The sequence below is a fragment of the Allosphingosinicella sp. genome, from assembly GCF_059502505.1.
The window spans coordinates 606,979-653,307 of sequence record NZ_JCACEU010000019.1; the positions used below are offsets into that span (position 1 = coordinate 606,979).

Sequence of the window (46,329 nt, forward strand, 5' to 3'; positions counted from 1 at the left end):
ACGCAAGCCGCTGTTTGCTAGGGACGCGCCATTCCCACGCTCCTTCTCCCGGAGACCAGAATGCGCAACCTCCTGATCCTTCTTGCCGCCTCCACCTCCCTTGCCGCCTGCGCCACCTCTGGCGGCGGCGCCACTAGCGCCGAAGTGGCCGAGCAGACTGCCACCGTTGCCACGGCCGCGGTCGGTCCGGTTGCCTCGGCGCCGGCCGAGCGCCCGCAGCTCGGCAGCTTCGGCTTCGACCTGGCGGGTATCGATCGCAGCGTCGAGCCGGGTGACAATTTCTACAATTTTGCGAACGGAACCTGGGCGCGCACCACGCCCATCCCGGCCGACCGCTCCAATTACGGCATGTTCACGATGCTCGAGGATCTGTCGCAGAAGCGCACCCGCGAGATCGTGGAGGAAGCGGCGCGCCAGCGGGGCTCAAAAGTTGGCGACCTCTATGCCAGCTTCATGGACCGCCAGGCGGTGAACGCCGCCGGCTTCCAGCCGGTCGTGCCGATCCTGACCCGCATCGGCACCACGCGCAGCAAGGCGGATCTGGCCGCCCTGATGGGCGACCTCTCGCGGATGGGCGTCAACGCGCCGTTCGGCAACTATGTCGATTCGGACGACAAGGACCCGGACAGCGCGATCTTCCAGCTCACCCAAGGCGGGCTCGGCCTGCCCAACCGGGATTATTATCTCAGCACCGACCCTGCTCTGATGGCCAAGCGCAACGCCTATCGCGCCTATCTCGTCCAGCTCTTCAAGCTTGCCGGCGGGCCCAATGCCGACCGCCGCGCCGCCGCCGTGCTGGCGCTGGAGACGCAGATCGCCAAGGCGCACTGGACCCCGGTCGAGAGCCGCGACGCGGAGAAGACCTACAACAAGCTGACGCCGGCCCAGCTCACCGCGAGTGCGCCCGCTTTCGCCTGGACGCGCTATCTCGACGAGATCGGCGTCGCCGGCCGCCCCAACTTCCTCGTTCGCCAGCCGAGCGCGATCGCCGGCACCGCCAAGGTGATCGCCGCGGCCCCGCTCGCGACAGTGCAGGATTATCTGAAGCTCCAGACGCTCGACGCCTTCGCTTCCTATCTCGCCCAGCCGTTCGTCGACGCCCACTTTGCCTTCCACGGCACGGCGCTCGGCGGCACCCCGCAGAACCAGGAGGAGTGGAAGCGCGGCGTCAATCTCGTCACCGGCGCGATGGGCGAGGAGATCGGCAAGACCTACGTCCAGCGCTATTTCCCGCCCGAGGCCAAGGCGGAGATGGACGTCCTCGTCAAGAACGTCCTCGCCGCCATGGACCGCCGCATCCAGGGCCTGACCTGGATGGCGCCGGAGACCAAGACCCGCGCGCGCGCCAAGCTCGCCGCCTTCACGCCGAAGATCGGCTACCCCGAAGAATGGCGCGACTATTCGGCGCTGGAGGTGAAGCGCGGCGATCTGTTCGGCAATGTCATCCGTGCCAACGAGTTCGAGCATCAGCGCCAGTTGAACAAGCTCGGCAAGCCCGTCGATCGCCGCGAATGGGGCATGTACCCGATGACGATCAACGCCTACGCCAATTTCAACTGGAACGAGATCGTCTTCCCCGCAGCGATCCTGCAGCCCCCGTTCTTCGATCCGAACGCCGATCCGGCGGTCAATTACGGCGGCATCGGCGCGGTGATCGGGCATGAGATCAGCCACCATTTCGACGACCAGGGCTCGAAATATGACGAGACCGGCCGCCTCTCCGAATGGTGGACTGCGGGCGACGTGCAGCGCTTCAAGGCGCTCACCCAGCAGCTCGTCCAGCAGTATAACCGCTACGAGCCGCTGCCCGGCAAGCACGTCAATGGCGAGCTCACGCTCGGCGAGAATATCGGCGATCTCGCCGGCGTCACCATTGCTTACGACGCCTACAAGCACTCGCTGAACGGCCGCGAGGCGCCGGTGCTCGAGGGCATGACCGGCGACCAGCGTTTCTATCTCGGCTGGGCGCAGGTGTGGCGCCGCAATTATCGCGAGCCCAACCTGCTCAACCGTCTGATCACCGATCCGCACTCGCCGTCCGAGCAGCGCACCGCGGTCGTCCGCAACCTCGATGCCTGGTATCCGGCGTTCGGCGTCAAGCCGAACGACACGCTCTACCTCGCTCCGGAGCAGCGCGTCCGCATCTGGTAAGAACAACCTCCCCTCCCGGATTTCGGGAGGGGATTGAGGGGTGGGCGCGAGCGCCTCTCGGCGCGAGCTCCTGCCTTCGCGAAGAAGAGCCCACCCCCGGCCCCTCCCGGAAATCCGGGAGGGGAGCTTGATGGCGGACCCAGGGCGCGGCACAAGTCGTCATGGCTTCTTCCGCGCTCCCCGCCGCTTCCCCTGAATCAAGATCCGGCGCCGGCTGGGCGGTCATCGCCGCCCTTGCCGCAGCAGCCGCCTCGGCGGGGCTCCTGCTCTGGGCGGTCGACGATCGGCTCTTCGCGGGCGCCTTCCTTGCCGGCCTGATCGGCCTCGGCTCGATCCTGATCCTTGCTTCGCGCCTGCGTCGCCCGGCCGTAGTCGAGCAGGCGGTTCGCCCGGATGTGGCATTGCTCCGAGCGGCCCTCGACAGCGCCGGCTCGGCCGTCGCGATCACGGACGCCGACGGCAGGCTGATCTGCGCCAACCATGCCTATTCGGACTGGTTCGGCAGCGCCGCCCCGGCCGATCTCGTGCCGGAGGAGGAAGGCGAGCGCCTCCGCGCCGCCGCCGCCGCCGTCCGCCGCGACGGCCATGTCGACCTCGAGAAGCTGAGCCTCAGCGGCCTTGCGCTCAGGGCCGAACTGGTCCGCGCCGGCTTTGGCGATTCCCACATCCTGTGGAAATTCGCGCGTGCCGACGATGTCGACCTGGTCCGCGAGGCCAGACGGCTGATCGATGGCGATGCCGGTCACCGGATCGGCGAGGCCGGCCTGATGGCGGCGCTGGCCGACGCGGAAGGCAATCTCGTCGCCGCCAATCCCGCTTTCGTCGCCCGCGCCACCGGCAAGGCCGGCACTCCCGTCGCCGGCACGCCGCTCGTCGACCTTATCGCCGCGACCGAGGATGGCGGCTTCCACTTCGCCGCCGAAGGCCGCGGCGCCACCGGGCTGCGCATCGTCCAGGTGCCGGTCGCCGACCAGCCCGATCCGCTGACCCTCTTCCTGCTGCTCGACGATACCGGCTCCGGCCGCCTCGGCCGCGAGGACAGCGCCAGCCTCAATGCCTTGCTCGATTTCCTGCCGCTCGGCCTCGCCCTCGCCAATGTCGATGGCCGCTTCGTCTATCTGAACAAGGCCTTCCGCAAGGCCGCCAACCTCCCGAAGGAGGCGCGGCCCGTCTACCCCGGCGATCTCGTCGTCGACGAGGACAAGGCGGCGGTCTCCGACTCGGTCCGCCGCTTCGCCCGCGGCCCCGCCTCGGCCAGCGACATGGCCGTGCGTCTGAAGGCCAATCCGGACGAACCGGTCGCGCTCACCATCGCCGGCGCCCGCGGCGTCGGCGACGCGGCCGTCATTCTCGCGCTCAAGGACAATAGCGAGGCCGACCGCCTGAAGCGCCAGGTCGCTCAGGCGACCAAGATGCAGGCGGTTGGCCAGCTCGCCGGCGGTGTCGCCCACGACTTCAACAACATCCTCACCGCCATCCTGGGCTATTGCGACCTCATGCTGATGCGCCACACGCCGGGCGACAGCGATTATGACGACATCCAGCAGATCCGCTCGAACTCGAACCGCGCCGCCGGCCTGACGCGCCAGCTACTCGCCTTCTCCCGCCAGCAGACGCTGCGCCCACAGGTTCTGCAGCTCCCGGACGTCATTTCGGAAGTTTCGACGCTGCTGAAGCGCCTGCTCGGCGAGAAGGTGACGCTTCAGGTCAAGCACGGCCGCAATCTCGGCGCCGTTCGAGCCGATCCGGGTCAATTGGAGCAGGTGATCGTCAATCTCGCCGTGAATGCCCGCGACGCCATGGAGACGAAGGAAGGCGGCATCCTGACCATCCAGACCTTTGCGGTCGGCACCGAGGAGACCCGCCGCATGGGCAGCGACATCCTACCGGTCGGCGATTATACCGCGCTCCGCGTCTCCGACACCGGCACCGGCATGCCGCCCGCCATCCTGGCCAAGGTGTTCGAGCCCTTCTTCACGACCAAGGAAGTGGGCAAGGGCACCGGTCTCGGCCTCTCCACCGTCTATGGCATCGTCAAGCAATCGGGCGGCTTCATCTTCGCCGATTCCGAGGAAGGCGAGGGGACCCATTTCACCATCTATCTCCCCGTCCATCGTGCCGAGGCGAGCAAGCCCAGCGCGCAGGGCAAGGCGAGGGAAGAGAGCGTGGGCGAGCTCTGGGGCTCGGGCACGATCCTGCTCGTCGAGGACGAGGCGATGGTCCGCGCCGTCGCCGAGCGCGCGCTCACCCGCCACGGCTATACGGTGCTGTCGGCCGAGAATGGCGAGGCGGCGCTCGAAATTCTGGCGGGCGCGGAGAAGGTCGATCTGATGATCTCGGACGTCGTCATGCCGACCATGGATGGTCCCACGACCGTCCGCGAGGCGCGCAAGACTCACCCGGACCTGCCGATCCTCTTCATCTCCGGCTATGCCGAAGAACAGCTCCGCAAATCGATCGACATCGACCGTGTCGCATTCCTCGCCAAGCCCTTCTCTGTCCAGAAATTGGCCGAAGCCGCGCGTGACGCTCTGCAGGGCAAATAAGCCCTTTAGATTGTAATCGTTTCGGCTTAATCGCCTCGCCCGTGGCCGGGCATTCTATTCTCATCGTCGAAGACGAACCCTTGATCGCGATGATGCTCGAGGATTTCCTCGACTCGCTGGGTCACACGGTCGTCGGAACTGCGGAAACCGTGGACGAGGCGCTGGCTTGCGCCGACGAGGGCGGATTCGACGTCGCCATCGTCGATGTGCACCTCAAAGGCGGCCAGACCGTCTGGCCCGTCGCCGATCGCCTGAGCGAGAAGGGCGTGCCCTTCGTCCTCGCGACCGGCGGCCATATCGAGCCTCCGCCCGAGCGCCATGCGGCGGCCCCGGTCCTCTCCAAACCCTATACGATCGATGCGATCGAGCCGGTCCTCAAGCAGGCGCTCAACGGCAACAGCTGATTCTTCCCCATGCGGGCATGGGGGAAAGGGGACGGACGGAGAGGCGACGTTTGGGTCGCCGGAGCGCCATCCGACTCCGAAGCTCACCACGCTTCGCATGGTCCCGCTCCCCAGCTAAGCTGGGGAGGAAGATGACCATCCTCAAAACCCTGCTGCTCCTGATCGCCCTCGGCTATTTCGCGATCCTCGTTGGTCTCTTCTTCTTCCAGACTGCATTGCTGTTCCCGACGCGGATGGTGGTTGGCTCGGGCGGCCTCCCGCAAGGTGCCGAGGCTCTCGTCGCGCTCACGCCCGACGGCGAGACGCTGCACGGCGTCCACCTCCCGCCTCGCATACAAGGCGGGCAGGGGCCGCTCATCCTCGCCTTCGGGGGCAACGCGTGGAATGCCGAAGCCGCCGCCGCTTACCTGCACGATCTGTATCCGGAGCGGGACATCGTTGCCTTCCACTATCGCGGCTACCGGCCGAGCACCGGGGCCGCGAGCGCCGCCGCCTTGCTCGCCGACGCGCCGTTCGTCCACGATGTGGTCGCCAAACGCTTCCCCTCGCGCCCGATCGTGGCGGTGGGCTTCAGCATCGGCAGCGGCGTCGCTGCGCATCTCGCGCGACAGCGCGACCTCGCCGGCCTGATCCTGGTGACGCCTTTCGACTCGCTGTCGGCACTCGCCGCGGGTCATTATCGCTGGCTGCCGGTGCGCCTGCTGCTCCGCCACCGGATGGAGCCGGCGGAGGACCTCGCCGCGACCGATGTTCCCGTTGCGCTGATCGCTGGCCAGCGCGACACGCTGATCCCGGCCGAACGCACCGCGGCGCTCAGGAAATCGGCACGAAACATCATCCTCGACGTGACCGTGCCGGGCGCCGGCCATAATGACATTTACCAGCACCCGGCCCTCCAGGCCGCCATGCGCCAGGCACTTGATCGGATCGCGGCGCAAGGCCGCTAGACGGCCTAAGCGATTTCTTCCGCTGCTGTTCTGTTTCTGTCTTGTTCTACGGGAACAGAACAGATACACGCTTACTCACGCGTTGAAGGATCGGCGCGACCAATCTAACGAGGGGCTTGGCCATGGTGGCATCTCTGAAAGTCGTTTCCGACAGGAATTCCCAGGATATGGACAAGCAAAAAGCTCTCGACGCCGCGCTGGCGCAGATCGACCGCGCCTTCGGCAAGGGGAGCGCGATGAAATTGGGTTCGCGCGAGGCGATCGCGATCGAGGCGATCTCGACCGGCTCGCTGGGGCTCGACATCGCCCTCGGCATCGGCGGCCTGCCGCGCGGCCGCGTGATCGAGGTCTATGGGCCGGAAAGCTCCGGCAAGACGACGCTTGCGCTCCATGTCATCGCCGAGGCGCAGCGCAACGGCGGCACCGCCGCCTTCGTCGATGCCGAACATGCGCTCGACCCCGTCTATGCCAGGAAGCTGGGCGTCGACGTGGACGAGCTGATCGTCTCCCAGCCCGACACCGGCGAGCAGGCGCTGGAGATCACCGACACCCTCGTCCGGTCGAACGCGATCGACGTGCTCGTCGTCGATTCGGTCGCCGCCCTGGTGCCGCGCGCCGAGATCGAGGGCGAGATGGGCGACAGCCATGTCGGCCTCCAGGCCCGGCTCATGAGCCAGTCGCTGAGGAAGCTGACCGGCTCGATCGCCAAGTCCAAGTGCATCGTCATCTTCATCAACCAGCTCCGGATGAAGATCGGCGTGATGTACGGCAATCCGGAGACGACGACCGGCGGCAATGCGCTCAAATTCTACGCCTCGGTCCGCCTCGACATCCGCCGCACCGGCCAGATCAAGGACCGCGACGATATCGTCGGCAACACCACCCGGGTGAAGGTCGTCAAGAACAAGGTCGCGCCGCCGTTCAAGCAGGTCGAGTTCGACATCATGTATGGCGAGGGCATCTCCAAGATCGGCGAGGTGCTCGATCTCGGCGTTAAGGCCGGCATCGTCGAGAAGTCCGGCGCTTGGTTCAGCTACGATTCGATCCGCATCGGGCAGGGCCGCGAGAACGCCAAAACCTATCTGCGCGAGAATCCGGAGCTGGCGACGCGTCTCGAAAAGGCGATCCGCGGCAAGACCGAGGAAGTGGCCGAAGCGCTGATGACGGGGCCGTCTGCCGACGACGACATCTGACGGGGAGGGCGAAACTTTCCCTGTTTCGTTTCAACTTTGCCAACTTCGGCCGGTCCGCTTGCTCAGGCGGGCCGGCTGTAAGTCTCCTGGACCTCGGCTTCGACTTCGTCATGCGTGTCCTGGCAGGGCTGCCGGTTCGCCCAGATCGCCGTGCCGAGCGCCGCCGCGCCGCAGATGGTGAAGCCGACCAGGAAGGGCAGGGTGGTTCCGTTGAACTGCTGACCGATGACGAAGCCGATCGAGGCGCCGCCGACGGTCGTGATCACGCCTTGGAGCGAGGAAGCGGTGCCGGCGATATGCCCCAGCGGCTCCATCGCCAGCGCGCCCGCATTGGCGCCGATCAGGCCGAAGAAGATCATCGTCGCCGCCTGCAGGGCGACGAAGCTCCAGATCGTCTCGCCGAGCAATTCGGCGACCGCCATGTGCACCGCGGAAGCCGCGGTGAAGGCGGCCAGCGCCCACAGCAGGATCCGCTTGGATCCGAGCCGCATCACCAGCCGGGAATTGGCGTAGGAGCTGATCGCCATCGGCCCGGCGATGCAGGCGAAGACGATGCCAATCAGCTCGGGCCGCCGGAAGACGTCGAACACGATCTGCTGGATCGATCCGATGAACGCGAACAGCGCGCCCATCAGCAGGGTCTGGGCGATCGTGTTGCCGATCGACTGGCGGATGCGGAGAGTTGTCCATGCCGCTTCGCCGATTTTGCCGAGCGACAGCGGCCGCTTGTGCTCGGGCCGCAGCGTCTCCGGCAGCCGGAACCAGGTCCAGAGCGCGAGCACGGTGCCATAGACGCCGAGCGCGATGAAGATGTGCCGCCAGCTCGCTATGGCAAGCACGCCCTGGCCGAAGGAGGGGGCGAGGACGGGCACGATCATGAAGACGATCATCACCGTCGACATGATCTGCGCCATCGCAGAGCCGTGGTAGCGGTCGCGCACGATCGAGACGACCAGCACGCGCGTCGCCGCCGCCGCGGCACCCTGAATCGCCCGGGCGGCGAGGAGGAGGGTGAAGCTCGACGCGATCCCCGCCAGCAGTCCGAAGATGCCGTAGATGGCGAGGCCGCCGATCAGCAGCCCCTTGCGCCCGTAGCGGTCGGACAAGGGGCCATAGATGAGCTGCGCCACGCCGAACCCGAGCAGATAGGCGGTGATGACGAGCTGCCGCCGGTTCTCCTCCGCCACGCCCAGCGCCTCGCCGATCGCGGGCAGCGCCGGCAGCATCGCGTCGATGGCCAGTGCGTTCGACGCCATCAGCGCCGCCACCAGCGCGATGAACTCCCGCGTGCCGGGACCGCTCTGGCGGGACTGCAAGTCTGGGCTCTGGTCGGCCATCGCGGGTCTTCTCGAAAGGCAGGTGCTGAAGGTCAACGCCGGACGCAAGGGAAGCCGACAAGTTCCGCTTCCCAAGCCGCGAGCCGCTCCTTTAGGGGCGCGGGATGATCATCGTCCACCATCTCCAGAATAGCCGTTCCCAGCGCGTCCTTTGGCTGCTCGAGGAGCTCGAGCTCCCCTACGAGGTCCGCCGCTACGAGCGCGACACCAAGACGATGCTGGCGCCGCCCGAGCTCAGAAAGGTTCATCCGCTCGGCAAGGCCCCGGTGATCGAGGACGAAGGACGCGTGGTCGCAGAGACCGGCGCGATCGTCGAATATCTGGTCGAGAAAGCCGGCGGCCGTCTCGGCCCGCCAGCCAAGCGTGACGACGTGCTGCGCTATCGTTACTTCCTCCATTATGCCGAAGGCTCGATGATGCCGCCGCTGCTCGCCCTGCTGATCATCGGGCGCCTCGGCATGCTCGGCAAGCCCGCGCGGGCGCCGGTCCAGCGCATGCTCGACGTTCATCTCGACTGGCTCGACAGCGAACTTGGCGGCCGCGCCTGGTTCGCGGGCGACGACTTCACCGCCGCCGACATCATGATGAGCTTCCCGCTCGAGGCGTCGCGTGCCCGCGGCGGTCTCGACGAGCGCCGGCCGCACCTGATGGACTGGCTCGAGCGCATCCATGCCCGCCCCGCTTATGGCGAAGCGCTCGCCCGGGGCGGCGCCTATGCCTATGCCTGAGCCGGTCTAGAAGGGCTCGTTCCCCGGCGCGGGAGCCGGCCGGTTCGAAGGCGCGTGCGGCGGCTCGATGTCGGCGGGCTCCAGCGGATCGAGCTGGCCCTCCCATTTCGCCACCACCACGCTGGCGACGGCGTTGCCGACGACGTTGGTCGCGGACCGGCCCATGTCGAGGAAGTGGTCGACTGCCAGGATCAGCAGCAGGCCTGCTTCCGGGATGTTGAACTGGGCCAGCGTCGCGGTGATCACGACGAGGCTCGCCCGCGGTACGCCGGCAACGCCCTTCGATGTGATCATCAGCGTCAGCAGCATCAGGATCTGGGTGCCGAGGCTGAGCTCGATCCCGTAGGCCTGCGCGACGAAGATGCTCGCGAACGTCATATACATCATCGAGCCGTCGAGGTTGAACGAATAACCGAGCGGCAGCACGAAGCTGGCAATGCGAGGCGGCACGCCGAACCGGTCGAGCGCTTCCAGGGTGCGGGGATAGGCCGCTTCGGACGAGGCCGTCGAGAAGGCGAGCACGATCGGATCGCGTATGTAGCGCACGAGCAGACCCGTCCGCCTGCCGACGATCAGGAAGCAGATGCCGATCAGCAGCGCCCAGAGGATGACGAGGCCGATATAGAAGCTGCCCATGAAATAGCCGAAGGTGCCGAGGATGCCGAGGCCGCGCTGGGCGATGGTGGCGGTGACCGCTGCGAACACTGCGACGGGCGCGAAGCGCATCACATAGTCGGTGATCTGCAGCATCACCTTCACCAGTGCTTCCGTCGCCCGGACAAGCGGCCGCGCGGGCTCTCCCACAGCCATGATCGCGACGCCGACGAACAGCGAGAAGACGACGATCTGGAGGATGTCGTTGCTGGCCATCGCGCCGATCATCGATTCCGGGAAGATGTGGGCGACGAACTTGGCGAAATCGAAGGCCGAACGATCCACGCCCACCGACGCATCGGCCGGAGGGAGCGGCAGGCCAAGGCCGGTGCCCGGCTGGAATATCGTGACGAGAATGAGGCCGAGGCTGAGGGAGACAACGCTGGCGCAGACGAACCAGCCGACCGCCTTTGCGCCGACGCGCCCGAGCGCCGAGGTGTCGCCCATATGCGCGATGCCGACCACCAAGGTCGAGAAGACCAGCGGCGCAATGATCATCTTGATGAGGTGGAGGAAGATGGTGGTGAGGATCGAGATATAGCCGGCGATCGTCTTGAGCTGCGCCTCGCCCGCCGGCGTGCCGTCGCTGATCGAGACGTTGAGGATCCACCCGACGAGGATGCCGAGCACAAGCCCGGCGATGATGTAATAGGTCAGGCGTTTGGCCACCGGGCGCTCCTCGTTTCTGTTTGCGCCTTAGGAAGGCGATTGCGGGGCCTGGGTCAAGCGCCGCATCTCACCTTGGAGCGACCCGCTCCGCATGATCCCGCCACTCGGACTGCCGCCATATCGTTTCGCTGCCGGGTCAGCTAAGTTCACCTCTGTAGCGGAAACCCGGGAGTGTCGAACATGCTGGTCGCGGCTGTTGCGGGGCTCTTACTGTCCTTGCTGCAGCTGGGCGCGGACGAACCTCTCGCCTCGCCACAGGCTGACCGCCTGCTCATCGACAAGTCGGACCGCACGCTGACGGCCGTCTTCGCCGATGGGCGCGCATATACTCTTGCCGAGCTTCGCTTTGGTCCCAGCTGGCATCTCGGCCCCAAGCGTGAGCGCGGCGATCGGAAGACGCCGGAAGGGGAGTATCGGGTGATCGAGCACCGCACGAGTCGCATCGACTATCCTGACGTGACGTTCCTGCCGGCGCTGTATCTCGACTATCCCAATGAGGCCGACCTGGCGGCTTCGGAGGCGCTCGGCCTCGATCCCGGGGATGCGATCATGATCCATGGTCCGCACCCGGAGATGGCGGCGGAAAGGATGCGCGGCCACTGGACCGACGGCTGTGCCGCGCTCAGCGCTGAGCAGATGGCCTGGCTGATGGCGGTGACGAGCGAGGGCACGCCCGTCACCATCCAGCCTTAGGCCGGCTCCAGCTCGCGGTGGACGACCTCCTCGGCGAGCTTGCCGTTGAGCTCGGCGAGATGGTCGAACTCGGCGCGATAGGTCGCCAGGCCCTGACTTAGCGACCTCAACTCGGCGTCGAGGCCCTGCAGCTCCGCTTCCGGCATCAGCGCCTCGATCTTGTCCCAGCGCGACCAGCCTTCGCGCGGTCCCATGCCCAGCATCTGGCCCCGCCTGCTGGCAACCGCCGAGGTCACCCGCGACGTCGCCGAACCGGGCGCGAAGATCGTCACCTTATGCACCGGCTCGAGCAGGTGAGGGGAGGCGGCGGCCAAGGCCTCGCTCATCGCGATGCGCCCGGCCGTGCGGAAGGCAAGCTCCGAACTGTCAACGCTGTGATAGCTGCCATCCGTCAGCGTCACGGCTACGTCCACGACCGGGAAGCCGAGCGGTCCTTTCAGCGTCGCGTCGCGGACGCCCTGTTCGACAGCCGGGAAATACTGCCGCGGCACGGCGCCACCATGGATCTTCTCGTCGAAGCGGAAGCCTTCGCCGCGCTCCAGCGGCCTCAGCTCGATCACCACGTCGCCGAACTGGCCGTGGCCACCGGACTGCTTCTTGTGCCGTCCACGCTGGGTCACGGAACGGCGGATCGACTCCTGGTAGCCGACGGTCGGCTGGCGTGAATCGACGGCCACGCCGTAACGTCGCTTGAGGCGCGCGATGGTGACGTTGAGATGCTCGTCGCTGACCCCCTTGATCCGCGTCTCGTGCAGCGCCTCGTCCTGCTCCCAGCTGAGCGTCGGATCCTCCTCGATCAGCTTGTGGAGCGCGGTCGAGAGCCGCACGTCGTCCTTGCGATCGCGGGTCGTGATCGCCAGCGCATAGTTGGTAGCCGGCAGCTCCACGTCGGCCTTGCCGCCGCCGCCCAGCCAGTCGCCGGCGCGGACATTCTCCACCTTGGCGATGGCGATGACGTCGCCGGTCCCCGCCTGGGCGAGTTTGGCCGTCTTGTCGCCCTGCACCGCGAAGAGGGTGCCGACGCGGACCATGTTGCCGTCCGGCCCCTTCAGCTCCGCGCCCTCCTTGAGCGTGCCGCCGAACACCCGCGCGAGCGCAAGCCGCCCCACCGCGCCCCCATGGGAAACCTTGAAGACGAATGCGCAGCCATCCTTCGCGCCGAGCCGCTCCGCAGCCGCGGCAGGGGCGGGCGCCTCATGGCGCAGCGCCTTCATCAGCCGGCGCACGCCGAAGCCGTTGAGTGCCGATCCGAACAGCACCGGCACGCCCAGATTCTCGCGTGTCTCGCGGGCGAGATCGGCCAAGACGGTTGGGAGGCTCGGCGCCTCGTCCATCAACAGCTGCTCGAGCAACGCGTCGTCATGATCGGCCAACTGCTCGAGCATGTGATAGCGGGCCGCATGCTCGGCATCGGCGAGTTCGGCGGGTATTTCCATTCGCTCCGACGCCTTGCCGGGGCGGTAGTGATAGGCGCGCTCAAGGGCGAGATCGACGAAGCCGGTGATCTTCTCCCCCTCCGTGATCGGGATCTGGCGCGCGATCAGCGGCGAGGCGCTCATCGGCTGAAGCGCCTCCAGCAGCGACTGGATGGAGCCGCGCGCCTGGTCGATCTTGTTGACGAAGATGGCGTGGGGGATGCCGAGTGCCTCGAGCTGGCGGAGCGTCGGCTCGGCGAGCAAGGCGCGGTCCGGATCGGGATCGACGACGACGATCGCGAGGTCGGCCGCGGCGATGCCCATGGCGCCGTCGGCGGCGAAGCCGACCGATCCCGGGCAGTCTAGTAGCGCCAAGCGGTCACCCAGGAAATCGAATCGCATCAGATTGAGCTCGGTCGAGCCGCGCCGCGCCCGCGCTTCCGCGCTGGAGTCGCCGACGCAATTGCCGGCATCGACGCTGCCCTGCCGGTCGATTGCGCCGGTCGCGAACAGCAAGGCTTCGGCCAGGCTCGTTTTTCCAGCGCCGCCCGGGCCGACAAGCGCGACCAGTCTCGTGCCTACAGTGGTCTCCGGCATGATCCTCTCCTCCGTTCGCTTTCACGCGATCGCGGGAGCGCGCTCGCGCCACTCGTCACACCCTTCTCCTATCGGCGACCAAGTTCAAGAGGGCGTCGGGCGGCGTTTACCCTCTTCCGGGACGAGCGCCCGGAACGGCGGGGCCTGCAGTTGGTTTTACCGGACGAGCGGCCGAGTTGAGGCCGCGTGGTTGAGTATCCGTCATGCCCCAACCGCTTACTCTTGCGACTTTGGCCGTGCTGGCCGCGGCCGGTTCAGTCACCGGCGTCTATCTCGGCCGTTCCGCGATCGGCGAGATCAACCCGGCTTATCATGACGAGCCGGAGACGCGCTTCCACGCCGATCTTGTCCCGAACCGGGCGAGCTTCTCGGCGCCTGTAACGCGTGCCGGCTACCTCACCCCCGCGGAACGCCAACAGGCGCTCGGTGGCAGCTGCGTCGGCTGCCGCACCTATCCTGAGGAATACTATCCGGTTCACGACAGCTCAGTGGACAAATACCAGCCCGGCTATGCCGAGATGGTCGAGGTGCCGGCGCCGCAGCCTGCCGTCTATGAACCGGCCCCACAGGAAGAGGAGCGGGCCGCCGATTTCGCTGCCGTGGAACGCTACGCCAGCTATCCGGTCGTCGCAGAAGCCGCGGTAGCCGCGGTGCCTGCGGCCGAAGTCGAGTTCGCCTCCGCCAGTGACGGAGAAGCTCTCGACTGACGGTCTGCCGCCGGCGCCATCCGGGCGGGGACATTCGGGAGAAAAGTCTCGAAGCCGCGGTTTCTGGCACCGTGCTTGCCCGGCTTTCGCGCCTCGCCTACATCGCGCTGCATGACCTCCACCAACGACATCCGCCGCTCGTTTCTCGACTATTTTGGCTCTGCGGGGCACCAGATCGTCGCTTCTGCGCCTTTGGTGCCGCAGAACGACCCGACTTTGATGTTCGTGAATGCAGGGATGGTGCCGTTCAAGAACGTCTTCACCGGGCTTGAGACGCGGCCTTACTCGACCGCGGTGTCGAGCCAGAAATGCGTCCGCGCCGGCGGCAAGCATAACGACCTCGACAATGTCGGCTACACGGCGCGCCACCACACCTTCTTCGAGATGCTGGGGAATTTCTCCTTCGGCGACTATTTCAAGGAAGGTGCGATCGAGCTCGCCTGGCGCTTTATCACGAACGACCTGGGATTTGCTAAGGATCGACTATGGGTGACGGTGCATCCGACCGACGATGAGGCTGCCGCGCTTTGGCGCAAGATCGCCGGTATCGCCGAGGATCGGATCGTTCGCCACCCGGATAATATGTGGGCGATGGGCGACACCGGCCCCTTCGGACCGAATAGTGAAATCTTCTATGATCAGGGCGAGGCCATGGCCGGCGGCCCTCCGGGTTCACCGGATGAGGACGGCGACCGCTTTTTGGAATTCTGGAACCTGGTGTTCATGCAGTTCGAGCGGTTCGCGGACGGAAGTACCGTGGACCTGCCCAAGCCGTCGGTCGATACCGGGATGGGCATGGAACGCGCTGTCGCGCTGCTGCAGGGCGTTCAGTCGAACTACGACATTGATCTGTTCCAAAACCTAATTGGCGCCGGCGAGGAGTTGACCGGCACGAAGGCGGCAGGTGCCCGGCTGCCCAGCCACCGGGTCATTGCGGATCATCTGCGCGCGTCCGGCTTCCTGGTCGCCGACGGAGTGCTGCCGGCCAACGAGGGCAGGGGCTATGTGCTGCGCCGGATCATGCGGCGGGCGATGCGCCACGCCCACCTGCTGGGCGCGACCGAGCCGCTCATGCACCGCTTGGTGCCGTCGCTGGTCGCCGAAATGGGCGCCGCCTATCCCGAGCTGGTCCGTGCGCAGCCGCTGATCGAGGAGACGCTAAAGCTGGAGGAGACTCGCTTCCGCCAGACGCTCGACAAGGGCCTCCGCCTCCTCGACGAAGCGACCGCTTCCATGAAGCCGGGCGACACGCTGGCGGGGGACGTCGCTTTCCGCCTCTACGACACCTACGGCTTCCCCTACGATCTCACCGAGGATGCGTTGCGGGCGCAGGGCTTCGCCGTCGATCGCGCCGGCTTCGACGCCGCCATGGCCGAGCAGAAGGCCGCCGCCCGCGCGGCCTGGAAGGGCTCGGGCTCCAAGGCGTCCGAAGACGTCTGGTTCGACATCGCGGAAGAGCACGGCTCGACGGAGTTCACGGGCTATGCCGGCCATGAAGGCGAGGGTGTCGTCCTCGCTCTGGTCAAGGATGGCACGCGCGTCGACAGCGCCTCCTCGGGCGGGCAGGTGATCGTCATCACCAATCAGACGCCTTTCTATGGCGAGAGCGGCGGCCAGATCGGCGATGCCGGCTTCATCCGCAATGACAGCGGCCTGGAAGCGGAGGTTGGCGACACGTCGAAGCCGCTCGGACGTCTTCACGCGCACCATGCGACCATTCGCTCCGGCTCGTTGAAGGTCGGGGACGCCGTCCGCCTGGAGGTGGACGCGGAGCGCCGCTCACGCGTCAGGGCCAACCATTCCGCGACGCATCTCCTGCACGCGGCGCTGCGCCATCGCCTCGGCACCCATGTCACGCAGAAGGGCAGCCTCGTCGCCCCCGACTATTTCCGCTTCGACTTCTCGCATCAAAAGGCACTGACCCGCGACGACATTGAAGCGATCGAAGCCGAGGTGAACCGCCACATTCGCGAGAATGACCGCGTCGCCACCCGGCTGATGAGCCCAGACGAGGCGATCGGCGCGGGCGCGATGGCCTTGTTCGGCGAGAAGTATGGCGACGAGGTTCGCGTCCTCTCGATGGGCCGCGGCAGCGATGCCAGCTATTCTGTCGAGCTGTGCGGCGGCACCCATGTCGGCGCGCTCGGCGATATCGCCCTGTTCAAGATCATCTCGGAGAGCGCCGTCGCCTCAGGCATCCGCCGCATCGAAGCGTTGACTGGAGAAGCGGCCCGCAAGTGGCTGACGTCACGCGAAGATCGCCTCCGTGAAGCCGCGGCGTCGCTGAAGGCCTCTCCGGAGGAAGTGCCTGCCCGCGTCGCCGCGCTGATCGACGAGCGCCGCCGTCTCGAGCGAGAGCTCGCCGAGGCCCGGAAGGCGCTGGCACTCGGCGGCGGCAAGGCTGCGGAAGCGCAAGGTCCGGAGCAGGTCGGCGGCCATGGCTTCATCGGTCAGGTGATCGAAGGTCTCGATCCCAAAGGTCTGCGCGGCCTCGTGGATGACGCCAAGAAGCGCGTCGGCTCGGGCGTCGTGACCTTGGTCGCGGTGAACGAAGGGCGCGCCAGCGTCGCCGTCGGCGTGACCGCGGACATGACGGAGAAGCGCAACGCCGTCGACCTCGTCCGCCGCGCCGTGGAGGCGCTCGGCGGCCAAGGCGGCGGCGGCCGGCCGGACATGGCCCAGGGCGGCGGACCGGACGGCGGCAAGGCCGCCGAGGCGGTTCAGGCTGTCCGCGAGGCCCTGGAGACCGTCGCCGCCTGAGGCGGAGGCTCCGGACCGAAGACGCTCATCCCGCCATATTCGTGGGAACGCTCCCGCTCCTCCGCAATATACGCATCCAGCGATGGCCCCAAAGCAAAGCGCTCCAGCCGTCGCGCCTGCTCGTCGAGACGACGGATGGCGCCGAGCTTTTCCTCGTTGCCGAGCTTCGCATTGCTCATCGCCGATTTCAGCACGCCGATCGTCTTGTCATAGACGCTGAGCGGCACGGGGAAGGGGTGGCGGTCCTTGCCGCCATGGGCCAGCGAGAAGCGCGCGGGGTCGGCGAAGCGGCACGGCGTGCCGTGGATCACGTCGGCGACCATAGCGAGCGAGCGGACGGTTCTCGCGCCGACGCCGGGCACCAGCAGCAGCTCCGGGAAGTCCTTAGGACCTGCTTCGGCGGCCGCGGCAAGGGTGCCGTGGAGGCGACGCAGGATGACGTCGGCGGGCCGGACGTCATGATGATCCGGCAGCAACAGGTGCGGCAGCAGCGGGGAGGCGGTGGGCGGACGCTCCATCGCCGCGGCTTCCCGCGCCAGCCGGTCGGGGCCGAGGTCGGCAAGAAGTTCCAGCTGGGCCTGGCGCGAGGCATCGGCCCGCCGATCGGCGAGATTGACGATCTCGCCCTGCCGTTGCCCTTCGATGGCGGCGTGAGGCGCATCGACGAAGCTTTTTAGGCCCTCGGACAGCCAGTGATAACGGCGCGCCGTGCGGCTCTCGCCGTTCATGCCCTGCTGCACCACCGTCCAAAGCCCGTCGTCGGTGACGATGAAGCCGTGCAGGTAGAGGTCGAACCCGTCCTGGACTGCGGCGCTGTCGACCTTGGCGACGAGGCGGCTCGCCTTTGCGAGCGCCGCTCCGTCCGCGCCAACTCGCTCGGCGACGGTGGCAAGCTCAGCCGGGGTCTGGCGGGATTGGCGGCCGCGCCCACCGCAGACGTGGATGCCGAGCTCGCCGGCACGCGGGTTGAGGCCCCGCTTCAGTGCGCCGATGACGCTGGTGGTGATGCCGGACGAATGCCAGTCCATCCCCATTACCGCGCCGAACGATTGGAACCAGAAGGGGTGGGCTAGGCGGCGCAGGAGCTCGTCGCGGCCGTAATGGTGGATGATCGCTTCGGACATGATGGTGCCGAGGCGGGTCATGCGTTCGCCGAGCCACGCTGGAACGCGGCCGCCGTGCAGAGGCAGATCAGCGCTACCGGATCGCTTCGCCATGTCACCTTCCAATAGAACAGAGGCGGAACAGTAGCGGAGGCGGAGCTGCCTTGCCAGCGTTCTAGGTCTGCTGGGCAGGCGAATCCGCGCGCTTGAGTGCATCGCGCGCCCGCTGGCGGCGGCCGAGGGGCGGCTCGGCTTCCAGCTGCCCGAGCTGCATGATCTCCTGCCGCAGTTCGGCGCGCTTCTCATGGATCGACGCGATCACCGGCCCCATCGCCATGCCGAGATCGACCAGCACCGCCTCGGAGAGCTGGAGCGAGGATTCGAGCGTCTCCGGCACCGCGTCGGTCGCACCGGCGCGATAGAGTTCGGCGGCGTGCTTGGCATCCCGCGCGCGGGCGACGATCGTGAGGTTCGGGCACCAGCCGCGCACCTTCTTGGTCAGCCGCACCGTCAGCACCGGATCGTCCATGGTCAGGATGAGCGCGCTGGCATGGCCGAGGTTCAGGCGATCGACCAGCTCCGGCCGCGACACGTCTCCGAAGATGATCGGGAAGCCTTCGCGGCGGCAGGCGGCGACCGTGTCGATGTTCGAGTCCACGGCGAGATAGCTCCGGCCGTGGACCCGCAGCATGTCCGCCACCAGGCGTCCGACGCGGCCGAAGCCGATGATGACCGCTGTCGGCGCCTTCTCTCCAGGCCCGATCACGGGAAGATCGACTTCGGTGCGTAGATCGACCCGGCGCGCCGCGATCCGGCCAAGCTGCGCGAGGAGCGGGGTGATGGTGAGCCCGATCGCAGTGACGATCTGCCAGAAGGCCGCGGTTTCGGGGCGGATCAGCTGCGCAGCGCTGGCGGTCGCCAGCACGATCAGCGTCGTCTCGGACGGGGAGGCCATCAGCACTCCGGTCTCGGCCGCCACCGCGTTGCGCGCACCGCCGAGCCGGAGGAGGCCGGCGGTGACCAGGGCCTTGACGATCAGCACCCCGAGCACGGCAAGCAGGATGCTTCCCCAATTCTCGGCGACGACGCGGAAATCGACGCTCATGCCGACCGTGATCAGGAAGATGCCGAGCGCGAGGCCGCGGAACGGGGCGGTAATGGCCTCGACTTCCGTGTGATAGTCGGTCTCCGCGATCAAAATCCCTGCGAGCAGCGCACCCATGATCGGCGACAGCCCGACGGCGGTCGTCGCGAGGCTGGCAACGATCACAACCAGCAGGCTGGCGGCGAAGAACAGCTCGGGATTCTTGGCGCGCGCCGCCTGTGCGAACAGGCGCGGCAGCAGGAAGCGTCCGAGCACGAGCATCGCGGCAACCGTGAGCGCTCCGAAGATCAAGGTGTTGACCAGCCCGCCGAGACCGTCCGCCTGCGCCAACGGCGCCAATGCTCCGAGCAGGAAGATGATGGGGACGATCGCCAGATCCTCGAACAACAGCATCGCCAGCGCAGATCGGCCGACCGCGCTGGTGGTGCCGACCAGCGGGAGCACAAGCGCCGTCGAGGAAAGAGCGAGGGCGAGCCCCAGCGCGATCGATCCGGTCCAGCCCTGGCCGATCGCCCACAGCCCGGCGCCGATGATCGCCGCCGACAGCAAGAGCTCGGCTGCGCCGACCCCGAACACCAGCCGCCGCATCGTCCAGAGCCGCTTGAACGAGAGTTCGAGGCCGATCGAGAAGAGCAGGAGGATGATGCCGAATTCGGCGAACGGCTCGATCGATTCCGGGTTGGTGATGGTGACGTAGTTGAGCCACGGATATTGTGTCGCCATCGATCCGAGGCCGGCGGGGCCAACCAGCAATCCGATCAGGATGAAGCCGATGACGGGGCTGATGCGGAAGCGGGCGAAGGCTGGAATGACGATCCCGGCGGCGCCGAGGATCACGAGGCCGTCGCTGAAGGCAGATGTTGCGAATTCATTCGTCATGCTCGCCCCTTATGCCCCAAAAGCCGCGCTTGTCAGCATTTGCGCGACAGGGCCACCCTCGCAATCTGCGCAGTCCCGGCATAGGAGCGAACGCGATGACAGGAACGGGATCCTAGCGCCCTGCCGCATGCGACGCCTCTGATCGCGATGATCGTTGCCGGCCTAGTGCTGGCCTTCGTCTTCAGCGCCGCCGCCATTCGCCTGCGTATGTCGCCTCTCGTCGGTTACGTGCTGGCCGGCGTGGCGGTGGGGCCGTTCACACCCGGCTATGTGGCCGACCAGGGGCTGGCCGATCAGCTCGCGGAGATCGGCGTCATCCTGCTCATGTTCGGGGTCGGCCTGCATTTCTCGATCAAGGACCTGATGTCGGTCCGCAAGATCGCCGTGCCGGGCGCTGTCGTCCAGATCGCCGTCGCGACCCTCATGGGCATGGGCCTTGCCGAATTGCTCGGATGGACGCTCGCCGGGGGCTTCGTCTTCGGCCTTGCGCTGTCCGTGGCGAGCACGGTGGTGCTGCTTCGTGCGCTCCAGACGCGCCGCCTGATCGACACCGAGCGCGGCCGCATCGCCGTCGGCTGGCTGATCGTCGAGGACCTCGCGATGGTGCTGGCGCTCGTGCTGCTGCCCGCGCTGGCCGAGGGATCGAGCGCGGGCACCAATATCGGCGTCACGTTGCTCCTGACCGTGCTGAAGGTCGGCGGCTTCATCGCCTTCATGCTCATCGTCGGACGGCGTCTGATTCCCTGGATCCTCCACAGCGTCGCCCATTCCGGCTCGCGCGAGCTGTTCAGGCTGGCGGTGCTGGCGATCGCGCTCGGGGTCGCCTACGGCGCGGCCAAGCTGTTCGGCGTGTCCTTCGCGCTGGGCGCCTTCTTCGCCGGCATGATCCTGGCCGAATCCCCGCTCAGCCAGCGCGCCGCCGAGGAGACCTTGCCGCTGCGCGACGCCTTTTCGGTGCTGTTCTTCGTAGCGGTCGGCATGCTCTTCAATCCGGCGATCCTTGTCGAGAACACGCTGCCGCTGATCGCGACCGTGCTGATCATCATCTTCGGCAAGTCGATTGCGGCATTCGCGATCGTCCTCGCTTTCGGGCGGCCGCGGCAGACTGCCCTTACGATCGCCGCCAGCCTCGCCCAGATCGGCGAGTTCTCGTTCATCCTGGCCGCATTGGGCGTGGAGCTCGAGCTGCTGCCGCCGGAGGGGCGGGACCTGGTGCTGGCGGGCGCGATCATCTCGATCCTGCTCAACCCGCTGCTGTTCACGGTCATCGCGCGATACTCGCGTCCGGACGAGGGTGGTCCTGAGCCAGCCGCGGCGGGCACCGCGCCGCCCACCGGCCATGTCGTGCTGGTCGGTTATGGCCGGGTCGGCTCGATCGTCGGCCGGGAGCTGGCGGACGCCGGCACGCGCTTCACGCTGATCGAGGCCGAGGGCGACGTTCCCGGCCTTCCCACCGACGACAATGTGAAGGTGCTGATCGGCAACGCCGCCAGTCCGCAGCTGCTGCAGGCTGCCGATATCGACAATGCCAGGCTTCTGTTCGTGGCGATCCCGCAGACGTTCGAGGCGGGGCAGATCGTCGAGCAGGCCCGTGCCGCCAATCCGGCCCTGCGGATCGTCGCGCGCGCCCATTCGGACGAAGAGGTGCGCTATCTCGAGGAGAAGGGCGCCGACACCACGATCATGGGCGAGAAGGAGATCGCCCGGCGGATGATCGATCAGGCGCTGACCGGAAGCTGAAGCAATCTCTCGCCGAGGCGCCGGCGTGTGGGGGGAGGGGTCATGACGAAGATGGAGGCCGATCTGTGCATCGTCGGGGGAGGACCCGCCGGGATGGTGGCGGGACTGCTCTTCGCCCGCGCGGGGGTGCGCACCATCGTGCTGGAGAAGCATGGAGACTTCCTCCGGGATTTTCGCGGCGACACGGTGCATCCCTCGACGTTGCGCCTCTTTTCGGAGCTGGGCCTTCTAGAGAAGCTGCTGGAGCGGCCGCACGACAAGGTGCACGATCTGCGTGCCTTCGTCGGCGACCGCTACGTCCAGGTGGCGGACTTTTCCGGCATGGACCCGCGCTGGGGCTTCATCGCGATGATGCCGCAATGGGAGTTCCTCGACTTTGTCGCCGACGAGGCGCGCCGCTACCCACATTTCGCCTTGCTGATGAATGCTGAAGCGGACGAGCTGCTCATGTCCGGGGAAAGGGTGAGCGGCGTCCGCTACCGCTCCGGCGATACGGCCAAGGAGATCGAGGCGAGGCTGGTGATCGCGTCGGACGGCCGCCGGTCAGTGCTTCGCGAGCAGTCGCAGCTTCCGCTTCGCTCCTTCGGCGCACCGATGGACGTCTTCTGGTTCCGCATCCCGAAGGAACGGACGGTCGACAACAGGAGCACCGGCTTCTTCACCAGCGGCCGCATCATGGCGCTGATCGACCGCGGCGATTATTGGCAGTGCGCCTATGTCTTTCCCAAGGGCCAGGCCGAGCGGATACGCGCCGCCGGTCTCGACCGGTTCCGCTCCGAAGTGGCCGGCGTCGCCTCGTTCACCGAGGCTCAGGTCGCTGCCATCGCAAGCTGGGACGACGTCAAACTGCTGACCGTCGCGCTCGACCGTCTCGACCGCTGGCATCGGCCGGGACTGCTGGTGATCGGCGATGCCGCCCATGCGATGTCGCCCATCGGCGGGGTCGGCATCAACGTTGCCGTGCAGGACGCGGTCGCCGCCGCCAACATCCTGGCCGGGACGCTGTCGCAGGGTGAGGAAGTCGACTCCTTGCTCGCAAAAGTGGAGGCGCGGCGGAGGCTGCCTGTCCGCGCGATTCAGGCGTTCCAAAATGCGGCGCAGAAGCGGATCATCACTCCGCTTCTTGCCGGGCAGGGAAGCTTCCAGCCGCCGCTGCCGCTCCGCCTCCTCGGTCGCTTTCCGCTGCTCCGGCGCATCCCCGCCGCCTTCCTCGGCTTCGGAGTGCGGCCGGAGCATGTGTGTTCGCCAAAGGCTTAAGCCGCCGCCATCGCCTTTTCGAGGTTCGCGCGGATGGCCTCGAAGAACTGCTCGGTCGTCATCCAGCTCTGCTCGGGACCGATTAGGATGGCGAGGTCCTTGGTCATGTGACCCTGCTCGACCGTTTCGACGCAGACCCGCTCCAGCGTCTCGGCGAAACGCGTCACTTCCGGCGTGCCGTCGAACTTGCCGCGATGCTTGAGGCCACCCGTCCAGGCGAAGATCGACGCGACCGGATTGGTCGACGTCGCCTTGCCCTGCTCGTGCATGCGGAAGTGGCGCGTGACGGTGCCGTGCGCGGCCTCCGCCTCCACCGTCTTGCCGTCCGGCGTCATCAGGATCGAGGTCATCAGGCCCAGCGAGCCGAAGCCCTGCGCGACCTGGTCCGATTGCACGTCGCCGTCGTAATTCTTGCAGGCCCAGACGAACTTGCCGCTCCACTTCAGCGCCGAGGCGACCATGTCGTCGATGAGGCGGTGCTCGTAGACGATCTTGGCTTCGGCGAACTTCTCCTTGAAGCCTTCGGTGTCGAACACTTCCTGGAACAGGTCCTTGAATCGGCCGTCATAGGCCTTGAGGATCGTGTTCTTTGTGGAGAGATAGACCGGCCAGCCGCGGCCGAGGCCGTAGTTAAAGCTGGAGCGGGCGAAATCGCGGATCGAATCGTCGAGATTGTACATGCCCATCGCGACGCCGGAGCTCTGGAAGTCGAACACTTCGTGCTCGATCTCCTCGCCATTCTCGCCCACCCATTTCATGGTGAGCTTGCCGGCACCGGGGACGCGGAAGTCGGTCGCCTTATATTGATCGCCGAAAGCGTGACGCCCAACCACGATCGGGTCGGTCCAGCCCGGAATGAGCCTCGGCACGTTTTCGATCACGATCGGCTCGCGGAAGATGGTGCCGCCGAGGATGTTGCGGATCGTGCCGTTGGGCGACTTCCACATCTTCTTGAGGCCGAATTCCTGCACGCGGGCCTCGTCCGGCGTAATCGTCGCGCATTTGACGCCGACGCCGTGCTGCTTGATCGCGTGCGCCGCCTCAACCGTGACCTTGTCGTCCGTGGCGTCGCGATTCTCCATGCCGAGGTCGAAATAGAGAAGATCGACATCGAGATAGGGAAGGATCAGCCGCTCGCGGATCCACTGCCAGATGATGCGGGTCATCTCGTCGCCGTCCAGCTCGACGACGGGGTTCTTCACTTTGATCTTGGCCATGTGCCGCTGCGCTTCCCTGCCTCGTTTTTTGGTTGGCGCGGCTAGTAAGCGGTGGACGCCCGGCGATCAACCGGAGCCGCTACGGTTGTCACCTCAGCCGCGCACGCATAAAGGCAGGGCCATGACATCGCTGGAAAAGACGGACCTCGTCACCACCAATGTCCGCTGGCGCTGGCCTGCGGTTCATCCCGAGGGGCGCAAGTTCGTCGTCATCGCCGGGGCCGTCACGGCGGTCTTTGCTTTCCTGGCCTGGGAAACGATCGCCTGGCCGCTCGCCGCCGTGACCGTCTGGGTCGCCGCTTTTTTCCGCGATCCGGTGCGCACGACGCCGAAGGGGGAGGGGCTGATCATCGCCCCCGCCGACGGGCTCGTGACGATGATCACCGAGGTGCCGCCGCCGCGCGAACTACAGGGCGAGGACGCGCTGGGCGCGGAGCCGGTCACGCGCGTCTCGATCTTCATGAGTGTGTTCGACGTTCACATCAACCGCACCCCCATTGCCGGCGAGATCAAGCGTGTCGTCTATATTTCCGGCAAGTTCCTCAACGCCGATCTCGACAAGGCGAGCGAGGAGAATGAGCGCCAGCACATCCTGGTCGAGGGCCATGGCGGCCTGCGCGTGGGCTTCACCCAGATTGCCGGCCTCGTCGCCCGCCGCATCGTGCCCTGGGTCAAGCCCGGCGATTTCGTCGGCACCGGCCAGCGCGTCGGCTTGATCCGCTTCGGCAGCCGCGTCGACGTCTACCTGCCCGCCGGCACGGCGCCGCAGGTGCTGCTCGGCCAGCGCACCATCGCCGGGGAGACGGTCGTCGCCCGCGCCGGCGCCGCCGACACGCTGGACGGTATCAGCCAATGACGCCGGCGTCACCGCGGCGGCCGAGGGGCATCCCGCTCCGCACGCTCGTCCCCAATGCGATCACCGCGCTCGCCCTCTGTTCGGGGCTGTTCGGGATCCGCTACGCCATCACCGGCGACTGGGAGCGGGCGGCCGGGGCGATCGTGCTGGCCGCCTTCCTCGACATGATGGACGGCCGGATCGCAAGACTGCTCAAGGGCCAGAGCCGCTTCGGCGCAGAGCTCGATTCGCTTTCCGACGTCACCGCCTTCGGCGTGGCCCCGGCGGTGATCCTCTATCTCTGGATGCTGAGCGTGCTCGGAATGCCTGAAGAGGTATATTGGGCCCGCTACGGCTGGCTGCTCGCGCTGGCCCACGCGGTGTGCGGCGCGCTGCGTCTCGCCCGGTTCAACGCCAATATCGACGTTCTCGACCAGCCCCACAAATCGGCAGGCTTCCTGACCGGGATCCCAGCGCCGGCCGGGGCAGGGCTCGCGCTGCTGCCGATCTTCCTCTGGCTCTGGACAGGGCTCGAAATCTTCCACGAACCGCTGCTGATCGCGCCGTGGGCTGCCTTGGCCGCCTTCCTGATGGTGTCGAACCTCGCCACTTTCTCATGGGGTTCGCTGAAGCTGCGCAGCCATGTCCGCTTCGGCGCGCTGGTGGTGATCGCCTTGATCGGGGGCGCGCTGCTGACCGCGCCCTGGATCACGCTCAGCATCGCCGCCCTGATTTATGCGGCTTTGATCCCGCTCAGCATCTCAAGCTATGGCAGGGTCAAACGGCAGCGCGCTGCTGCTGCACGCGCGTCACAACCGGCCGCGGACGCACCTGCGCCCTGACGCTGCGCACCCACGGACGAGCAACCCTGCGCGCCGGCATCTCGCCGCGGAGCGCGGCAACCATCTCGGCCCAATGATCCCTTACGGTCAGCAGGAGGATGGCAGCAGCCCCGGCGAGAGCGAGGAGGAAGAACAAAACGGAAGCGACTTGGCCCACAGCTTATCCCCTTATTTATCCACAGCCAAACGCAACCTTGGTTAACGAGTTCCCTATGCGTCTGGTTCTGCAGAATGTTCATGTTCTGTTCTGCTGTCAAGACTTGACCTGCTGAACCGCCGCCACTAAGTGCGCGCGCATTCCACATGCGGGGCCATCATACCGGTGGCTGAGCTTGCTCAGCTTCTCGGCCCCGCAGAGGTATAACCGGAAGGAGAAAACCTATGGCGTCCCCTGACGTCAGCATGCAGGCATTGCTTGAGGCCGGAGCGCATTTCGGCCACCAGACCCACCGCTGGAACCCCAAGATGAAGCCGTATATCTTCGGCGAGCGGAACGGGGTTCACATCATCGATCTGTCGCAGACCGTGCCGCTGTTCGCGCGCGCTCTCGACTTCGTGCGCCAGAGCGTCGCGAGCGGCGGCAAGGTGCTGTTCGTCGGCACCAAGCGTCAGGCCCAGGAGCCGATCGCCGAGGCCGCCCGCCGCGCGGGCCAGCATTTCGTCAACCACCGCTGGCTGGGCGGCATGCTCACCAACTGGAAGACGATCTCGAACTCGATCAAGCGCTTCAAGAGCCTTGAGGAGCAGCTGTCGGGCGACACTGCCGGCCTCACCAAGAAGGAAGTGCTGCAGCTCACTCGCGAGCGCGACAAGCTCGAGCTCTCGCTCGGCGGCATCCGCGACATGGGCGGCCTGCCGGACGTCATCTTCATCGTCGACGCCAACAAGGAAGAGCTGGCGATCAAGGAAGCCAATGTGCTCGGCATCCCGGTCGTCGCGATCCTCGATTCGAACGTCAGCCCGCAGGGCATCGCCTTCCCGGTTCCCGGCAATGACGACGCCAGCCGCGCGATCCGTCTTTATTGCGACGCGATCGCCGACGCCGCCACCGCCGGCCGCTCGGGCGGCCAGGCCGCTCGCGGTCAGGACATCGGCGCAATGGCCGAGCCGCCGGTCGAAGCCGCGCTCGCCGACGCTTGATGAAGCCTCCCCTCCCGCTTGCGGGAGGGGATCGAGGGGTGGGCCGGTCCAACCGCCCGCCCGTCTCCACCATTTCCACCCCAACCTCTCCCGCGAGCGGGAGGGGAGCTAAAGGACCAGATACATGGCTGAGATCACGGCCGCGACCGTCAAGGAACTGCGCGAGCGCACCGGCGCCGGCATGATGGACTGCAAGAAGGCGCTCGGCGAGACGAACGGCGACATGGAAGCGGCGATCGACTGGCTGCGCACCAAGGGCCTCGCGGCCGCCGCCAAGAAGGCCGGCCGCACTGCCGCCGAAGGCCTGGTCGGCGTCGCCGTCCGCGGCAATCGCGGCGCTGTGGTCGAGGTCAATTCCGAGACCGATTTCGTGGCCAAGAACGAGACCTTCCAGGAATTCGTTCGCACCGTCTCCGAACTGGCGCTCAGTGCCAGCGGCAACGTCGAAGGCCTGCTCGCCGCCAACTGGCCGGACGGCGGCAGCGTCCAGGAGAAGCTGACGTCGAACATCGCCACGATCGGCGAGAACCAGTCGCTCCGCCGCGCGGCTGTGCTTCAGGTTTCCGACGGCGTGGTCGTGCCTTACGTCCACAATGCCGCTGCTCCGGGGCTCGGCAAGATCGGCGTGCTGGTCGCGCTTGAATCCACCGGTGACAAGGGCGCGCTCGAGACGCTCGGCAAGCAGCTCGCGATGCATATCGCCGCCGCCAATCCCCAGGCGCTGACGGGCGAAGAGCTCGACCCGACGACGATCGAGCGCGAGCGCGCGATCGCGACGGAGAAGGCGAATGAAAGCGGCAAGCCGGCGGATATCGTCGCCCGCATGGTCGACGGCGCCATCGCCAAGTTCCGCAAGGAGAATGCGCTGATGAGCCAGCTCTTCGTCATGGACAACAAGACGAAGATCGAGGACGTGGTCGCGGCCGAAGGCAAGAAGATCGGCGCGCCGGTTTCGCTCAACGCCTATGTCCGCTTCCAGCTCGGCGAAGGCATCGAGCGGCAGACCAGCGATTTCGCGGCCGAAGTCGCCGCGGCTGCCGGCACTTCGGCTCCGGCCAAGGCGCCCGAGCCGGCCAACACGTAACGATTATGTTCCTTCCGTGCAGACGGAGGGGAGCTATTGGCAGGGTGGCGCGGCCTAACTAAGGTGCGCCACCCTTTGCTTTCTCAGCCTTCGATCGGAACCGCTTTTTCATGCAGCGTCCGCGCTTCAACCGCATCCTCCTGAAGCTCTCGGGCGAGGTCCTGATGGGCGAGGGGCATGCGATCGATCCCGCCGTGACCACCCGTGTCGCCCGCGAGATCGCCGACGTGAAGGCGAACGGCTACGAGATCTGCGTCGTCGTCGGCGGCGGCAACATCTTCCGCGGGCTCGCGGCGGCAGCGAAGGGGTTCGAGCGCGCCACCGCCGACTATATGGGCATGCTCGCGACGGTGATGAACGCGCTCGCCCTCCAGAATGCGCTCGAGCAGATCGGCGTCGACACCCGCGTCCAGTCGGCCATTCCAATGGCCTCCGTCTGCGAGCCCTACATTCGCCGCCGCGCCCAGCGCCACCTGGAGAAGGGGCGAATCGTGATCTTCGCCGCCGGCGTCGGCAGCCCCTTCTTCACCACCGACAGCGGCGCTGCGTTGCGGGCTGCGGAGATGAAATGCGACGCGCTCTTCAAGGGCACGTCCGTGGACGGCATCTACAATGCCGATCCGAAGAAAGTCTCCGACGCGACCCGTTTCGAGACAGTGACTTACGATCGCGTGCTCGCCGACAACCTCAAGGTGATGGACGCCAGCGCGGTTGCCTTGTGCCGCGACAACGACATTCCGATCGTCGTGTTCAACATCCGAGAGCAGGGCAATTTGGCTCGGGTGCTCAGCGGAGAGGGCACCGCCACGATCGTGCAGACCGGGGAGTGAGCCATGCCAGCCTATAGCAAATCCGATCTCCAGCGCCGCATGCACGGTGCCGTCGAGGCGTTGAAGCACGACCTTGGCGGCCTGCGCACCGGTCGGGCGTCCGTCTCCTTGCTCGAGCCGGTCCATGTCGAGGTCTATGGCGCCAACATGCCGCTCAATCAGGTCGCCACCATCTCCGCTCCGGAGCCGCGCATGCTGTCGGTGCAGGTCTGGGACCGCTCGAACGTCGGACCGGTCGAGAAGGCGATCCGCTCTGCCGGTCTCGGCCTCAATCCGATCTCCGAAGGACAGACCTTGCGCCTGCCGATCCCGGACCTGACCGAGGAGCGCCGCAAGGAGCTTGCCAAGCTCGCCAGCCAATATGCTGAAAAGGCGAAGATCGCAGTCCGCAACGTCCGTCGCGACGGCATGGATTCGCTGAAAGCCGACGAGAAGAAGCACGAGATCAGCGAGGACGAGCGCAAGCGGCTCGAGACCGAGGTCCAGAAGCTGACCGACGAGACGATCAGCGAGATCGATGCGACCGCCGACGCCAAGGAAAAGGAAATCCTGCAAAGGTGAGCATCGTCCCGGCCACCTCGGCGCGGCCGGAGAGCGGAGGCGCGTCCGTGCCCCGCCACGTCGCTATCATCATGGACGGCAACGGCCGCTGGGCGAAGGCGAGGGGGCTGCCTCGCGCCGCGGGGCACAAAGCGGGCGCCGAGTCCGCGCGCAAGGTGCTCCGTGCCGCCGGCGAGGCGGGTGTCGAGTGCCTGACGCTCTATGCCTTTTCGTCCGAGAATTGGCGGCGGCCCGAAAGCGAGATCAACGATCTCATGGGGCTGCTCCGCTTCTACATCGGCTCCGAGCTCAACGCGCTCCACAAGGAGGGCGTGCGCCTCAAGATCCTCGGCGATCATACTGCCTTCAAGCCCGACATTGCCAAACTGGTCGACGATGCCGTGGCCAAAACCGCGGGCAACACGCGCATGACGCTCGCGGTGGCGCTCAACTATGGTGCCCGCACCGAGCTGGTGCTCGCCGCCCGCAAGCTCGCCGCCCAGGCGAAAGCGGGTGCGATTGTGCCGGCCGACATAGACGAAGCGATGATCGAGGGTGCGCTCGACACGAGCGACCTGCCGCCGCTCGACCTCCTCATCCGCACCTCGGGCGAGTGCCGACTGTCCAACTTCCTGCTCTGGCAGTCCGCGTATGCCGAGCTCCTGTTCGTGCCGACGCTCTGGCCCGATTTCGACGGCGAGTGCCTGCGCGCTGCGCTTACGGAGTTCGCGGCGCGCGATCGCCGCTACGGAGGCCTATGAGCGGCGACGCCGAGGATCCGATCCCGCAGTCCGACCTGCCGACCCGCTTCGTCATGGGCGTCGTCATGGTCGCCGTCGCCTGCATCGCCATCTATGTCGGCGGTTGGCTGTTCCGCCTGCTGGTGCTCGCGGGCGCCGCCGTGATGCTTGTCGAATGGGCCGACATGCACCGTGTCCGCCGCATCTGGGCCTATCTCGGAGCGATTATGTTGGCGGCGCTCCTGATGGTCGTGGCGGAGATGCTTTTTCCCGCCGCCCTGCAGGACGAATATATCGCCGCCGCCAGCTTCGCGCCTGCCTGGCGGGGCTTTGCCGTCGCGGTGGGGCTGGCGTTGCTGCTGGGGCTGGCCACGCGGCGCGTGACTATGGCCGGCGGCTTCCTCTACGTCGCCATTCCGGCCTTCGCCTTGGTCGTGCTCAGCTGGGCCTGGTTCGCGATCCTGTTCTGGGTGATGGTGGTTACGTGGGCGACGGACATCTTCGCCTATTTCGCCGGCCGCTCCATCGGTGGCCCCAAGCTCGCGCCGCGGATCAGTCCGAACAAGACCTGGGCGGGCCTTGCCGGCGGCGTCGTCGGCGCCGAGATCATGGGCGCGCTGGTCGCCTACGCCTTCGACCTCGGCACGCCTTTCCTGGAACTGGGCGGCCTGATGGGCATCATAGCGCAGGGTGGCGACCTCTATGAGAGCTGGCTGAAGCGCCGCGCGGGGGTGAAGGACAGCGGCACATTGCTTCCGGGCCATGGCGGCGCGCTCGACCGGCTGGACGGCCTGCTGCCGGTGGCGGTGGTCACGCTCGGCCTGCTGATGGCGGGGCTGTGGACCGGGTGAGCCCGCGCACCGTGACCATCCTCGGCGCGACCGGCTCCGTCGGCCGTTCGACGCTCGATCTCATCGAGCGCAATGCTGACCGATATGAAGTGCTTGCACTGACTGCCTTACAAGATGTCGCAGGTCTTGCGGAGGCTGCGAAGAACGTCGGGGCCAGGCGCGCCGTGATCGGCGACGAGAGCCTCTACGGACCGCTCAAGGAACGCCTTAACGGCAGCGGCATCGAAGCTGCGGCAGGCGAGGAGGCGATCACCGAGGCGGCCTCGTCGGGCGCGGACTGGACGATGGCGGCGATCGTCGGCTGCGCGGGTCTCAAGCCAGTCATGGCCGCGCTCGAGAAGGGCGCGACGGTGGCGCTCGCCAACAAGGAAGCGCTCGTCTCCGCCGGCGACCTGATGGTCGAAGCGGCGCGGGAGAGCGGCGCGCGCCTCTTGCCCGTGGATTCGGAGCACAACGCGATCTTCCAATGCTTCGATCGCGCGCAGCCCGGGTCGGTGCGCCGCATCATCCTGACCGCCAGTGGCGGACCGTTCCGCCGCACCCCGCGCGAAGAGATGCGCGCCGTCACGCCCAGTCAGGCCGTGGCTCACCCGAACTGGTCGATGGGTGCCAAGATCTCGGTCGATTGCGCCACGCTGATGAACAAGGGGCTGGAACTGATCGAGGCCTACCACCTTTTCCCGCTCGATGCCGACCGCTTCGACGTGGTCGTTCACCCGCAGTCGGTGATCCATTCGATGGTCGAATATGTCGACGGGTCTGTACTGGCGCAGCTCGGCTCGCCCGACATGCGCATCCCGATCGCCTACACGCTCGCTTATCCCGAGCGGATGGAGACGCCCTGCGAGCGGCTCGACCTGGTCAGGATCGGCAGCCTCGACTTCGAGAAACCGGACCTCGAGCGCTTCCCCGCACTGGCGCTTGCGATGGATGTGCTGAGGGAAGGGGGCGCCAAGCCCGCTATCCTCAATGCCGCAAACGAAGTGGCCGTCGCTTCGTTTCTGGACAGCGGCATTGCATTCCTGGATGTCGCTTCGGTCGCTCGCGAGACCCTGGACTGCTACGATCCGCCGGCGCCCGCGTCCTTGGACGAGGTTCTTGAAGTGGATCGCCGGGCACGCGACATTGCTCATCAAGTCATTGGAAAGATGCTGAATTGAACAATCCCGGCCTGCTCATGACCCTGCTCAGCTTCCTGCTCGTCATCGGGCCGCTGATCTTCGTGCACGAGCTCGGCCACTATTTCGCTGGCCGCTGGTTCGGCGTGAAGGCGGACGCCTTCTCGATCGGCTTCGGGCGCGAGATTGCCGGCTGGACCGATAAGCACGGCACCCGCTGGAAGATCGGCTGGCTCCCCCTTGGCGGCTACGTCAAGTTTGCCGGCGACATGAACCCGGCGAGCACGCCGTCTCAGGAATGGCTGTCGCTGCCCGCGGAGGAGCGCAACAAGACCTTCCAGTCCAAGCCGGTCTGGCAGCGCTTCATCATCGTCGCCGCGGGGCCGCTGGTGAACTTCCTGTTCGCGATCGTCATCTACATCGGCGTCTTCGCAAGCTACGGCGAGCCGCGCACGCCGCCGGTCGTTTCCGCCGTGGTTGAAGGCTCCGCCGCCGACCGCGCGGGACTGCTCCCTGGCGATCGCATCATCGAGATCAACGGCCAGAGCATCACCCGGTTCGAGGATGTCGCCGCCTTCGTCCGCATCCGTCCCGAGGAGCGGCTCAGCTTGGATATCGAGCGTGCCGGCCGTACCCTGACGCTTCCGGCCGTTCCCGACGCGCAGGTGGTGCGCGACAATTTCGGCAATGAAGCGAAGATGGGCATGCTCGGCATCGCGCCCGCCGGCCGGGTGATCGTGCCGCTGCAGCCGCATCAACTGGTCGGCGCCGCAGTTCGGCAGACGGCGGACACCGTCCAGATGATGGTCGTGACGCTCGGCCAGGTGGTCACCGGCCAGCGGTCGGTCAAGGAGATGGGCGGTCCGCTCAAGATCGCTCAGTATTCGGGGCAGCAGGCAAGCCTCGGCTGGCTCGATTTCCTGTGGTTCATGAGCATAATCTCGATTAATTTGGGGTTCATCAACTTGTTGCCAATCCCGTTGCTCGACGGTGGTCATCTTCTCTTCTACCTGATCGAAGGAGTGAGGCGTAAGCCGCTGAAACCGGAGGCGCAGGAATGGGCGTTCAGGACCGGGCTAGCGGCCCTTCTCGCGCTCATGATCTTCGTGACGTTGAACGACCTGGCGTCTTTTGGGGTGTGGCAGGCGCTTGGCGGGTTGATCGGCTGACGATCATCAGGCAGGGCAGCGGGCTGACAGGGTAAACAGGCCGCAATTGTGGAAGCGGCCGAAGAGTTTAGAGGCGGGGACGCGTGACAGCGAACAAGGTGTATTCCGGCAGCCGCCGGCTGTGCTCGACTTATCTGATCGGCGCCCTCCTCGCGGGGGTATCGACCTCCGCTCTGGCCCAGCAGACCGCGGCGCCGGCCCCGACCGCGCCGGAAGCGGCTCCTCCGGCGGCCGCGGTGCAGCCGACCCAGGTCATTCGCTCGATTACCGTGACCGGCAATCAGCGCCTCGAGCCCGAGACGGTCATCTCCTACATGCCGCTCCGCGTCGGCGAGCCCTATACGGCCGAACGGCTCGACCAGGCGCTGCGCGACCTCTACGCGACCGAATTGTTCGCAGACGTCGTGATCAGCGGGGCCGACACTGGCAACATCAACGTCCAGGTGCGCGAGAACCCGGTCATCAACCGCATCGTCCTCGAGGGCAACAAGCGTCTCAAGGAAGACAAGATCCGGCCGGAGATCCGGCTCGCGCCGCGCCAGATCTTCACTCGTTCCAAGGTCCGAGCCGACGTCGCCCGGATCATCGAACTCTACCGCCGCCAAGGCCGCTTCGCCGCCAACGTCGAGCCCAAGATCATCCAGCTCGACCAGAACCGCGTCGATCTCGTCTTCGAGATCCAGGAGGGTCCGAAGTCCCGCGTCCAGCAGATCAACATCATCGGCAACGAGAAGTTCTCGGACAGCGAACTGCGCGGCGAGATGGCGACTAAGCAGGCGCGCATCACCAGCTTCTTCTCGGGCAACACCAGCTACGATCCCGACCGGCTCGCCTTCGACCAGCAGAAGCTCCGGCAATTCTACCTGATCAACGGCTATGCCGATTTCCGCGTCGTCTCCGCGGTCGCCGAGCTGACGCCTGATCGCCGCGACTTCATCATCACCTACGTCGTCGAGGAAGGCGAGCGCTACAAGTTCGGCGACGTGAAGGTCGAGAGCGATATCCGCGACTTCAAGCCCGTGGACCTCTCCAGGAACCTGCCGATGAAGGCCGGCGACTGGTATAACGCCAAGCTGGTCGAGGACACCGTCACCTCGCTGACCGAGACGGCCGGCCTGTTCGGCTACGCCTTTGCCGACGTGAACCCGCGCATCAACCGCGACAAGGAGTCGCAGACGATGGGGGTCACGTTCAACATCGAGAACGCGCCACGCCAATATATCGAGCGGGTCGACATCAACGGCAACACCGTCACCCAGGACAAGGTGATCCGCCGTGAGTTCCGTCTGGCCGAGGGCGATCCTTTCAACAGCCTGGCCGTGAAGCGGTCGCAGGACCGCATCCAGTCGCTCGGCTTCTTCCAGGAGAATCTGGAGGTCGAGCAGACCCAGGGCTCCGCGCCTGACCGCGTCGTGCTCGGTCTCGACGTTGAGGAGAAGTCGACTGGCGAACTCCAGCTTTCAGCCGGCTTCTCATCGCTCGAGCGGTTCCTGGTGAATCTGTCGATCCGCCAGCGCAACTTCATGGGCAAGGGCCAGGAGCTGCGCGCCGGCGTCAATTATTCCACCTATTCGAAGTCGGTCGAGCTGGGCTTCACTGAGCCCTATCTGTTCGACCGCAACATCGCGGTCGGCTTCGACGTCTACCGCCGCGATTATTCGAGCTTCAACTTCATCAACAACAGCCGCAACACGACCTACGAGCAGGTGACCACCGGCGGGCAGCTGCGCGCGGGCCTTACCATCACCGAATATGTCGCCCTGGCGCTGCGCTACGGCCTCAACCTCGACGAAATCTCGCTCGATCGCGACACCTTCTTCTCGGATCCGGACGGCCCCGGTCCGGCGCCGCTCCAGTGCGATCCGCTGCTCGCGGGCCGGTTCCTGTGCGACGCGCTTGGCGAGCGGACGACCTCCTCCGTCGGCTATTCTTTGGTGTACAACACGCTCAACAACAGCATCCGCCCGAGCTCCGGCAACCGCGTCGTCTTCAGCCAGGACTTCGCCGGCCTCGGCGGCAGCGTCCGCTATCTGAGGTCGAAGCTCAACGCCTCCAAATACTGGTCGCTGGGCAGCGGCTTCATCTTCTCGACCAGCGTCGAGGGCGGCTACATCCACAGCTTCGAGGATTCGCCGGGCCCCGGCATCGATCCGGTCCGGCTGACCGACCGGTTCTTCCTCGGCGAGCCGCAGATCCGCGGCTTCGACATCCGCGGCATCGGCCCGCGCGTACAGCGCATCCGGCTCGACGCGGAAGGCAATCCGATCCTGGAGCGCCGGCAGATTGTCGACGATGCCCTTGGCGGCCGCGCTTATTATCTCGGCCGCGCCGAAATCGAGATCCCGCTCGGCACCGGCGCCCGCGAGCTGGGCCTGAGGCCGTCGGTCTTCCTCGATGTCGGTGCCCTGTTCGGCGTCAAGCAGCCGCTGCCGACGGCGGTCTTCCCCGACGCCAATGGCGACGGCAAGCTGGAGCCGCTGGTGCGCCCGATCCTCGATGCCGCGGGTCTGCGTCAGTGCTTCACGCCGCCACCCACCGGCTCGACCAACCCCGGCACGACGACGACTATTCCTAATGATGCCGCAGGCTGCCCGACCGGCTCGAACCTCGTCGCCAACAGCATCGACCCGTTCCTGGAGCGGTTCGTCGGCAACACGGCGAAGCCGCGCGTCTCGATCGGCTTCGGCGTCAACTGGAATTCACCCTTCGGCCCGTTCCGAATCGACGTCGCCAAGGCGCTCATCAAGGCCGAGGGTGACGACACCAAACTGATCACATTCAACGTAGGAACCGCATTCTGATGACCAAGCTCTTCTTCAGCGTTGCGCTTGCCGCGCTCGCCACCGCCATTCCCGCCGCCGCTCCGGCCCAGCGCCTCAGCCCCGCCGTCGTCGCGGTAGTCGACATCGGCCGCGTCTCCACCGAATGCACCGCCTGCCGCGCCGCAGCGACCCAGCTCCAGACGCAGGTCCAGCAGCTCCAGCAGCGCGCCCAGCAGCTCCAGCAACCGCTCCAGACGGAAGGTCAGTCGCTGCAGACGGCGCTTCAGGCGCTCAACGGCAAGCAGCCGGACGCGGCGCTTCAGGCACGCATCACCGCCTTCCAGACCCGCGAAAACAGCGCCAACCAGGAGCTGCAGCAGGCGCAGCAGCGGCTCCAGTCCACCCAGGCGAACGTCAACCGCCAAATCAGCGAGCGGCTCCGCCCGATCATGAACACCGTGCTCCAGCAGCGCGGCGCGACCATTATCGTGGACAAGGGCAGCACGCTCGCCTCGGCTCCGACCATCGACGTCACCAACGACGTGCTGGCGCAGCTCAACCAGCAGCTGCCGAGCGTCACCGTCGCGCCGCTGCCGCAGCAGCCGCAACAGCAGCAGCCGACCGGCCGCTAATGTCGGACGCAGGCTCCGCCGCCATGGGTCCGCTCGACATTCGCGCGGTCATGGCGGCGCTGCCGCACCGCTACCCGATGCTCCTCGTCGACCGCGTCGAGGAGATCGTGCCCGACAGGTCGATCACGGCCATCAAGGCGGTGACGATCAATGAGTCCTTCTTCCAGGGCCATTTTCCGGGACGGCCGATCATGCCCGGCGTGCTGATCGTCGAGGCGCTGGCGCAGGCCGCCGGCGTGCTTGCGGTCCAGTCGCTCGGCCTCGCCGGCTCCGGCAAGCTCGTCTATTTCATGGCGATCGACGGGGCGAAGTTCAGGACGCCAGTCGAACCAGGCGTCCTGCTTCGGCTCCAAGTCGAGTTCGTTCAGAAGCGCGCCAGCGTCTGCAAGTTCGCCGGCCGGGCGCTGATCGGCGATAAGCTCGCGGCGGAAGCGAATTTCACCGCGATGATCGCGGATCCACCCTCGGCCTAGGCCACCGGCCGCCAGCGGCCATCCCCCCGCTCGATCCCGAACACCGACGGTATAACCGGACCATCCAATACGGCATCCGGTTGCCCGTCAGCCGCAATCCTGCCGCCGGCCATCACGATCAGCCGGTCGGCAAAGCCGCGCGCCAGCTCCAGATCGTGCACCGCCATCAGCACGGCTTGAGCATTGGCTCTCGCCTCGGTGCGGAGCAGCTCCATCAGCCTCAACTGCCAAAGCGGGTCCAGATTGGAGGCAGGCTCGTCGAGCAGCAGCAGACGCGGCCGGGCGGCGAGCGCGCGGGCGATCAGCACTCGGCTCCGCTCTCCAGTCGAAATGCGATCCACCCGTCGGCCGGCCATGTCTTGTAGGGCGAAGATGCGGAGCAGTTCTTCGACGCGCGGCGTATCCGTCTCAGCCAAGCCGAGCGTGATCAAGTCGGAGACGCTGAGCGGCCAAGCGACATCGCGAGAGGCGGGCAGGTAGGAATAGAGCTGCTGCCTCAGACGGGGAGGGAGAGCGTGGGGATCGGTGCCCTCGATCCGCACTCTTCCCCCCGGCGAACCAATGCCGGCAATCGCATGGAGCAGGCTCGTCTTGCCGCTGCCGTTGGGGCCAACGAGGCAAGTGAGCGTGCCGGCATCGAGCTCAAGCCGTGTCTCCTCGAGCCGGCCTCGAAGACTGAGGCCGCTCGCCTGGAGGAGCGGCGTCATCGCGCGAGCTTCCAGCGCATGTGGGCGACCAGCCAGAGGAAGAACGGCGCGCCCAGCAACGCCGTCACCACGCCGATCGGCAGCGTCCGCCCGAGCGGCGCCGTCCGCACCACAAGATCGGCGGCGAGCAGCAGGATCGCGCCAATCAGTGCCGCCGGAAGCACGGCGCGGCCCGGATGCCCGCCGGTCAAGCGACGGGCGAAGATCGGCGCGACCAGGCCGATGAAGCCGATCGCGCCGCAGATCGCGACGCAGGCGCCGACGCCGACCGCGGTCAGGCAGACGATCGTCCGGCGCAGCATCGTGACGTCATGGCCGAGCGACTGTGCCACCTCCTCGCCGAGCGTCAGGCTGTCGAGCGGCGCCCTCAGGCGCAGCAGCAGCGCGATGGTGAGAAAGGCGGGCAGGGCAGCAAAGCCCGCCTGGGCGAGGCTGCGGTCTACCAACGATCCCATCAGCCAGTCGTAGGCATCGTAGAAGGCGAAGGGAGAGGGGGCGAGCGCGAGCGCAAGCGTCGTGAGGGCCCCGGCCATGGCGCTGATCGCAAGGCCGGACAGCAGCAATGTCGCCGTCTCCGCCCGCGGACCGGCCAGCGCGAGCAGCAGGAGCAGCGCGCCCAAGGCTCCGGCGATCGAGCCGATGGACAGCGCGATCGGCGCCGCGAAGCCAAACAGGTAGGCAGTGACGACCGCTCCCAGCGCGGCGCCGCTGGTCGTGCCGGTGAGATCCGGTGAGGCGAGCGGGTTGGCGAACAGCCCCTGGATCGCCGCGCCCGACGCGCCGAGCATCGCTCCGTAAGTCAGCGCCAGCACGGCGCGCGGCAGCCGCAACTCGGCCAGCACGGCGAAGCCGAGGCCGCGATCCTGCTCGAACAAGGTTCCCAGCGCCGACCAAGGCACCAGCAGCGAGAGTATGAAGACGGCCGCGAGGCCGCTCGCCAGAATAAGAGTGGCGCGGGCGCTCATCGCAGCACCTTCCGGAGCCGCATCACTTCGCCGATCATCAGCGGCCCCATGCATGTCCAGCGCCGACCGTCCGTGGCGATGGTTCGGGACCTGCGGGTGCCTTTCGCCAGCGGGTGCGCCAGCCAGCGCTGCTCGCCCGAATATTGACCGCTGCGATAGTCGCTCCTGAGCAGCACCTCGGGCGGCGCGACGAGCAATTGCTCGAGCGATACCCGATCGCCCTGCAGTGCCCGCTGTCGAAAACCCGCCAGCATCATCCACTCGGCCGCGAGACCGGAGGCGCCCACACTCCGCCCGCCACCCCCCAGCCAGATCGTTTCGCGCATGCCGGAGGGCCGGCTCCGTTTCAGCTGCGCGATTGCTGCCAGCAGCTTCGTCGCCTGCGCTTGGCGTCCGAGCGCCACTCCCACCAGGGCAATGCTCCGCTCGATGTCGTGAACGGTCTGCGGGAATGGAAGGTCGAGCATGCGGATGCCGAGCCGCTCCGCGATCCGCATCCGGTCGCGCGCGCCGCCGCCCATGCTCAGCACCAGGTCCGGCCGCAGCCCTGCGACCGACAGCAGGCTGCCATCGTTCTTCCGGTGCCTCCGCCCGAGGCGCCAGAGCGGCGTCTCGGCCGAGCTCTGGGCAAGATGCGTCACCGACGCAATCTGGCGCGGCTCGCCCAGCATCAGCAGCAATTCGTCCGTGCACAGGTTGAGGGAGGCTAGGCGGCTCGGCGCAGCCTCCGCTCTTCCGAGCAGCAGCAGGCTAAGGATCGAGGCGAAGACGAAGGCCCGCATAGGCCGTCCTTCCGGGCGTGTTGTAGCCGACAACGTCCTGATAATCGGCGGCGAAGGCGTTCTCGACCCGCACGAACGCTTCGAGCGCATTCGAGAGGCGATAGGCAAAGCGCGCGGAAGCGAGGACATAGTCGTCCAGCGTCACACGCGGCGCGGGAAAGAGGTCGAAGTCGCGGTCCTTGCGACTGCCGAGATAGGCGACCGAGGCGCCGAGGGTGGCGGGGCCGGGGCTCCAATGGCCGTAGAGGCTGCCGCTATGCTTCGGCCGCCGCACCTCGCGCAGCGCATCCGCCCCATCCGCTTCCAGTTCGCGCGTGTCGAAGTAGCTGTAGCTGCCGCCGATGCTCAGGCTGGCGGTGGCTCGCCATTCGCCGGACAGCTCGACGCCGCGACGGCGGCTTTTGCCGGCGACGTTCACGACCGTGTAATTGGGAAAGATGCTGAAGTCCTCGACGATCTCGTCCCTGAGATCGTTGGAAAAGGCCACCGCCTCCAGCGAGGCTCTCCGGCCGGTCCAGCGGATGCCCGCTTCGAGCCCACGCGACCGCTCCGGTCTGAGGTCGGGATTGCCGATGAAGTTCGAGCCCGGGCCAAAGCCGAACAGATCGACGAAGGTGGGTTGCGCGATTCCCTCGCCATAGCCGGCGAGCAGCGCCACTTCGGGCGTGAGGTTGAGCACCGCATTGACGCGGGCCGTGGTCTCGTCCTCGAACCGGCTGAAATCGTCGTGCCGCACGGCCACGTCCGTGACCAGCAGATCACCCCACCGGGCCCGCCACTCTCCCACGTAGGCGTTGCGGCCGCGCGTGAGGTCGCGATCCGATGCGCCTCCGAACTGGTGGTCGCGCGTGCCAAAATCCTCGTCCTCCCGCTCAGCTGCGACTATCAGCTCGTGCCGCCCGCCGCCGGCGGAGAAGCGATGCGCCGCCTGAAGTCCGAACCGGCTCCGGCGGCCATAGCTGTCATTGGTGCGCGTCCCCTGGTCGCGGTTGCGATTATTGCTGTCGAGATATTGCCCGTCCAGCTTCAGCGCCCAGGGAGAGGCGGCGTCCTGGCCGTAGCCGAGCCATCCCCGCGCGGCGTAGGTCTCCGTTTCGGACGCCTCCGCCGTGTCGGCGCGCTGGAAAAGTGCATCGGTGCCGTCGAACTCGAAGTCGTGTCGCACGTAACGTCCGACCAGCCCGAGCTCCCAGGCTTCGGCGGGGCGAACGATGCCTTTCATGCTGGCGGTCAGGTTCTCGAAGCCGTCGCGATCGCCGCTGCCGCCGCCCAGGATGTCGATGCCGTCGCTGCGGGCAAGGGATGCGGTGGCGGAAATGCCGGCCTGCGTGCCTCCCCATGCGAAGGCACCGGAGACGCGGCCGAAATCGTGGCTGCCATATTCCGCCGCAGCCGTCCCTCGCATCTCGCCGAGCGGATCGGGGGTGCTGACCGCCACCACCCCGCCGAGGGCCTCGGAGCCCCACAGAGCGGACTGCGGGCCCCGAATGAGCTCGATCCGGCCCAGCCCCTCCGCCGTCAGCGTCTCGAAGCGCGGCTCGTTACCCGCGGCGAGATCGTTGAACGCGATGCCGTCGATGAACAGCAAAGTGTGGTTCGCCTCCGCTCCACGGATGCGGAGCTGCGTCAGCGCGCCCTGCGCGCCGGAGACGGACACCGATACGCCCGGCGCCAGGCGGAGCAGGTCGGCCGCGAACACCGGCGACAGCGCCTCGATCTGCGCCGCGTCGAACGTGGTGACCGATGCCGGCGCCTCGTCAACCGGCACCGGGGCGAGAGAGGCGGTGACGACGATCTCGTCGTCACCCGTCTGCTCGGCCGGAAGATGCGGCTGCTGGGCCGCGGCTGCTATAAGAATAAGCGTATTCATATTTGCCTCCAATGACGACACACGCTGTCGTCACGGAGGAACCGCGTGGGGCAGGGGCCTCGCGCGGTGCCACGCATCGCAGGCTGGTCCCGGCCGGATGCGGACGACGGCGAAAGGCAGGTCTCCTGACTTTGCGGGTCGCTGGCCGATCCCTTCCTTAAGAAGAGGGGCCTCGCCGCTTACAGTTGCGGGCACAGCGCCGGAATCTCACCGGCTTCCCATTTTCACCCCGAAGGGCACCTTCGCTGCTCCCGCTGCTATTGCGGTGCAGCATGGGTTGTCAATCCGGCGCCCGGACTGTAGATCGCGCGCTCCCATTGAGGCTGGTCGGAACCAGCCAAATTTCAGGACATCGACGATGAAGAGCAACCTCCACCCCGACTATCACATGATCAAGGTGCAGATGACCGACGGCACCGTGTTCGAGACCCGCTCCACCTGGGGCAAGGAAGGCGACACGCTGCAGCTCGACATCGATCCGACCGCGCACCCTGCCTGGACCGGCGGCACCGGCAAGATGCTGGACAGCGGCGGTCAGGTTGCGCGCTTCAACAAGCGCTTCGGCGGCCTTACCCTCGGCAAGAAGTAAGCGGCTGGCGCTTGGTCCCGATCGTCGAGACCGAGCGGCTCCGCCTCCGCGAATTCCGCGAGAGCGATCTCGACCGCTGGGCGGCCGTCATGGCCGAACCGGCGACGGTGCGCTATGTCGGCAACCAGCCGCTCGCGCGTGAGGAGACCTGGCGCCGCCTGCTGATATCGGGCGGGCTCTGGCCGATGTACGGCTACGGCTATTGGGCCGCCGAGCGGAAAGGGGACGGTCTGCTCGTCGGCCATGTCGGCCTCGCCGACTTCAAACGCGAGCTGACCCCCTCGATCGAAGGGATACCGGAAGCCGGCTGGATCTTCGCACCCGACGCTCATGGGCAGGGCTATGCCTCCGAAGCGCTCGCAGCCGTGCTCGCCTGGGCCGACGACAATCTCAGCGCATCGGAGATCACCGCGATCATCGACCCGGCAAACGCGCCGTCGATCCGCCTCGCGCAGCGCTGTGGCTTCAGCAAATGCGAGGAGGCCGTCTACAAGGGCGAGCCGATCCTGCTTTTCCGCCGCCCGGCTCGCTTACCAGCCGGAACCGCCACCGCCGCCGCCACCGCCTCCTGACGAACCCCCTCCCGAGGAACCGCTGCTGCTCGAGCTGCTCGACGGCGCGGTCGAGGCCGAGCCGACCGAGTTGGCCAGGGAAGACCCGACATCGCTGACGAACCGGTCGGTGTTGCGCCAAGGATCGCCGCTGCCGGAATACCAGCTCATCGTGCTCGCCGTCTCCGCCACCGCCGCCGCAGCGAGCACGGCGGTGAAGCGCGCGGCCCAGGCATTCTCGACATCGAGCGCGATTGCATAGGGCAGGTAACGCTCGAACAATTGCGGGGTCTTCTCCGGCGGATGCATCGTCTCCAGCCGCTCCTCCTCGGTCGTCGCGAGATATTTGCGGAAGCCGGCGATCCGATCCATCAGCGTGCGTCCTTCCGGGGTTGGCGCCGCCATCCACCAGAAGGCCGACAGGGCCAAGGGCAATGCCAGAAGCGGCGCGACGATGGGCAGGAAACCGCCATTCTCGGAGGCGATGCCGAACACCGCCATCAGCAGGAAAAAGCCGGTGCCCCCCATGGCGACGCCAGCGGCGGCCCCCGCGACATGGCGGAACTTCTTTCCGCTCCAGAAGCGTCTGACCAGATAGGCGGCGGCCGCGGCTAGTAGCGGCACGACAAGTGCGATCCACAAGCCCGTGCCGCGCGCGTAGAGCTCCGGATCGGTCAGCAGGGTGACGACCGCCACGAGCCATACGGCGAGCAGCATCAGCACAAGTCCGCCCCACGCCCACTCGCTATTCTTCACGAACTTCGCGCCGTGATCCGCCTTGAGCCTGTTCTCCAGCGAGCTCTTCGCGCTCTGGAAAATGGAGTGATATTTGTCGTCCATCACCAGGCTGCTGCGGCCGGAAAGGAGGTTGGTCATCACCACCCATTCGCTGCGGGGCAGCTCCTTGTCCGTGCCCGTCTTCTGAATGGTCCAATCGCCTCGGCCGAACAGCTTCTTCTTGCCCTCGACGAGGCGGATGCGACCCTTGACGCCAAGGCTGATGATCGCGGCGGAGAGGGTGCGGTTATCGAATGAGCCCTGGCGGGCGATGTAGCGCGCCTCGGCAGGACTGAGATCGTCGGGCGGCGAGAAGAGCGGCACGATGGTCCCGGCACGAGGCCCGCGTCCCGCCCTGCGCCACGCGTGAAAATAATAAGCTGCGATCCCCAGCAAGGCGAGGATTGCGGCGCCGATCGGGCCTTTCCGCTGCAGCCACAAGCTCGCGGCGGAGCGTGGCGGCGGGGCTGACACGAGGCCCTTCGGAAATGCGGCGGCGACGGTCAGGCCTTCATAGGCATCCAGCGGCTCGGTGGTGCGGAAGCTGATCTCGCCCGGCGCCTCGTAGGAGACCTCGGCGTTGCGCTCGGTTGCGCCTTCGAAGCCCGTGTAGAAGGCGCGGTTTCCGAACGGGCCGGGGGAGGGGAGGCGGATCCGCGCTTCGACCACGTCGATCGGAAAGGTCCAGCCGTTGCCGGTGGCGTTCCAGTAGAGTTCGTCGAAATCGCGGAAGTGTCGCAGCTGCTTGGTGGTGCGGTAGCGGATCCGATATTCATGCTCGCCAGGGTCCAGCAGCACGTCCGCGTCGCCGATGCGGACGCGCTCGCCGTTGTCGATGCTCTCGGTGTCCCAGGGCTCGGGCTTGCCGTTGCGCTGGACGTCGATCACCTCGAAGCCGGTACGAACGACGCGCCCGTCCCGTTGCTGCCGGGTCGGAAAGTCGCGGAGGATGCCGCGCTTGATGTCGTTACCTTCGGCGCGGAGGCGGATCGTCTCGGTGACGAGCAGATCGCCGTTCATCTGCACGTCGACCTCGCTGACGAATGAGAGGATGCGTTCATCGGCGCGTGCGGCGGCGGGGAAAAGGATCAGGAGCGCCGCCGCCCAGGCGAGCAGCGCTCCTCTTATGGCGCTCACGCCCTGGCGCCGAAGCGGACGACCGGCGCCGTCTGGATCGACCTGTCCTCGTCCGTGTAGAAGGGTTCCTCGGAGAAGCCCATCGGCCTGGCGAGCAGGACGTCCGGGAAGCTCTGGATGCGCGTGTTGAGGTCGCGCACCGTCGCATTGTAGTAGCGCCGCGCGCCCTGAAGCTCTTCCTCGATGTCGGAGAGCTCGTCCTGGAGCTGGCGGAAATTATCGTCGGCCTTGAGGTCGGGATACGCTTCGGCGACGGCCATCAGCCGGCCGAGCATCGCGCTGAACGCGGTGTCCGCCTCAGCCGTCGCCGCTACGCCACGCGCCTTCATCGGATCGGTGCGATGCGCCGTCACCTCGGTCAGCACCTCGCGCTCGTGCGTGGCATAGCCTTCGACCGTGCTGACCAGATTCGGCACCACGTCGGCGCGGCGGCGGAGCTGGACGGTGATGCCGCTCCAACTCTCCTTCACCAGCGCGCGCAGCCGCACCAGCCGGTTGTAAATGGCGATCCCCCAGATCGCGACCACTGCCAGGACCGCGACCGCGATCCATCCCTCCAGACCCATGTCTCCCTCCCCTCGAGAGGAGCGGAGCATAGGTCCCATTCTCGTCCTGGGCTAGCTGCCGAGCAGCTCGGCACGATCCTGGTCGAGGGTAGGGCTGCGCCGCTCCGCCACCTGCCGCCTGCCGTCGATGACGATCGGCGAGGCGAGGCCGGGGAGGGGGCCCTCAAGCGCCATGCCCCGGCTGACGACCTGCGGATCGGCGAAGACCGCATCGACGGAGTTGATCGGTCCGGCCGGAATGCCGCCGGCTTCGAGTGCTTCGGAGAATTCGATCCGGGAGCGCTTCAGCATCGCCGCCTGGAGCAGAGGGATAAGCTCGGCCCGGTTCACCACCCGCGCCGGATTGGTGCGGAAGCGCTCGTCCCGCGGGAGTTCGGCAAGGCCCAGGATGTCGCAGAGCCTGGCGAACTGCCGGTCGTTGCCGACCGCGACGATCACTTCGCCATCTGCGACCTTGAAAGCCTGATAGGGGACGAGATTGGCGTGGCCGTTGCCCATGCGGTGCGGCACCTTGCCCGACATCATCCAGTTCAGCGCCTGATTGCCGAGCACCGCCACCTGAGTGTCGAGCAAGGCCATGTCGATATGCGCGCCGCGGCCCGTCCGGTCCCGCTCCCGCAATGCCGCCAGGATGGCGACCGTGGAGTAGAGGCCGGTGAAGAGATCCGCATAGGCGACGCCGGATTTCTGCGGCGCGCCGTCGGGTTCTCCGGTCAGCGACATGGCGCCGCCCATGCCCTGGATGATGAAGTCGTAGCCGGCGCGGGCGGCATAGGGGCCGGTCTGGCCAAAGCCGGTGATCGAGCAATAGACGAGGCCAGGATTCAGCGCCGACAGGCTGGCATGATCGAGGCCGTATTTGGCGAGGCCGCCGACCTTGAAGTTCTCGATCAGCACGTCGGCATTTGCCGCAAGCGCACGTACCTGCTCCTGCCCCGAGGAGGTGTCGAGGTCGATGGCGACCGACTTCTTGCCGCGGTTGCAGGCGTGGAAATAAGCCGCGGTGCCATCCTCGGCGAAAGGCGGCCCCCAGTGCCGCGTATCGTCTCCTTCGCCCGGGCGCTCGACCTTGATCACCTCGGCACCGAGATCGGCGAGCAACTGCCCCGCCCACGGCCCTGCCAGGATGCGGGCGAGCTCCACCACCTTCAGGCCGGCGAGCGGCCTGTCCATCAGAAGGCTGCGATCCCCGTGATGGCCCGCCCCAGGATGAGGCCATGCACGTCGTGCGTGCCTTCATAGGTGTTGACGGTCTCGAGGTTGGCGG

Annotated in this window: 39 protein-coding genes and 1 riboswitch; of the genes, 26 read left to right on the forward strand and 13 right to left on the reverse strand. The window is 66.8% G+C overall.

Features of this window, described 5'->3' with window-relative positions:
- The first annotated feature begins 60 nt into the window (after nt 1-60).
- The 5 genes from AC5JBD_RS15515 (at nt 61) to recA (ending at nt 7,241) form a co-directional block, all read left to right on the forward strand.
- A complete protein-coding gene (locus AC5JBD_RS15515) occupies nt 61-2,151 on the forward strand; it encodes a M13-type metalloendopeptidase (protein ID WP_495722710.1) in 2,091 nt (696 codons plus the stop codon).
- A gap of 161 nt (nt 2,152-2,312) precedes the next feature.
- A complete protein-coding gene (locus tag AC5JBD_RS15520) occupies nt 2,313-4,697 on the forward strand; it encodes a hybrid sensor histidine kinase/response regulator (RefSeq protein WP_495722711.1) in 2,385 nt (794 codons plus the stop codon).
- 41 nt (nt 4,698-4,738) lie between these two features.
- Nucleotides 4,739-5,101 carry a response regulator gene (locus AC5JBD_RS15525; RefSeq protein ID WP_495722712.1) on the forward strand — a complete coding sequence of 121 codons (363 nt, stop codon included), beginning with the start codon at nt 4,739-4,741 and terminating at the stop codon, nt 5,099-5,101.
- Between the two features lie 131 nt (nt 5,102-5,232).
- Nucleotides 5,233-6,048 carry an alpha/beta hydrolase gene (locus tag AC5JBD_RS15530; RefSeq protein WP_495722713.1) on the forward strand — a complete coding sequence of 272 codons (816 nt, stop codon included), beginning with the start codon at nt 5,233-5,235 and terminating at the stop codon, nt 6,046-6,048.
- 122 nt (nt 6,049-6,170) lie between these two features.
- The gene (gene recA, locus AC5JBD_RS15535) at nt 6,171-7,241 is read left to right on the forward strand and encodes a recombinase RecA (protein WP_495722714.1); all 1,071 of its coding nucleotides are present in this window, start codon (nt 6,171-6,173) and stop codon (nt 7,239-7,241) included.
- 62 nt (nt 7,242-7,303) lie between these two features.
- On the opposite strand, the gene AC5JBD_RS15540 is transcribed toward recA, so the two are convergent.
- Nucleotides 7,304-8,578: a multidrug effflux MFS transporter gene (locus AC5JBD_RS15540; RefSeq protein ID WP_495722715.1), complete on the reverse strand. Its 1,275-nt coding sequence runs from the start codon at nt 8,576-8,578 to the stop codon at nt 7,304-7,306.
- Nucleotides 8,579-8,682: 104 nt separating this feature from the next.
- Between AC5JBD_RS15540 and AC5JBD_RS15545 the strand changes: the two genes are divergently transcribed.
- Entirely contained in the window at nt 8,683-9,306 is a 624-nt protein-coding gene (locus tag AC5JBD_RS15545) for a glutathione S-transferase family protein (protein ID WP_495722716.1), read from the forward strand.
- A gap of 6 nt (nt 9,307-9,312) precedes the next feature.
- On the opposite strand, the gene AC5JBD_RS15550 is transcribed toward AC5JBD_RS15545, so the two are convergent.
- Entirely contained in the window at nt 9,313-10,629 is a 1,317-nt protein-coding gene (locus tag AC5JBD_RS15550; RefSeq protein WP_495722717.1) for a dicarboxylate/amino acid:cation symporter, read from the reverse strand.
- A 216-nt stretch (nt 10,630-10,845) separates the two neighbouring features.
- On the opposite strand from AC5JBD_RS15550, the gene AC5JBD_RS15555 reads away from it, so the two are divergent.
- Nucleotides 10,846-11,322: a L,D-transpeptidase family protein gene (locus tag AC5JBD_RS15555; protein WP_495722718.1), complete on the forward strand. Its 477-nt coding sequence runs from the start codon at nt 10,846-10,848 to the stop codon at nt 11,320-11,322.
- On the opposite strand, the gene AC5JBD_RS15560 is transcribed toward AC5JBD_RS15555, so the two are convergent.
- Nucleotides 11,319-13,334: an elongation factor G gene (locus AC5JBD_RS15560; protein ID WP_495722719.1), complete on the reverse strand. Its 2,016-nt coding sequence runs from the start codon at nt 13,332-13,334 to the stop codon at nt 11,319-11,321. The two genes, AC5JBD_RS15555 and AC5JBD_RS15560, sit on opposite strands and share 4 nt — an antisense overlap.
- A gap of 203 nt (nt 13,335-13,537) precedes the next feature.
- Here AC5JBD_RS15560 and AC5JBD_RS15565 point away from each other — a divergent pair, with 203 nt between their 5' ends.
- Both AC5JBD_RS15565 and alaS read left to right on the forward strand, forming a co-directional pair.
- Entirely contained in the window at nt 13,538-14,041 is a 504-nt protein-coding gene (locus AC5JBD_RS15565; RefSeq protein ID WP_495722720.1) for a hypothetical protein, read from the forward strand.
- Nucleotides 14,042-14,152: 111 nt separating this feature from the next.
- A complete protein-coding gene (alaS, locus tag AC5JBD_RS15570; RefSeq protein ID WP_495722721.1) occupies nt 14,153-16,801 on the forward strand; it encodes an alanine--tRNA ligase in 2,649 nt (882 codons plus the stop codon).
- On the opposite strand, the gene AC5JBD_RS15575 is transcribed toward alaS, so the two are convergent.
- Together AC5JBD_RS15575 and AC5JBD_RS15580 are read right to left on the reverse strand one after the other, a co-directional pair.
- Complete coding sequence (locus AC5JBD_RS15575; RefSeq protein ID WP_495722722.1) at nt 16,762-18,018, reverse strand: DUF763 domain-containing protein; 1,257 nt, start codon at nt 18,016-18,018, stop codon at nt 16,762-16,764. The two genes, alaS and AC5JBD_RS15575, sit on opposite strands and share 40 nt — an antisense overlap.
- A gap of 61 nt (nt 18,019-18,079) precedes the next feature.
- Nucleotides 18,080-19,888, reverse strand: a complete 1,809-nt coding sequence (locus AC5JBD_RS15580) for a cation:proton antiporter domain-containing protein (RefSeq protein ID WP_495722723.1) — start codon at nt 19,886-19,888, stop codon at nt 18,080-18,082.
- 120 nt (nt 19,889-20,008) lie between these two features.
- Here AC5JBD_RS15580 and ybaL point away from each other — a divergent pair, with 120 nt between their 5' ends.
- Nucleotides 20,009-21,628: a YbaL family putative K(+) efflux transporter gene (gene ybaL / locus AC5JBD_RS15585; protein ID WP_495722765.1), complete on the forward strand. Its 1,620-nt coding sequence runs from the start codon at nt 20,009-20,011 to the stop codon at nt 21,626-21,628.
- 42 nt (nt 21,629-21,670) lie between these two features.
- Complete coding sequence (locus tag AC5JBD_RS15590; RefSeq protein WP_495722724.1) at nt 21,671-22,885, forward strand: FAD-dependent oxidoreductase; 1,215 nt, start codon at nt 21,671-21,673, stop codon at nt 22,883-22,885.
- Here the strand turns inward: AC5JBD_RS15590 and AC5JBD_RS15595 are convergent.
- Nucleotides 22,882-24,102, reverse strand: coding sequence for an NADP-dependent isocitrate dehydrogenase (locus tag AC5JBD_RS15595; protein WP_495722725.1), 1,221 nt, complete (start codon nt 24,100-24,102; stop codon nt 22,882-22,884). The genes AC5JBD_RS15590 and AC5JBD_RS15595 overlap by 4 nt on opposite strands.
- Nucleotides 24,103-24,223: 121 nt before the next feature.
- On the opposite strand from AC5JBD_RS15595, the gene AC5JBD_RS15600 reads away from it, so the two are divergent.
- From AC5JBD_RS15600 to fabZ, 13 genes are all read left to right on the forward strand, one after another.
- Entirely contained in the window at nt 24,224-24,958 is a 735-nt protein-coding gene (locus AC5JBD_RS15600; RefSeq protein WP_495722726.1) for a phosphatidylserine decarboxylase, read from the forward strand.
- Nucleotides 24,955-25,779, forward strand: a complete 825-nt coding sequence (locus tag AC5JBD_RS15605) for a CDP-alcohol phosphatidyltransferase family protein (RefSeq protein WP_495722727.1) — start codon at nt 24,955-24,957, stop codon at nt 25,777-25,779. The genes AC5JBD_RS15600 and AC5JBD_RS15605 overlap by 4 nt, the downstream gene beginning before the upstream one ends.
- 381 nt (nt 25,780-26,160) lie before the next feature.
- A complete protein-coding gene (rpsB, locus tag AC5JBD_RS15610) occupies nt 26,161-26,919 on the forward strand; it encodes a 30S ribosomal protein S2 (protein ID WP_495722728.1) in 759 nt (252 codons plus the stop codon).
- Between the two features lie 124 nt (nt 26,920-27,043).
- Nucleotides 27,044-28,003 carry a translation elongation factor Ts gene (gene tsf / locus AC5JBD_RS15615; RefSeq protein WP_495722729.1) on the forward strand — a complete coding sequence of 320 codons (960 nt, stop codon included), beginning with the start codon at nt 27,044-27,046 and terminating at the stop codon, nt 28,001-28,003.
- A gap of 110 nt (nt 28,004-28,113) precedes the next feature.
- Nucleotides 28,114-28,833 carry a UMP kinase gene (gene pyrH, locus AC5JBD_RS15620; RefSeq protein WP_495722730.1) on the forward strand — a complete coding sequence of 240 codons (720 nt, stop codon included), beginning with the start codon at nt 28,114-28,116 and terminating at the stop codon, nt 28,831-28,833.
- 3 nt (nt 28,834-28,836) lie between these two features.
- Nucleotides 28,837-29,394, forward strand: a complete 558-nt coding sequence (gene frr, locus AC5JBD_RS15625) for a ribosome recycling factor (RefSeq protein WP_495722731.1) — start codon at nt 28,837-28,839, stop codon at nt 29,392-29,394.
- Entirely contained in the window at nt 29,391-30,134 is a 744-nt protein-coding gene (locus AC5JBD_RS15630) for an isoprenyl transferase (protein ID WP_495722732.1), read from the forward strand. The genes frr and AC5JBD_RS15630 overlap by 4 nt, the downstream gene beginning before the upstream one ends.
- A complete protein-coding gene (locus tag AC5JBD_RS15635; protein WP_495722733.1) occupies nt 30,131-30,964 on the forward strand; it encodes a phosphatidate cytidylyltransferase in 834 nt (277 codons plus the stop codon). Before AC5JBD_RS15630 ends, AC5JBD_RS15635 begins: the two co-directional genes overlap by 4 nt.
- The gene (locus tag AC5JBD_RS15640) at nt 30,961-32,124 is read left to right on the forward strand and encodes a 1-deoxy-D-xylulose-5-phosphate reductoisomerase (RefSeq protein WP_495722734.1); all 1,164 of its coding nucleotides are present in this window, start codon (nt 30,961-30,963) and stop codon (nt 32,122-32,124) included. Before AC5JBD_RS15635 ends, AC5JBD_RS15640 begins: the two co-directional genes overlap by 4 nt.
- A gap of 17 nt (nt 32,125-32,141) precedes the next feature.
- Complete coding sequence (rseP, locus tag AC5JBD_RS15645) at nt 32,142-33,251, forward strand: RIP metalloprotease RseP (RefSeq protein ID WP_495722735.1); 1,110 nt, start codon at nt 32,142-32,144, stop codon at nt 33,249-33,251.
- 83 nt (nt 33,252-33,334) lie between these two features.
- A complete protein-coding gene (gene bamA, locus AC5JBD_RS15650; protein WP_495722736.1) occupies nt 33,335-36,052 on the forward strand; it encodes an outer membrane protein assembly factor BamA in 2,718 nt (905 codons plus the stop codon).
- Complete coding sequence (locus AC5JBD_RS15655) at nt 36,052-36,645, forward strand: OmpH/Skp family outer membrane protein (protein ID WP_495722737.1); 594 nt, start codon at nt 36,052-36,054, stop codon at nt 36,643-36,645. Before bamA ends, AC5JBD_RS15655 begins: the two co-directional genes overlap by 1 nt.
- On the forward strand, nt 36,645-37,118 hold the full coding sequence (fabZ, locus tag AC5JBD_RS15660; protein WP_495722738.1) for a 3-hydroxyacyl-ACP dehydratase FabZ: 474 nt from the start codon (nt 36,645-36,647) through the stop codon (nt 37,116-37,118). Before AC5JBD_RS15655 ends, fabZ begins: the two co-directional genes overlap by 1 nt.
- Here fabZ and AC5JBD_RS15665 read toward each other — a convergent pair.
- The 4 genes from AC5JBD_RS15665 to AC5JBD_RS15680 are packed head-to-tail and all read right to left on the reverse strand — an operon-like array spanning nt 37,115 to nt 41,442.
- Nucleotides 37,115-37,825: an ABC transporter ATP-binding protein gene (locus tag AC5JBD_RS15665; RefSeq protein WP_495722739.1), complete on the reverse strand. Its 711-nt coding sequence runs from the start codon at nt 37,823-37,825 to the stop codon at nt 37,115-37,117. The two genes, fabZ and AC5JBD_RS15665, sit on opposite strands and share 4 nt — an antisense overlap.
- On the reverse strand, nt 37,822-38,790 hold the full coding sequence (locus tag AC5JBD_RS15670) for a FecCD family ABC transporter permease (protein ID WP_495722740.1): 969 nt from the start codon (nt 38,788-38,790) through the stop codon (nt 37,822-37,824). The genes AC5JBD_RS15665 and AC5JBD_RS15670 overlap by 4 nt, the downstream gene beginning before the upstream one ends.
- Entirely contained in the window at nt 38,787-39,572 is a 786-nt protein-coding gene (locus AC5JBD_RS15675) for an ABC transporter substrate-binding protein (protein ID WP_495722741.1), read from the reverse strand. The genes AC5JBD_RS15670 and AC5JBD_RS15675 overlap by 4 nt, the downstream gene beginning before the upstream one ends.
- The gene (locus AC5JBD_RS15680; protein WP_495722742.1) at nt 39,541-41,442 is read right to left on the reverse strand and encodes a TonB-dependent receptor plug domain-containing protein; all 1,902 of its coding nucleotides are present in this window, start codon (nt 41,440-41,442) and stop codon (nt 39,541-39,543) included. Before AC5JBD_RS15680 ends, AC5JBD_RS15675 begins: the two co-directional genes overlap by 32 nt.
- Nucleotides 41,443-41,540: 98 nt before the next feature.
- Nucleotides 41,541-41,701, reverse strand: a riboswitch (cobalamin riboswitch).
- A gap of 99 nt (nt 41,702-41,800) precedes the next feature.
- On the opposite strand from AC5JBD_RS15680, the gene rpmE reads away from it, so the two are divergent.
- Together rpmE and AC5JBD_RS15690 are read left to right on the forward strand one after the other, a co-directional pair.
- Nucleotides 41,801-42,031, forward strand: coding sequence for a 50S ribosomal protein L31 (rpmE, locus tag AC5JBD_RS15685; RefSeq protein ID WP_495722743.1), 231 nt, complete (start codon nt 41,801-41,803; stop codon nt 42,029-42,031).
- 11 nt (nt 42,032-42,042) lie between these two features.
- Entirely contained in the window at nt 42,043-42,603 is a 561-nt protein-coding gene (locus AC5JBD_RS15690; RefSeq protein ID WP_495722744.1) for a GNAT family N-acetyltransferase, read from the forward strand.
- On the opposite strand, the gene AC5JBD_RS15695 is transcribed toward AC5JBD_RS15690, so the two are convergent.
- Genes AC5JBD_RS15695 through AC5JBD_RS15705 form a run of 3 tightly spaced genes read right to left on the reverse strand, consistent with a single transcriptional unit; the run spans nt 42,562 to nt 46,235 of the window.
- Entirely contained in the window at nt 42,562-44,496 is a 1,935-nt protein-coding gene (locus AC5JBD_RS15695; RefSeq protein ID WP_495722745.1) for a DUF2207 domain-containing protein, read from the reverse strand. The two genes, AC5JBD_RS15690 and AC5JBD_RS15695, sit on opposite strands and share 42 nt — an antisense overlap.
- Nucleotides 44,493-45,062 (reverse strand): LemA family protein, encoded by a 570-nt coding sequence (locus AC5JBD_RS15700; protein WP_495722746.1) that lies wholly within the window; start codon nt 45,060-45,062, stop codon nt 44,493-44,495. Before AC5JBD_RS15700 ends, AC5JBD_RS15695 begins: the two co-directional genes overlap by 4 nt.
- Before the next feature lie 51 nt (nt 45,063-45,113).
- Nucleotides 45,114-46,235 carry a CaiB/BaiF CoA transferase family protein gene (locus tag AC5JBD_RS15705; RefSeq protein ID WP_495722747.1) on the reverse strand — a complete coding sequence of 374 codons (1,122 nt, stop codon included), beginning with the start codon at nt 46,233-46,235 and terminating at the stop codon, nt 45,114-45,116.
- Between the last annotated feature and the right edge of the window lie 94 nt (nt 46,236-46,329).

Bases quoted from the DNA above. Each gene is read 5' to 3' on its own strand.
- AC5JBD_RS15515 (WP_495722710.1), top strand. From the start codon at position 61: ATGCGCAACCTCCTGATCCTTCTTGCCGCCTCCACCTCCCTTGCCGCC.
- tsf (WP_495722729.1), top strand. From the start codon at position 27,044: ATGGCTGAGATCACGGCCGCGACCGTCAAGGAACTGCGCGAGCGCACC.
- AC5JBD_RS15540 (WP_495722715.1), bottom strand. From the start codon at position 8,578: ATGGCCGACCAGAGCCCAGACTTGCAGTCCCGCCAGAGCGGTCCCGGC.
- AC5JBD_RS15520 (WP_495722711.1), top strand. From the start codon at position 2,313: ATGGCTTCTTCCGCGCTCCCCGCCGCTTCCCCTGAATCAAGATCCGGC.
- recA (WP_495722714.1), top strand. From the start codon at position 6,171: ATGGTGGCATCTCTGAAAGTCGTTTCCGACAGGAATTCCCAGGATATG.
- AC5JBD_RS15595 (WP_495722725.1), bottom strand. From the start codon at position 24,102: ATGGCCAAGATCAAAGTGAAGAACCCCGTCGTCGAGCTGGACGGCGAC.
- rpmE (WP_495722743.1), top strand. From the start codon at position 41,801: ATGAAGAGCAACCTCCACCCCGACTATCACATGATCAAGGTGCAGATG.
- AC5JBD_RS15575 (WP_495722722.1), bottom strand. From the start codon at position 18,018: ATGGCGAAGCGATCCGGTAGCGCTGATCTGCCTCTGCACGGCGGCCGC.
- AC5JBD_RS15560 (WP_495722719.1), bottom strand. From the start codon at position 13,334: ATGCCGGAGACCACTGTAGGCACGAGACTGGTCGCGCTTGTCGGCCCG.
- alaS (WP_495722721.1), top strand. From the start codon at position 14,153: ATGACCTCCACCAACGACATCCGCCGCTCGTTTCTCGACTATTTTGGC.
- rpsB (WP_495722728.1), top strand. From the start codon at position 26,161: ATGGCGTCCCCTGACGTCAGCATGCAGGCATTGCTTGAGGCCGGAGCG.
- fabZ (WP_495722738.1), top strand. From the start codon at position 36,645: ATGTCGGACGCAGGCTCCGCCGCCATGGGTCCGCTCGACATTCGCGCG.
- AC5JBD_RS15680 (WP_495722742.1), bottom strand. From the start codon at position 41,442: ATGAATACGCTTATTCTTATAGCAGCCGCGGCCCAGCAGCCGCATCTT.
- AC5JBD_RS15600 (WP_495722726.1), top strand. From the start codon at position 24,224: ATGACATCGCTGGAAAAGACGGACCTCGTCACCACCAATGTCCGCTGG.
- pyrH (WP_495722730.1), top strand. From the start codon at position 28,114: ATGCAGCGTCCGCGCTTCAACCGCATCCTCCTGAAGCTCTCGGGCGAG.
- AC5JBD_RS15605 (WP_495722727.1), top strand. From the start codon at position 24,955: ATGACGCCGGCGTCACCGCGGCGGCCGAGGGGCATCCCGCTCCGCACG.
- AC5JBD_RS15545 (WP_495722716.1), top strand. From the start codon at position 8,683: ATGATCATCGTCCACCATCTCCAGAATAGCCGTTCCCAGCGCGTCCTT.
- AC5JBD_RS15565 (WP_495722720.1), top strand. From the start codon at position 13,538: ATGCCCCAACCGCTTACTCTTGCGACTTTGGCCGTGCTGGCCGCGGCC.
- AC5JBD_RS15530 (WP_495722713.1), top strand. From the start codon at position 5,233: ATGACCATCCTCAAAACCCTGCTGCTCCTGATCGCCCTCGGCTATTTC.
- rseP (WP_495722735.1), top strand. From the start codon at position 32,142: ATGACCCTGCTCAGCTTCCTGCTCGTCATCGGGCCGCTGATCTTCGTG.
- AC5JBD_RS15655 (WP_495722737.1), top strand. From the start codon at position 36,052: ATGACCAAGCTCTTCTTCAGCGTTGCGCTTGCCGCGCTCGCCACCGCC.
- AC5JBD_RS15705 (WP_495722747.1), bottom strand. From the start codon at position 46,235: ATGGACAGGCCGCTCGCCGGCCTGAAGGTGGTGGAGCTCGCCCGCATC.
- AC5JBD_RS15700 (WP_495722746.1), bottom strand. From the start codon at position 45,062: ATGGGTCTGGAGGGATGGATCGCGGTCGCGGTCCTGGCAGTGGTCGCG.
- AC5JBD_RS15670 (WP_495722740.1), bottom strand. From the start codon at position 38,790: ATGAGCGCCCGCGCCACTCTTATTCTGGCGAGCGGCCTCGCGGCCGTC.
- AC5JBD_RS15590 (WP_495722724.1), top strand. From the start codon at position 21,671: ATGACGAAGATGGAGGCCGATCTGTGCATCGTCGGGGGAGGACCCGCC.
- frr (WP_495722731.1), top strand. From the start codon at position 28,837: ATGCCAGCCTATAGCAAATCCGATCTCCAGCGCCGCATGCACGGTGCC.
- AC5JBD_RS15635 (WP_495722733.1), top strand. From the start codon at position 30,131: ATGAGCGGCGACGCCGAGGATCCGATCCCGCAGTCCGACCTGCCGACC.
- AC5JBD_RS15580 (WP_495722723.1), bottom strand. From the start codon at position 19,888: ATGACGAATGAATTCGCAACATCTGCCTTCAGCGACGGCCTCGTGATC.
- AC5JBD_RS15675 (WP_495722741.1), bottom strand. From the start codon at position 39,572: ATGCGGGCCTTCGTCTTCGCCTCGATCCTTAGCCTGCTGCTGCTCGGA.
- AC5JBD_RS15665 (WP_495722739.1), bottom strand. From the start codon at position 37,825: ATGACGCCGCTCCTCCAGGCGAGCGGCCTCAGTCTTCGAGGCCGGCTC.